General features: G+C 32.4%; 34 protein-coding genes. 18 read left to right on the forward strand and 16 right to left on the reverse strand.

The genetic code is table 11. The features are described 5' to 3' along the window. Nucleotides 1-198 precede the first annotated feature (198 nt). The gene (locus NH26_RS08485; protein WP_044228164.1) at nucleotides 199-1,182 is read left to right on the forward strand and encodes a helix-turn-helix transcriptional regulator; all 984 of its coding nucleotides are present in this window, start codon (nucleotides 199-201) and stop codon (nucleotides 1,180-1,182) included. A 111-nt stretch (nucleotides 1,183-1,293) separates the two neighbouring features. On the opposite strand, the gene NH26_RS08490 is transcribed toward NH26_RS08485, so the two are convergent. From NH26_RS08490 to NH26_RS08510, 5 genes are all read right to left on the reverse strand, one after another. Further along, nucleotides 1,294-2,775, reverse strand: a complete 1,482-nt coding sequence (locus tag NH26_RS08490; RefSeq protein WP_044228162.1) for an arylsulfatase — start codon at nucleotides 2,773-2,775, stop codon at nucleotides 1,294-1,296. Nucleotides 2,776-2,792: 17 nt separating this feature from the next. Continuing rightward, a complete protein-coding gene (locus NH26_RS08495; RefSeq protein ID WP_044228159.1) occupies nucleotides 2,793-3,938 on the reverse strand; it encodes a glycoside hydrolase family 43 protein in 1,146 nt (381 codons plus the stop codon). Nucleotides 3,939-4,041: 103 nt separating this feature from the next. Beyond that, nucleotides 4,042-5,478 (reverse strand): sulfatase, encoded by a 1,437-nt coding sequence (locus tag NH26_RS08500; RefSeq protein ID WP_044228156.1) that lies wholly within the window; start codon nucleotides 5,476-5,478, stop codon nucleotides 4,042-4,044. A 6-nt stretch (nucleotides 5,479-5,484) separates the two neighbouring features. Beyond that, on the reverse strand, nucleotides 5,485-7,050 hold the full coding sequence (locus tag NH26_RS08505; RefSeq protein WP_158021905.1) for a sulfatase-like hydrolase/transferase: 1,566 nt from the start codon (nucleotides 7,048-7,050) through the stop codon (nucleotides 5,485-5,487). 369 nt (nucleotides 7,051-7,419) lie between these two features. Further along, nucleotides 7,420-8,448: an FAD:protein FMN transferase gene (locus tag NH26_RS08510; protein ID WP_044228151.1), complete on the reverse strand. Its 1,029-nt coding sequence runs from the start codon at nucleotides 8,446-8,448 to the stop codon at nucleotides 7,420-7,422. Between the two features lie 174 nt (nucleotides 8,449-8,622). On the opposite strand from NH26_RS08510, the gene NH26_RS08515 reads away from it, so the two are divergent. Both NH26_RS08515 and NH26_RS08520 read left to right on the forward strand, forming a co-directional pair. Further along, a complete protein-coding gene (locus tag NH26_RS08515) occupies nucleotides 8,623-12,636 on the forward strand; it encodes an AAA domain-containing protein (protein WP_044228147.1) in 4,014 nt (1,337 codons plus the stop codon). A 98-nt stretch (nucleotides 12,637-12,734) separates the two neighbouring features. Then, on the forward strand, nucleotides 12,735-13,022 hold the full coding sequence (locus tag NH26_RS08520; protein ID WP_139262944.1) for a hypothetical protein: 288 nt from the start codon (nucleotides 12,735-12,737) through the stop codon (nucleotides 13,020-13,022). A gap of 125 nt (nucleotides 13,023-13,147) precedes the next feature. On the opposite strand, the gene NH26_RS08525 is transcribed toward NH26_RS08520, so the two are convergent. Further along, nucleotides 13,148-13,477, reverse strand: coding sequence for a thioredoxin family protein (locus NH26_RS08525; RefSeq protein WP_044228142.1), 330 nt, complete (start codon nucleotides 13,475-13,477; stop codon nucleotides 13,148-13,150). Between the two features lie 577 nt (nucleotides 13,478-14,054). Here NH26_RS08525 and NH26_RS08530 point away from each other — a divergent pair. Continuing rightward, nucleotides 14,055-15,533 carry a Do family serine endopeptidase gene (locus NH26_RS08530; protein WP_044228140.1) on the forward strand — a complete coding sequence of 493 codons (1,479 nt, stop codon included), beginning with the start codon at nucleotides 14,055-14,057 and terminating at the stop codon, nucleotides 15,531-15,533. Between the two features lie 599 nt (nucleotides 15,534-16,132). Here the strand turns inward: NH26_RS08530 and NH26_RS08535 are convergent. From NH26_RS08535 to NH26_RS08550, 4 genes are all read right to left on the reverse strand, one after another. Then, on the reverse strand, nucleotides 16,133-17,461 hold the full coding sequence (locus NH26_RS08535) for an MFS transporter (RefSeq protein WP_242427312.1): 1,329 nt from the start codon (nucleotides 17,459-17,461) through the stop codon (nucleotides 16,133-16,135). Nucleotides 17,462-17,724: 263 nt separating this feature from the next. Further along, nucleotides 17,725-18,402, reverse strand: a complete 678-nt coding sequence (locus NH26_RS08540) for a helix-turn-helix domain-containing protein (protein ID WP_044228134.1) — start codon at nucleotides 18,400-18,402, stop codon at nucleotides 17,725-17,727. Nucleotides 18,403-18,539: 137 nt separating this feature from the next. Next, on the reverse strand, nucleotides 18,540-19,250 hold the full coding sequence (locus tag NH26_RS08545; protein ID WP_044228130.1) for a Crp/Fnr family transcriptional regulator: 711 nt from the start codon (nucleotides 19,248-19,250) through the stop codon (nucleotides 18,540-18,542). A gap of 211 nt (nucleotides 19,251-19,461) precedes the next feature. Further along, entirely contained in the window at nucleotides 19,462-26,976 is a 7,515-nt protein-coding gene (locus NH26_RS08550; RefSeq protein ID WP_158021906.1) for a S8 family serine peptidase, read from the reverse strand. Between the two features lie 755 nt (nucleotides 26,977-27,731). On the opposite strand from NH26_RS08550, the gene NH26_RS08555 reads away from it, so the two are divergent. The 5 genes from NH26_RS08555 (at nucleotide 27,732) to NH26_RS08575 (ending at nucleotide 32,103) form a co-directional block, all read left to right on the forward strand. Further along, nucleotides 27,732-28,844 (forward strand): PAS domain-containing sensor histidine kinase, encoded by a 1,113-nt coding sequence (locus NH26_RS08555; RefSeq protein ID WP_052432271.1) that lies wholly within the window; start codon nucleotides 27,732-27,734, stop codon nucleotides 28,842-28,844. Beyond that, on the forward strand, nucleotides 28,841-29,218 hold the full coding sequence (locus tag NH26_RS08560; protein WP_044228124.1) for a response regulator: 378 nt from the start codon (nucleotides 28,841-28,843) through the stop codon (nucleotides 29,216-29,218). Before NH26_RS08555 ends, NH26_RS08560 begins: the two co-directional genes overlap by 4 nt. Beyond that, nucleotides 29,196-30,377 carry a sensor histidine kinase gene (locus NH26_RS08565; RefSeq protein WP_052432270.1) on the forward strand — a complete coding sequence of 394 codons (1,182 nt, stop codon included), beginning with the start codon at nucleotides 29,196-29,198 and terminating at the stop codon, nucleotides 30,375-30,377. Before NH26_RS08560 ends, NH26_RS08565 begins: the two co-directional genes overlap by 23 nt. A 44-nt stretch (nucleotides 30,378-30,421) precedes the next feature. Further along, nucleotides 30,422-31,279, forward strand: a complete 858-nt coding sequence (locus NH26_RS08570; RefSeq protein ID WP_044228121.1) for a helix-turn-helix domain-containing protein — start codon at nucleotides 30,422-30,424, stop codon at nucleotides 31,277-31,279. 107 nt (nucleotides 31,280-31,386) lie between these two features. Beyond that, the gene (locus NH26_RS08575; RefSeq protein WP_044228118.1) at nucleotides 31,387-32,103 is read left to right on the forward strand and encodes a pirin family protein; all 717 of its coding nucleotides are present in this window, start codon (nucleotides 31,387-31,389) and stop codon (nucleotides 32,101-32,103) included. 105 nt (nucleotides 32,104-32,208) lie between these two features. Here the strand turns inward: NH26_RS08575 and NH26_RS08580 are convergent, their stop codons facing one another. Further along, on the reverse strand, nucleotides 32,209-33,171 hold the full coding sequence (locus NH26_RS08580; RefSeq protein WP_044228115.1) for a DNA cytosine methyltransferase: 963 nt from the start codon (nucleotides 33,169-33,171) through the stop codon (nucleotides 32,209-32,211). An 858-nt stretch (nucleotides 33,172-34,029) separates the two neighbouring features. Here NH26_RS08580 and NH26_RS08590 point away from each other — a divergent pair. The 4 genes from NH26_RS08590 (at nucleotide 34,030) to NH26_RS08605 (ending at nucleotide 36,202) form a co-directional block, all read left to right on the forward strand. Continuing rightward, a complete protein-coding gene (locus NH26_RS08590) occupies nucleotides 34,030-34,437 on the forward strand; it encodes a nucleoside 2-deoxyribosyltransferase (RefSeq protein WP_044228108.1) in 408 nt (135 codons plus the stop codon). A gap of 190 nt (nucleotides 34,438-34,627) precedes the next feature. Further along, nucleotides 34,628-35,155 carry a hypothetical protein gene (locus tag NH26_RS08595; RefSeq protein WP_139262946.1) on the forward strand — a complete coding sequence of 176 codons (528 nt, stop codon included), beginning with the start codon at nucleotides 34,628-34,630 and terminating at the stop codon, nucleotides 35,153-35,155. Between the two features lie 93 nt (nucleotides 35,156-35,248). Then, nucleotides 35,249-35,743, forward strand: coding sequence for a hypothetical protein (locus NH26_RS08600; protein ID WP_044228104.1), 495 nt, complete (start codon nucleotides 35,249-35,251; stop codon nucleotides 35,741-35,743). A gap of 75 nt (nucleotides 35,744-35,818) precedes the next feature. Then, on the forward strand, nucleotides 35,819-36,202 hold the full coding sequence (locus tag NH26_RS08605; protein ID WP_044228102.1) for a group III truncated hemoglobin: 384 nt from the start codon (nucleotides 35,819-35,821) through the stop codon (nucleotides 36,200-36,202). A gap of 181 nt (nucleotides 36,203-36,383) precedes the next feature. Here the strand turns inward: NH26_RS08605 and NH26_RS08610 are convergent, their stop codons facing one another. Continuing rightward, nucleotides 36,384-37,796, reverse strand: a complete 1,413-nt coding sequence (locus NH26_RS08610) for an MATE family efflux transporter (protein WP_052432267.1) — start codon at nucleotides 37,794-37,796, stop codon at nucleotides 36,384-36,386. Between the two features lie 329 nt (nucleotides 37,797-38,125). Beyond that, on the reverse strand, nucleotides 38,126-38,959 hold the full coding sequence (locus NH26_RS08615) for a Cof-type HAD-IIB family hydrolase (RefSeq protein WP_044228099.1): 834 nt from the start codon (nucleotides 38,957-38,959) through the stop codon (nucleotides 38,126-38,128). Between the two features lie 409 nt (nucleotides 38,960-39,368). Here NH26_RS08615 and NH26_RS08620 point away from each other — a divergent pair, with 409 nt between their 5' ends. Beyond that, entirely contained in the window at nucleotides 39,369-39,650 is a 282-nt protein-coding gene (locus NH26_RS08620) for a hypothetical protein (protein WP_052432266.1), read from the forward strand. A 74-nt stretch (nucleotides 39,651-39,724) separates the two neighbouring features. Here the strand turns inward: NH26_RS08620 and NH26_RS08625 are convergent, their stop codons facing one another. Next, complete coding sequence (locus NH26_RS08625; RefSeq protein ID WP_044228096.1) at nucleotides 39,725-40,918, reverse strand: outer membrane protein assembly factor BamB family protein; 1,194 nt, start codon at nucleotides 40,916-40,918, stop codon at nucleotides 39,725-39,727. Between the two features lie 518 nt (nucleotides 40,919-41,436). On the opposite strand from NH26_RS08625, the gene NH26_RS08630 reads away from it, so the two are divergent. Further along, nucleotides 41,437-42,612, forward strand: a complete 1,176-nt coding sequence (locus NH26_RS08630; RefSeq protein WP_044228093.1) for a S41 family peptidase — start codon at nucleotides 41,437-41,439, stop codon at nucleotides 42,610-42,612. 303 nt (nucleotides 42,613-42,915) lie between these two features. Beyond that, nucleotides 42,916-43,317 (forward strand): hypothetical protein, encoded by a 402-nt coding sequence (locus NH26_RS08635; protein WP_044228090.1) that lies wholly within the window; start codon nucleotides 42,916-42,918, stop codon nucleotides 43,315-43,317. A 114-nt stretch (nucleotides 43,318-43,431) separates the two neighbouring features. Here NH26_RS08635 and NH26_RS08640 read toward each other — a convergent pair whose 3' ends face one another. Beyond that, complete coding sequence (locus NH26_RS08640; protein ID WP_044228088.1) at nucleotides 43,432-44,778, reverse strand: hypothetical protein; 1,347 nt, start codon at nucleotides 44,776-44,778, stop codon at nucleotides 43,432-43,434. A 121-nt stretch (nucleotides 44,779-44,899) separates the two neighbouring features. Between NH26_RS08640 and NH26_RS08645 the strand changes: the two genes are divergently transcribed. Together NH26_RS08645 and NH26_RS08650 are read left to right on the forward strand one after the other, a co-directional pair. Further along, nucleotides 44,900-45,244 (forward strand): PadR family transcriptional regulator, encoded by a 345-nt coding sequence (locus tag NH26_RS08645; protein ID WP_044228085.1) that lies wholly within the window; start codon nucleotides 44,900-44,902, stop codon nucleotides 45,242-45,244. Beyond that, nucleotides 45,241-45,861 (forward strand): hypothetical protein, encoded by a 621-nt coding sequence (locus tag NH26_RS08650; protein WP_044228082.1) that lies wholly within the window; start codon nucleotides 45,241-45,243, stop codon nucleotides 45,859-45,861. Before NH26_RS08645 ends, NH26_RS08650 begins: the two co-directional genes overlap by 4 nt. Before the next feature lie 16 nt (nucleotides 45,862-45,877). On the opposite strand, the gene NH26_RS08655 is transcribed toward NH26_RS08650, so the two are convergent. Beyond that, nucleotides 45,878-46,312: a toxin-antitoxin system YwqK family antitoxin gene (locus NH26_RS08655; RefSeq protein WP_052432265.1), complete on the reverse strand. Its 435-nt coding sequence runs from the start codon at nucleotides 46,310-46,312 to the stop codon at nucleotides 45,878-45,880. Nucleotides 46,313-46,419 lie beyond the last annotated feature (107 nt).

Here is a 46,419-nt window from a genome sequence, read left to right on the forward strand (position 1 = left end):
TGTTTCGAACTTAGGTTACGACACATTTAGAATGAAGAAGTTCATGACAGACTTGGAAGAGATGAAAAAAGAGTTTGATAAGTAACTATATTATCAATTTATATTTATATTAGTTTAGTTCAATAGCTTTCATCCTACTACTTATTAAACCAAGTAGTAGGATATTGCTTTTTATATCAAAATTCAATCTATACCATCATGCCATCACCATGTATAGAAATTCAAGAAGGAAGTGTATTGCATTTAATGCAACAATTAAAAACAACTTATGGAGGTGAGATTCTTGAACAATCTTATCAATTAAACCACCCTTCTTTTAAAGCCGAAATTCGATATATCCGATTGACTGATGGCATTGAAATCACTATTAATTCATTCAAATTTAGTGAAGATCATAAGATCATTTTTTATGGCAATGAAGAAGGGAATAGGCATTTATGCTTTCGTTTCTCTTACCAAGGTGACTTTTTAAAAAGTGATCAATTCTTAAAAAATGGAACTACATTAAAGGAAGGGATGGCTATTTTCGATACCGCCTTGACCGTAGAACTTAATGTCGAAAAAGGACAAAACCATCAATGGGTAGGTGTAAGAATATCGAAAGAAATTTTGTTGAGTAATTTCTTAAAATTCGAAGACTATTTTGGTAATGTTTTCGATAGAGATAAGGTTTGGATTATGTTCGATAATACTCCTTTAGAAGGACATTTATTATTGAAAGAAATGTTTGAAATTAAAGAAAAGAACAACCAACCCATACCTGTTCAGAATGCTTTTATCATTGCTAAAGTGAGTGAATTAATTGGAATATTTTATCAACGCATATTAAATAGAAATATCTCCAATGATAATTACGTTCATCAACAAGATTTAGAAGCTCTTTTTAAAATCAAAGATCAAGTGATTGGCTCTTTAGAACAACCACCTTCTTTAGAAGAAATTGCTCAGCAATATGGTTTTTCAGTCTCAAAATTAAGAAGAGATTTCGAAAAGGTCTTTGGAACAACTATCCATCGATTTCATCAAAACTATAGATTAGAACAAGCAAAAATTCTATTGTCTGCAAAAAATAAGACCATTACAGAGGTATCTAGAATATGTGGTTATAAGTCTATGGCTAAGTTTTCTTATGCCTTCAAAAATAAATTTGATGTGGCTCCAAGTGAGTTTATTCTTAAATAAAATATTGAGCAGACATCAATGATAAGTGATGTGTCATTGATGCCAAATGATAGATGATTTTTCACACCCCTCTTTTCACTTATCACTTGAAAAACCTCAAAACTTTTTATGTCAAAGAGTTTCTCCTGGGAGTTTAAAATCTGGATTTTTAGTTCTCGCAGTTTCAAAAATCTGTCTTACTTTTTCTACAATTTCAGGATGATAGTCTGCTATATTATTTTCTTCCTTAGGGTCTTTAGATAAATCAAACAACTCTATTTTTGAAATTCCTGGTTGATTCAATTGGTATTGAACGCCTTTCCAATGGTCAAATCTTGTAGCTACTCTACCACCCATACCATGAAATTCCCAATACATATATTCATGTTTTCTTTGATTTCCCTGCCCTAATAAAGTAGGTAAAAATGATAATCCATCAATATTTTGATCTTCAGAAATTGTAGTCTTAGTCAAATCTGCTATAGTTGGTAAAACATCCCAAAACGCAGATGGATGATTCGTTTCTGATCCTTCTTTTATTTTACCTTTCCAGCTTACAATCATTGGCACTCGAATTCCACCTTCGTAAAGATCTCTTTTAATCCCTCTAAATGGTCCAAAGGAATTAAAGAAATAAGGGTCTGCTCCACCTTCAATATGCGGTCCGTTATCAGAACTAAACATCACAATGGTATTTTCCTCCAATCCTTTATCTTGAAGTTTTTTCATTATATCTCCAACAGAACGATCCAAATAAGTCATCATCGTTGCAAATGCAGCCCTTGGGTATTCTTGATCTCCATAAACACCTTGAATAAATCTTTTTTCTTGATCCCATTGTTCATCTGTATTCTTTTTATCAACAAAAGGACTTCCAGTGTATTGCTGCTTAAACCTTTCAAAAATTGTATCATTTGGCACTAACATTTCTGCATGAGGAATTGTATATGGCAAATACAAAAAGAAAGGAGTTTCTTCGTTTTGTTCATCAATAAATTCTAAAGCTTTTTGATGAATAAGAGCATGAGCATATTCGTTTTTAGCATCATTATAATTTTCATCAAGTAGTACTTTTTCTCCATTATACCTTAGATACATTGGAAAATAAGTATGTGCCAAACGCTGACAATTATATCCAAAGAACTCATCAAAACCTTGATTATTCGGAGCCCCTTCTGATTGGGGATAACCTAAACCCCATTTACCATACATTCCTGTAACATACCCTTTCTCTTTCAACAGTTTTGTTATGGTAAAAGCATTCTTTGGAAGAGGATGTTGGCCCTCAGGAAAAACTTCTTTATTACCTCGTATTAGTGAATGTCCCGTATGTAACCCTGTAAATAAAGTAGTCCTTGATGGAGAACATACACTACTTCCAGCATAATGATCCGTAAATTTCATTCCTCCTTGAGCCAATGCGTCAATATTCGGAGTTGAAAATTTCTCTTGACCATAACAACTTAAATCACCCCAACCAGCGTCATCACAAAGTATATAAACAATATTAGGAAGCGGTTCCGTAGATTCTTTATTGGTACTTGTTTTACCATTGATACAAGAAAGAAAGGTGAATGGTATAACGAGAGCGAAATATCTGATTCTATTTTTCATACATCAAATAGATATTCTTAATTAAAAACTGATACATTCCATTGGTCTTTCCATTCTAACTTAATCGCTCCATTCTCAAATTGAATGGGCAACCAAATGTACCTTCCATCAATCGCATTATTAGGTCTCCAACGATCTGCCATAAAAATGAAAGCATCTTTCTTTCCTTGAATAGGTAAAATATAAGTACTTTGAGATTCAAAAGTTGTGGCTTTTTGATCTTCTGTTCCGACAACAGGGTTTCCTAATTCAGTCCATGGACCAAAAATGTGATCAGCGGTGGCCAAGCGAGCTGGATTAGGATTCCAACTTGTACAATCTGATCCTATAAAATAGTATTTCCCATTTGATGTTTTCATGATGCTTGGAGCTTCCATATAGCGATTAGGAAAAACTCTCACATAGTTTCCTGTATACGATAAATAATCATCACTTAGTTCTGCGATATGTAGAGTGCTATTTTCTTCTGAAGAATATAAATGATAGGCTTTACCATTATCATCCACAAACAAATTCATATCTCTTGCCATTTGCCCTCCTTCAAAATCCCTCCCCAAAAGGTTCAAAGAATCAGGATGGTTCGGTAAACATTCTTTACCACCACAATAAGCTGATTTGATTGTATCAGCTACGGCTTTCTTATGAAAATCTTCAACATTAAGGGGCCAATGTCCTTTATTAGGTCTCATAGATTTTAAATAAGTAAATGGACCTGTGGGTGAATCTGAAACGGCAACACCAGATCGAGCTGCATTGTAACCTTGACTTATCAACTCTAAATGAAACCACATAATGTATTTGTTTGTCTTCTGATTGTAAATCACTTTAGGACGTTCAATTATACATCCTCTTGCAATATCAGCAGCAGGATTTAAGGAATCTACCTCCAAAGCGATACCTTCATCTTTCCAATTGTATAAATCTTTTGAGGAGTACACATGCACTCCCACTTGAGCAGTGTTTCCCTTATGTCCTTCAATTTTATGTTCGCCATACCAATAATAAGTATCACTATGATATAGAATACCACCGCCATGTGCATTAATATGTTGACCATTATTGTCTTCCCAAACCTGACCAGGTTGAAAATTAGTATATCGTGACTTTTGGTTTGTACATGAACATAAAACACCCATACACAACAGTAATAAATATCGTTTCATCGTTAAAAAATTTGTTGTCTGTTTATTGTACCTACTTCTTTATCTCGCCTCTGCCGTTAATGTTCTTCCCCTCACGAACAATTTCACGTTGTTCATTTTTAATTTAAATATGCTTTTCAATTTCCTCTCTTTCTCTCACTGCATCATATTCAGAGTTCACCTCTGTAGGAACCTTCCCATCGCGCTCTATTAGCCATTTATGAAGCAATTTATACATAGCTTTCGCCTTTTTAGGATACTTTTCCACCAAGTTATTACGTTCAGAAATATCTTTATCTAAATTATATAACTCCATTCCTTGGTCTTCATAATAGTAATGTAGTTTCCAGTTTCCTTTGATGATAACTGATCCTGGTCGAGTTCTAAATAGAGGATCACGAGCATCGTCGCCTCCTTTGGTATAGGCTTGAAGGTAAATAGGAAAATGAAATACGATTTCACGATCATGATCAAACTTCTTTTTCCCCTCTATTAATGGTTTGATTGATTGTCCATCTAAAGGATAATTATCTGGAGTTTCTACGTTAATCAAATCTAAAAGTGTCGGTAAATAATCTAAATGTGTTACTCTAGTATCCACTTCAACTCCAGCTTTCCAATGCCCTTTCCATTTAAAAAGAGTTGGCACTTTGATACCTCCTTCATAATAAGAACCTTTCCCTGCCCTTAGTGGCAATTGATGAGAATAGGTATAAATTCCTCCATTATCAGAAGTGAAAATTATGATGGTATCTTCTGTTAAACCTAATTGATCTAAGGCAGTTAATAATCGTCCTACATTCCAATCGGTATTTTCTACTAATGCTGCATAAACAGGATTGGCTTTATGTCCATCAGAAAACTTCTTCCCTCTGTATTTTTCTATCAATTCGGGTTTTCCTATAAAAGGAGTATGGATAGCAAAAAATGGTAAGTACAAAAAGAAAGGTTGTTCCTTATTTTTTACATCCGATAGATAGTGAATTGCTTCATTTGTTAATCTATCCGTCAGAAATTCTCCCTCTTCTTTATCTTCAATATTGAACATTTTATAAGGACTGAAATAACTTTTGGGTTGACCTTTATGCCCACCTGCAATTGTATAGTCAAACCCCATATCGCGGGCATCATCACTTACATGCCATTTTCCAAACATAGCCGTTTGATAACCGTGTTCTTTTAAAATTGAACCCATAGTTAAGGCCTCTGCTTTCAACTTTGTCTTAGTTGGTATTCCATTCAACTTTCTAGTAAAAGGCGCTCCCCTATTGGATGATCCTACCGTTGAGATTCCATGTCTTGTTGTGGTTTGTCCTGTGATCAAACAAGCACGTGATGGAGCACAATTGGCAGCACCTGCATAACCATTTATAAAAGATATACTTTCTTTAGCTAACTGATCGATATTTGGTGTATGGTAAATTTCATTTCCATGGTAACCAACATCACTCCAGCCCAAATCGTCTACATTTATTAATAAGATGTTTGGCTTATCATTTTGAGCAGATGCATTTGATAGCAGACACAAGCCAAATACGAATTTTAATATTGATTTTATCATCTTCAATTATTTGTACAACACCTTAGCGTTATTTTCTTTATCAATTAATCTTTGATATTCTTCTACTTTTTCGGGGAACTGAGACGCTAAATCTTGTTTCTCAAATGGATCATCATTTAGATTATATAAAGCCCAAGAGTAGATCTTCTCTTTAGTTGTATAGTCACTATTTTTTGTATCTAGCTCATTAATTAGTTTCCATCCATCTTTAATAATCACATCTTGTGCTGACCCCGTTGTACATTTAAAGAAGACATAATCGTGTTCTTTTTGATCATCTTGATCTAAAAATGTAGGAAGAATAGAAATTCCGTCATTTGGCTTCATTTCCCCTCCTATAATATCAGATACTGTGGCCATAATATCGTAGTCGGCAATCATCAAATTGCTTTCTGAATTAGGCTTTACCATTCCAGGCCATTTAACGATATAAGGAATGTTCAGCCCTCCTTCAAAATTATATCTTTTCATCCCTCTGCGACCTAAAGTACCATTAAAGATATCTTCTCCTCTTTGATGACCATCCCAATACATTTGTTCTTTATTCGGTTTTACTTTTGACTGATCAAAAGAGTTTGATTCATAATCGTAGACAATATCAGGGTCTTTGTATTGAGGGTTAACGGTAGTATAAGATTGGATTTCGTGTCCATTATCGCTGGTAAAGATGATAACAGTGTTATCTGCAATTTTTAATTCTTCTAATTTGGTGAGCATAGCCCCAACCGACTCATCCAATTTATTGATCATAGAAGCATATACTCTCTCTTGTTTTGTCCACCCCTCTTGATCTTTATATTTAAAATCTTTCGGAGCAATAGAAGCGGGACCATGAGGTAATTGAGTGGCATAAATCATAAAGAAAGGATCGTCTTTCTTTTCTTCTAGATAATCTAAAGCATGTTCTAACCAAATATCTTCGCTGTACGTCATGTTTTCCTTTCCTACCAAAGGACAAATAGGTTCTCTTTTGCTTAACTTCGGATTATTGGGAATAGGAATTTTCTTTCCATTCAATCTATAATGAGGGGGATAAAAACTCCAACATAAAACAGCATCATATAACCCACAGTGATAATCAAAACCATAACTATCAATCATTTCTTTTGTATCGGAATAACCAAACCCCAATTTACCAATGTAAGATGTATGGTATCCCGCACTTTTGGCCATCTCACCAATGTAATAATAGCCCTCATTATGTTTTCTATAAATTTTCTTATCAAAAGTAGCTTGATCGATAATTCCAGCCTCTAATTCACACACTAAACCACCTGGTGTATGTACTGGTGCCTTCGCATTATTTAATCCAGTAAGAAGAGATGCTCTTGCAGGCGAACATACATTTGAACCGTATGCATTGGTAAACGTTTTTCCTTGAAGTGCTAATTTATCTAGATTAGGAGTAGCAATTTTTGTCTGACCATATTTACCTAATATACCTCGCCCTAGGTCATCAGCATAAATGATTATCACATTAGGTTTATCTTCTTTTTCTTTTTGAGTTGATACCGTCTGATTACATCCCCAACTTGTTATAGCCAAGAATAGACTTAAAAAAAAATTCTTCATTTGCATACTTTAGTTTACCCCATAAATGGTTGATCACTTTACAAATCTAGGAAGAAATCGATTTTTGGATGGATTCAAAAATATCAAAGGTTTGTGCTTATTTTTTTATAGGGGCTGTTTTTGATGCAATTGAGAGGTTTTTCAATGAAACTAGAATTTATAAGTGAAAAGTGAAAAATGTGAAATGTTAAGCAACGCTCGTTTTTTTAGATAGTAAGTAGTAAGAAATAGATACCGAATTTACACTCCTTGTGACGCGAAACTAGTTTGAAAAATAGCACCAAATGTCAATTAAAAAAAAGAGATTACCTCATCGTTTCATGAGATAATCTCCTTAAAATTATTTTATATAAACTTAGTTCCTAATGACTATTGAATGTAAGCTTCTGCTCCTTTAGAAACATACGTTTTCATCTCGCCATTATCATCATAAATTAAAATAGCTTCTAAATCTTTTTGAGTTTCAACTATCTTGATAGCCTCTTCTAATCCTGCTACCATAAAGGCAGTAGCATAAGCATCAGACGCCATACATGAAGAAGAAAATACCGAGGCACTTAATAGACTATGTTGTACTGGATAACCTGTTCTTGGATCTAAAGTATGAGCGTATTTCTTACCGTCCTTTACATAGAAGTTTCTATAATTTCCTGAGGTTGCTAATGCTTTATTATCTAAAGATACAATCACAGATAGGGCTTCTCCGTTACCTTCTTTAAAACGAGGGTTATCAATCCCTATTTTCCATACGTTTTCTTTTTCATTATGTCCTCTACAAACTACTTCACCACCAATTTCCACCATGTATTTGACGATATTTTTATCGTCTAGCAATTTTGCTACAACATCTACGGCGTATCCTTTAGCAATAGCAGAGAAATCTAATTCTACACCTTCTCTAGATTTTGTCACCGTTTTTTCATCAAAGGTGATGTATTTATCAAAACCTACATATTGTAAAATAGAATCTACTTCAGACTCTTTGATAGTAGGTGTTTTTCCTGGTCCAAAGCCCCACCCTTTTACTAAAGGCTGAATTGTTGGATCAAAAGCTCCATTTGAAATATCATAAATAACTTTGCTTTCTTTCAATACAGGATAGAAAAAGTTAGTTTCATAACTAAATGATGTTCCAGAATTAAATCTTGATATTTCTGAAGATGGAATATATGTAGAAAGGGATTGATTAAAATCTGCCAATACCTTTTTGATTTCCGCATCTAATGTTCTTCCCTCCTCGTCAATATATTTTACATTGTAAGGTACTACTCCAAAAGTGGTCCCTCTCACATGAAAATGTGTTGCTTTTGGTTCGTTGTAAGATCTGTACAAATAGGTCAAACCGATGAACGCAAATAAAAATATTGAATAAAATATATTTTTCTTCCTGTTATCCATTACGTTTTTTATTTATCAATGCTTATCTTGAATACAAATATGAATCTGATTCTGCAAAGGTGGTAAGTGTTGACTTATTCCCCTATTTAATTTGCATTTTTTTAAAACTGAGTATTGAATTTATTCCTCTCTGTTGAAAAGATTCTAAATTGAACAAAAAAATTGAAGTAAACTGTGCAAAAGACCTTAAAGACCTACCAAAAAAGATTAGCTAATCTATCTGCTAGAAATAAATCTTTGTATCTGCCTAAAGCTTATACTGGTCAGTATGTAGATCTTGCTCATTTAGATCACCTCTTAAATGTACCTTCGGTCGAAATAATTCAACAATTAATTCGAGGAAAAAAGAACATTCCTATTTGCCCAATAGCAGATAGTAGAGATGCTCAAGCGAATAAAGCAAGTGCTCAATTAAGGAAAGTGGGTAAAACCGCTAAGTTTGTTCTCGAAGAAGGCGGTCGTCATGACTTGTTTCTCGGGTACCCTTTTGTACATGGACGTTTAATGACGGGCGGTAATTTGCGCGGCCCTCTTTTGTTTTTCCCTATTCGTTTAGTGGTAGATAATAACAATTGGATACTTCAATTGAGAGAAGATACAGAGGTTACTTTTAATAAAACCTTACTTCTTGCTATTTCACATCATAATAATGTACGCTTCTCTGATGATTTTTTAGAAATGACTTTCGAGGAATTCCCGAAAGATCCTCAGGAGTTTTTAACCAAATTATATCATACCCTCGAAGATTCTAGTCTAGAACTCAATTTTAATCAAGATACTTTTGGCGAGTTTATCAAAGAGTTTGAACACTTAAAGAAAGCTCACTTTATAGATGAGTATGGAGAAGGGCAGATGAAAATTTTCTCGGAAGCTTTAATTGGCATTTTTCCTCAATCGGACTCTTATTTAATGCCCGATTATGACAATTTGTTAGAAAATTATGCCATCAAAGATCTTGAAGAGTTTTTTGGAAATACAGAAGATCATTTAGATGAACTAGGTCTATCAGAAACTTTTGGTGGAAAAGCACATCAAGAAGAAGAATTATTATCTCCTTATCCGATGGATGCTTCCCAGGAAAAGGTAGTGAAAGAGATAAAAGCAGGACACTCTGTAATTGTACAAGGCCCTCCGGGTAGTGGTAAATCTCAGTTAATCTGTAATCTTATTGCTGATTTTACTACTCGTGGTAAAAATGTATTGGTCATATCACAGAAACGTGCCGCTTTGGATGTTGTCTACCAAAGGATGAAACAAATCCAACTGGGAACCTTCTGTGCGATGGTACATGATCATCGATATGATAGAGGATATATTTATCAAAAAATAAAAGATCAAATTGATGCTTTAGATAAATTCAAAGAAGACAATAATAGTTTAGGTGCTATGCAGCTTGAACGAAATTTTGCACTTCGGTCAAAACAAATTGACAGTGCTTTAACTCAATTAGACGAATTTAGAACTGCTCTTTTTGATACACAAGAATGTGGTGTATCTGCCAAAGAATTGTATTTAAGATGTAACCTTAAATCACCTCACACTCATCTAAAAGGTTGTTATCAACAATTTGAACTAGAAAAGGTAGTAGAATATAAAAAGAGATTAAAGACTTATCTAGAATTTGCAAGAGTTCTAGATCATGAAGATTATATATGGAAAGATCGTATTCCTTTCAATCATTTTGAAAGTAATGCTCTTACCGAGATGATCGACATCTTAGATAAAATTATTCCTTTCCGAGATGAAATCATCCATCAAATTAAAGAAAATATACAAGTAGAACTTTCTTTTGATGAGTGTCTATGGATTAGCAAACAGGAAGAACAAGTTAATAAATTCATGCAGATCATTTCTGATCCTCTGACTTATAAGATGTTCAATGCGATGATCAAGAAAAGAGGACGTGTACCAACCATTCAAGATTGGAACAATCATCATAGAGGTTGCATGAGTTCGTTTTCTCACAAAGGTACTCCTATAGAAAGTACTGTTACAGATAAAGAATTAGGTGAGGTAATCCAATGGGTAAACGATGCTATTCGAAATCGTTCTAATCCTCTAATGATTATCAAATGGCAGTTTTCTAAACACAAGAAATTAATACTTGATTTATTAGATAAAAATCAGTTACCCAATACTATTAAGGGGCTGCAACAGCTTAGAGATCGACTGGAAAATAGAATGAACTTAACCCATCAAAAAAATGATATGAAAAAATATCAATGGTTAAGGGAGTTTCCAGAAGAACTGCATCAAGAGGCTTGGGAAGAATGGTTTGAAGCTGGATCTAAAGCCATTGAAGCAAGGAAAATATATGTTTCTTTAAGGTCAAGTGTTCAATTTATTGAACTGTATAATTTTAGTTATGATGAGCTTTGGACGAAAATTGATATCTTATTTAAAACCATCAATAAAATTCCTCCAATAAGGCAGCGATGGGAAAAATATTTATCGCATTTAGAGATTGAAGACATCCTTAGTAATAAGGTTGATATAGATAAATTTAAAGAAACTCTCGAAGAAGATTTTGATGAGATATGCCGATTTGATGCGCTTAAAGAATCGTTTGCTCCTCATGAATGGGCAGCATTAAGGCTCATTGATGGACATATGGATGGAGTACATAAACACTCTGTAGAAGAAGTTTTAGAATATTTTGATAACAGTGTCAATATAAGTTGGCTTTATCATATTGAAACCAAACACCCTGTTCTTAGAATTGTCTCCAATGGTGCTTTAGAGCAACTAGAAGAGAACCTTCAAGAAGCCATTTTAGAGAAAAGGTCTATTGCTAATGACATGACCTTAGTGAGATTAAAAGAAAGAACATATGATAAGGTGGAGTACAATAGATTAAATAATCGAGTGACTTACAGGGACCTGTATCATCAAGTCAATAAAAAGAGATCGATTTGGCCTTTAAGAAAATCGTTCCATAAATTTCAAGATGAAATACTCGATTTACTCCCATGTTGGTTGACTTCGCCAGAAGCTGCATCCGCTATTTTCCCTCTTATACCATTTTTCGATTTAGTGATCTTCGATGAAGCCTCACAATGTTTTGCAGAAAAAGGTATACCTGCCATGTACAGAGGTACTCAAGTGGCAATTTTAGGAGACTCACAACAATTACCTCCTTTTGATTTGTATAAACCAAGATGGGAAGAAGATGAAGAATTTGACCTTGATCCAGCCCTTGAAGTAGATTCACTTTTAGATTTAGGCAAGCAATTTCTTTCAGAACATTATTTGATGGGTCACTACAGAAGTGAATCCTTTGATTTAATAGATTTTTCTAATCGATATTTCTATAAAAATAAACTGCGTTTTATTCCATTCTTTGATAAGATGGATAAAAAGGACAATGGTATTTCATTTCATCATGTTGAAGATGGAGTGTGGAAAAAAGGGGTTAATCAAGAAGAGGCCGTTGCAGTAGTTAAAAAGGCCAAACAATTGGTAGATGATGGTGAAACAAGTATTGGTATCATCACTTTCAATCATAAACAACAAGAATTGATTCAGGAAATCATGGATAGAATCAATATCAATTGGCCAAAAGATACGATTGTAAAAAACATTGAAAACATTCAGGGTGATGAGCGTGACCATATTTTAATTTCGGTAACCTACGCACCTAATGAAAAAGGGAAGTTTAACTTACAATTTGGTGTACTCAATCAAGAAGGAGGAGAAAGAAGATTGAATGTAGCCATTACAAGAGCAAGAAAGAAAGAGTATGTTTTTAGCAGTATCTTGGCTCATCAATTAAAAACTGAAGAAACTAAAAACGAAGGACCAAAAATGTTGAAAGAATTCTTACACTTTGCCTTCGAAGTAGGAGAAAAAGGATATCAACCATCAAGCTTTGTTGATGAGCAATGGAAATATGGCAAAACACTTAAAGAAGATATTATTCAAAATACAGATACCTTAGAGATGATGCCTTTTTCTGCCTTAACAGTGATGGAGAAAGAAACTCCAATAGGATTATTGATGACTGATGATGAAAACTATCATCAATTTATTTCTACCAAAGAAGCACATGGCTACTTCCCTATTGAGTTAAAAAAGAAGGGATGGAATTTTGGGAGATTCTACAGTAGAAACAAATGGAAGAATAAGAAGAAATTCAAAAAACACATCATTGAGTTTATTGATAACCTAGAAAATGAACGTTTTATGTAGTGTTAAAAAGGAGTTAAGAACAATGTTATCTGAATCAATACTTAAAGAATACACGTATTTTTGTATTAAACGAATACCAAATAAAAAACCATAGACCCATGCTGAAAAAAACAATTTTATTCATAATCACCTCCATTTTCATCTCGTTTATGACAATGGCACATGATGAACATCAAGTAAAAACAAAAGGAAAAGCTCCTATTTATAAGATGATTGAAGGTAAAATGACAAAAGTGGGTTATTTACCTAAAAACCATCATGTAGTGATAAAGAAAGATCCTCATATAAAAGGAAAACAAGAATATAAAGCGACAGTCAACTATCACGAAACAGAATGTGGGCATTTGATTTCAAGTAGATATTTTCAGACCATAAAAAAACCATAGCTTAGGCTATGGTTTTTTTTATGTCTTTTTCAAAACGTTTGACCGAAGCTGTACAACATCCATTGTGAAGTGTACGTTTTCGTGAATATTGTTTTTCAAGCCATGTTAATAACATGTTAAAAAAATTATTCATTGATCATATTTTTTAATTGATGGATTGGGACAATACCATGTGCTCTACCAGTTACTTTTTTATTAGTAATTCCGATAAAATAAGGAATTCCTTTAATCTTATATTGATCACCTAAATGTTTAAACTTTTCAGGATCAATTTTAATAACAACTGCTTTTCCTTCCAACTCAAAAGATAAGTTAGCAACTGTCCCCTCCATTACTCGACATGGCGGACACCAATCTGTAGAAAAATCAAGGATCACTTTAGTGTGTTTATCCATTAATTTATCTAAATCTTTTTCTGATTTTAAATGAATCAATTTAGATGGTAAGGTTAACATTTATCTCAATAAAATTTATTTTATTCTACAATGTTCAAAATCAATGCTTAAAGTAGAATTACAAAGATAAAAGATCATTCTGTCTTATACCGTGTCAATTTGTCAATATTTGGTATCGGACAATGTGACAAAAAAAATTAAACAAAAAAACAAGGCTCGCTAATAAACGAGCCCTGTTTCAATTTACACCCAAACTTTAAACACTATGAAAATTTATCTGCCCTTTCGGACAGAAACTCTCAGTTCTATAACAATACTTTTATTAAAAGTATTAGAATCACCATAAACCGCCTTAAAACATAAGTTTGTAAAGCTTTGTTGTTTATGATAATACAAATGTGAGGTATTTTTTACAATTAAAAATTGATGCCTGTCATCATATTTATATGATAATTTGTAAAATAACGTTTGTTAAAATTTATTATGAATTTAACTATTATCATGATAAAAAGATTTAACGTAAATACTTTTGTATAAAGTTTGTTTTACTTGCTGAATACTAGTGTACAAAAGAAGTGTTGAACAAAACCATTCACACTTTAGTTAAATTTAAAACGAGATTATAGACTATCTTATCATGAGAAAACAATTTTTATCTATGATGACCGCTTCAGTTTTGGGCGGTGTTATTACAATTGGAGCATACACCACTTTTTTTGCTCCTCAGCAATTAGATCAAAAAGAAAAAGTAGAGAAAAGCGTCTCTTTCACTAATTATGAAAACACAGCAGAGCGTAAAGATTATGTTGTTCCTGATGGAATGAACTTTATAAAGGCCGCTGAAAAAGCTACCCCTGCCGTTGTACATATTAAAACTTACGTTGATTTCTCTAATAGGCCCTCAAAAAATACGCCTCGTTTTTTCCACGATTTCTTTGGAGAACCTAGAAGTGGTGAAGGTCAGTTAGGTTCTGGATCAGGAGTAATTCTAAGTGCTGATGGCTACATTGCGACCAATAACCATGTTATTGATGGTGCTTCGAAAATAGAAGTAGTACTAGAAGATAAACATGTGTATACAGCAGAATTAGTAGGTAACGATCCCACAACTGATTTAGCACTTTTAAAAATTGAACCAGAAAATAAATTAGACTATTTAGCATTTGGGAATAGTGATAATGTAAAAGTAGGAGAATGGGTGCTTGCGGTTGGTAACCCTTATGAATTAACTTCTACTGTTACTGCAGGTATTGTAAGTGCTAAAGCGAGAAATATTAATATCCTTCGTTCTAAAACAAATTTATCTGTAGAATCATTTATTCAAACAGATGCTGCTGTTAACCCAGGTAATTCGGGAGGAGCTTTAGTTGATCTTAACGGAGCGCTAATTGGTATTAATACTGCAATTGCATCTAAAACTGGATCATTTACAGGATACTCATTTGCTGTTCCTTCAGAACTGGTTAAAAAGGTGATGGATGACCTTAGAGAATATGGTGCAGTGCAAAGAGCTTTAATTGGAGTTCAAATTCAAGATGTTGATCAGAAAATTGCCGACGAGGCAAAACTAGATAAAATAGCAGGTATTGCTGTAGTAGAGGTTAGCCCACAAGGTGCCGCTTATGAAGCAGGAATAGAAGCTGGCGACATTATTCTAAAAATAAATAATGAAGAAGTAGAGTCTGTTTCTGAATTACAAGAATACATTGCTAGAAAAAGACCGGGAGATGAAGTAAATGTAGAAGTAAGTAGAAATGGTAAACTGAAAGAGTTTACTGTAAAACTTAAAAATACTATGAATACTACTGAAATAGTGAAAGCTCCTAAAAATTCTAGTGAAGCTATTGCTGCATTAAGTGCTGAAGTAGCCCCTGTTTCTTCTGAGATAGCATCAGAATTAGGTATTAAAGGAGGTTTAGCTATCACTAAATTAGTACCTAATGGTAAATTATATAATGCCGGTATAAAAGAAGGCTTCATAATAACTTACGTAGATCGAGAACCTGTACATACTTTAGAAGACCTAGGAATTGCCTTAAGAGGTAAGTCTGGAGGAATTTTAATCGAAGGAATTTATCCAAATGGCGAAAGAGAGTATGTAGGAATTGGATTATAACATTTCACTTATTAAATTGCACAATATATACGACACACCAGCTATATATTGTGTAATTTAGTTTTGACGATTTATTTAAAAAGGAAAAAAAACGTTTTATTTACATTAGTTAACTTTAATATTGAAACTATTTACCCCTATATTAGCGTTTGTATATATGAAGATAAGAAATAAAAAATATTAGTAACAGTTGATATCAATTAAATGATAGACAACTAATTACAAAAGATACAATAGTTTGCTTTAAGTAATGGGGAAAGGGTATTCGCGATGCGGGTTCCCTTCTTTTTTTGCCCAATTTTTATTTTTATTTATTCTTACCCATCACTCTTATAACAAAGCACTGAACACTTTTCCCATTCATAATTAAAACTTCGCATACAATAATAAAAACAATGATAAAATTTAAGGTGGCCGTTTTATCAAAGCTGAATGAGGTTTAAAAAATTAAATAAAGTGTTATAGAAAAAAAAAGCAGCTTTCCTCTAAAAGAAGAAAGCTGCTGTTCATATTATTGGAATAATAAGAGTATGTTATTTGGAACACAAATAAATTTATTGTTTGTTAATTAGTTTATTCTTTAAGAGGATAAAGGACTGCTATAAAGCAACAGCAGTACCCTTATCATTGCTTAAGTTATTTTTTTCTTCTTCTCTTAATCGCTTTTCAAATTCTTCTAACTTCTTCTGTTCAGCAATTGCTGATGCCTCATCTTCTGGAGAGAATTTAATTAATAAACCTAATAAACCGATTGATGATACAATTAGTCCGTAGATCATAAAACATTCTTCTAAAGAAGAACCACTTCTTAATAAATATTGAGCATACATTACAGCACCAACATTTCCACCAGCTCCAACAATACCTGAAACAGATCCTAAAGCTTTTTTATTAATAAATGGAACAACAGAGAAAGTAGCCCCTTCTGCCATTTGTACAAACAGAGAGAATAATATCATTGTAGCTATTGCAAGAGGTAGTACATTCATTTGAGAGAATAACAATAATGCTCCACCTTCAATTACCATAACGATTACTAACCATCTTACACGGCCTTGTAATCCGCCAGTCTTAGAGAAACGATCACCAAGGTAACCACCCATAGATCTTGCAAATAAGTTCATTAACCCAAACAACGCGGCTATACCACCTGCAGCTGTTTCTGTTAAAGCAAATTTTGTTTGATAATAAGTTGCTGCTCTACCGTTTACGAATAATTCCATACCAAAGCAACCTGCATACATAGCAAATAAGATCCAAACCCTTTTATCACTAGCTGCAGTCATAAATAATGATTTCTCTCCTTTCTTTGCTTGAGGACGCTCTTCTGGCATATCAACATAATTACCTTTAGGGCAATCCTGTGTGTATTTCCAATATAAAAATGCCACTACCAACATAATAGCTGAAGGAACAAACATTGCAGGTCTCCATTTTGACAACTCTGAGTCTGCAAAACCCCATGCTAACATTCCTGATGCAATCAAAGGCATTACCGCTTGAGTTACACCTCCACCTAAGTTACCCCATCCGGCTGAAGTTGCATTTGCTATACCCACAACATTTGGAGCAAACATCACAGAAGTATGGTATTGAGTAATGACAAACGATGCTCCGATTACGCCTATGGCTAACCTAGAAACAAAATACATTTCCCATGTAGTTACAAACGAAGATGCTGATACTACAATAGATCCAAATATTAATAGATAGATATAACTTTTTCTTGGGCCTATTTTATCACATAGGTTACCTATTCCTAAACGGGCAAAAATAGTTACTCCTACAGAAGCAATAAATGCCAATATCTTTTGGTCTTTAGTTAATCCTAAATCAGGTCCAATTGTTGAGTTTAATAATGGTGCATGAGAAAACCATCCAAAGAAACATAAAAAGAATGCGATCCAGCTTAGGTGAAAGGTACGCATCTGGATACTACTTAGGTCGAACAAATTAATTTTTGTCGCCTTCTCATTTGTTGATGTGATTGACTTCATCTTTTACGTAATTCCTAGTTATTTGATATATTACAAGAGCAATACTACGTACTTTTACTTAATTATAAAAATAAGTACGTATATTTTTTACGTAATCACATGTATAGATTAGATAAAATCATAAAAAAACTCTTTACACCTACGTATAAAGAGTTTCATTACTTAGAAATTTAGGTAAATAGTTACCTATTTATTTAAGCGAATTCTATTTCATTATTTATTTCCTTTTCTTCTTGATGAAGTTGTCCCGTTTCATTTTGATCGGTAGATAAATCTAAAACAGTTTGTTCTGCTTTAAATTCTCTTAGTCTTTTTCTAACTCTTGAAACTTGTGTTTTACCCACCCCTGTTAATTCGGAAATATCTTTTGTTGTCAAGCCAGATTCTAAAGCTTCAATTACCTCTTTATTTCTTTCAGCCCAACGTTCGAAGTTCATTTTTCTTCCCTTTTTCCCTCCTTTGTATTTCCCTTCTGCTTTGGCTCTTGCAATACCTTCTACTGTTTTTTCTTGTACTTGATATTCTTTCATATGAAGTACTGTTTTCAAAGCACTAATTACACTTTGAACACCAGCATTAGCATGTACCTCCTCAACTCCAAATTTTTGGATATTAATTACGGCTTCAGTTTTTAATAAAGCTTCTAAACCATTCAGAATATCCACAGGATTGTCTCCTAATTTATCAATATCGCCAATATTAAGAACATCATCTGCTGTAAGCATTTCAAGTAATTCTTGAGCTCTAGGACGTTCAATAAAAGGTAGGGTAACAGGACATTTATCTATAAAAGGTTTTCCTTTTATTTTTGCCTGTTGTTGAAATTTTGCAGTTGCAACAGTAGAAACACGGAGATACGTATAAATTGCCATACTTATTGTTTGCTATTTATGTAAAGCTAAAAAACACATTGTAGAGTGTAATAACAAAACACATTTTAATAAAAAAAATTCAGTTTACAATAAAATACGCTATACTATTTATAAAATAATATAGAAATAGCTGAAAACTAACTATCTAAGAAAAAGTTATGCTCAGCAATTTCTTTTTTCAGTTTATCTAATTCTAAAATTCCAATTTTTTTGCCCACTGCAGTTAAAACACCTTCCTTTTTTAAAGAAGAAATTACCCTTATCACTTGTTCGTCTGTAGTTCCCGCAAAATCGGCAATTTCTTTTCTTGATAATTGAATATTCAATAAATTCTTATTTTGCCCAAACTTTCTATTCATATAAAGTATAGCATCAATAACCTTTTCTCTCACAGTCATTTGTGCTATTTTTTTGACTTTATTTTCTGATCTATTTAACTCTTCGGCATAAAATAACATCATTGAATAGCAAAGTGATGGTACTTTTTGTAACATCTCTTTTATGGTATCAGTAGAGAAATTACATAGTACAACATCTTCAAGAGCAACAGCACTTATATGGTAAAACTGCCCTACCCCAAAACCTCTATGTCCGATAATTTCCCCATCATGACAAAGCCTTACTATTTGTTCTTTTCCATTAATACCTGTCTTTCCCACTTTCACTTTACCTTTTTGCACAAAATAAAGTCCGTGAACAGGAGCCCCTTCTAATATAAAAGGTTGACCTTTTTTAGCCTTCAAACTTAATTTCTTTTCTAAATAAGGAGCTGCCTCTTCTACTAAGGCGTTTTGTTTAATAATGCAAGTTTCATTAGGACAAGATCGACAGTCGATTTTGGTATTCATTTGTTAGCGAATTTGACATTTATACTGAGTAATATTTTCGATCGAACTCAGATGTTCAGATAGTTTATACGTAATTATACTTAAAAAAATAAAAATATCCTATTTAGATATTCTATTCATCCATCAACTTGCTGTCCTTCAAAAAAAAGTAATTAAAAAAAAATGACCCTCCCACAGAGTAGGAAGGCCATTAGATTAACCATTCTAGTGATTATTTTTTTATCATTTTGCCGTATCCAACAAATTGATTATCTACCATGATGGCATAGATGTACATTCCAGTATTCAATTTAGAAGCATTGTACTCCACTTTTTGAACTCCAGATGCCATTGTACCTACATTTAGCCTTTCGACCATTCCACCATTGATATTGTATACAGCAACACTCACATTCCCTTGTTCTTTCAAGTTAAATGAGATTGTTGTTTCTGTCAATACTGGGTTAGGAAAGTTTTTAACTTCTGACACTAACACATCTTGATCAATAGAAGTTGGACTATCTTGTCCACCAACATTTACTTCAACAGTTTGGATAGTAGATAAACCATCTTTATCTGTTGCCATAAATGCTACTTCTGTTGAACCAGTAGATATACCAGCCATAAAGAAATATTTACCTGCCATAGTTGCAACTGCAATACCATGATCAGATGTTGCAATTTCAAATGTCAATTCATCTCCGTCATGATCAATAAATAATTCTTCTGGAGACATTTGAGTAGATTCTCCAACTTTTATATTTACTACCTCATCACCAATAAACTCAGGAGCTCTATTGATAAGGTTTACATTTACCGTAACCTCATGCATAGTTTTCTCTTCTAATTCATCAGTGGCAGTAACAGAGAATTTAAACATATCTCCATCTGCATATTGAGGAGCAATGTTAATTTCATATTTCCCATCAACTTCAGTTGCAGTAACTGAGTTTGTAGGAGATTCTAATCCATAAGTAAAAGTATGACCTTCTCTATCCTCTGCCATGAAAGAGATCGTTTTTTCAGTCAATACATCCATATCTAAAGAAGATACAATATCATCACCAAAAGATGGGCTTGCATTTTTCTTTAAAGTAACTAAGAATTCTAGTTCAGGATTGAATGGGTCGTTAGTGTATGCTTTTACTGCTGCATAATTATCCACTTTCTTTGCAAAGGAAGCATCTAATGATACATTGAATGTTGCAGTAGCATCTACTTCTAAGGCTCCTCCTTCAGAGTCAATTTCTAACCAACTACCCGTAATTGGATTCTTAGCCATAGCTTTGTTCATCCAACGTAATCCTTCCCAATTTGCATCTGTTGTAATATCTAAGATCCCATCAGTAGTCCAAATGTAGAATGTATTACCAATTCTAGATTCTTCAACAACAATACCTTGAGCATATTCAACACCTTGAGAATAAGTAAATACAACAAAGAATCTTTCACCTGGGAAGAAAGTAATCTCTTCTCCTAAGTCAAAAACGATAAAGTCACCTTCCTCATCAGTACCTAATGTTTCTGTTGTGAATACATTTTCATAAACTTCAGTTGCAGTATTTATATCTGATCCAACTAAGATATTCACTCTGATATCAGCATTGTCTTTACCATATGGACGGTAATAAGTTTCAACATGTGATAAATTGAAACCGTCTTTTGGAGCAACAAATGCTGTACCCACTGACATCTCATCTCCACCATAACCTACAGCTGTTGTAGGAATAGTAGTATCTACATACTTAAGAACTGCATGATAATCATCGTCGTTTGAAGTAGACTTATTTCTTAAACTTGATAAAGTTGAAGTTGTAGTACTGAATGACTGAATATCACCATTATTGTTTACCGCCATTGGAGCACCGTCTCTATTAAAATCAATTTCTAATTGATAATCTAAAATAGATTTACCTCCTTCATTAGATACAACTACTGCAAACTGGTCTGTATATTTTGGATCAAGAGAAACAAACTCCTTATCCATTGCGTCCCAAGAGAATGCAGATGGCTCATATGCATTTGCAACTAAGTTCACATTCCATTCCATACCTTCAGTATCTACAGATGTCAATACATCAGTAATAACATCTGGAGTAACAGGAGTCATTGTTGCTCTTAGTTCTATACCTTCACCAGGGTGTACAGTCATTGGGAAATTCCAAAGATCGTTAATGTTTGTCCAGAAAATTTGTGGTCCCCAGAAACCATCAACAACTTCTTTTACTTCAACGATAGATTGTGTTCCATCATTTAATTTGAAGCTATTAATCATGACCTCTTTAGAACCTGAGTTTTTCAAGTTGAAGTATTCAGTATACTGAATATTTGCACCCGCAACCACTTCACCAAACTCAACATCATCAGCTCCTAACATAATTGTCCCTTCCACATTCAATTGAACAGGAATAGCAATTTGCTCTTTATCTGGAGTGATATTTTGGAAAGTTAAGTTCGTGTTATATTGACCATCAATTAATTGAGAAGCATCTACTTTAAATTTCAATGTTTTTTCTTCACCTGCTGCAATAGTCATTTTATGTGAAGGAACATATTCGATAACAAAGCGATCTTTTACAATAGCAGAACCAAAGGCTACTTTAGAAGCAGAAGTTCCTGTTGCATTTTCAAGACCAATTGTTGTCTTATTACTCCATCCGTCTACACCATTTTGATTCTCAACTTTATACTGCATCTTAACTACTCCATCTCTATAGAAGATAGTTTGACACGTTACAAAACCACCAAAGAATGCAAAATTATGCTGATATCTTGAATGAGTAACTACTACTTTTTCATCATCGTGGTAAGCATAAATACCTTTAATAGGAGATTCATCTGTAGGGTTAGAAGCTCCTAACATCCATAATGATGAGGCCACACCATTGATACCATCTTCCATTGGTAAATCTGTATTGAAAATACCATCATATAAATTGCCTGGTTTTTCAAAAGCTACAACTGCGGCATAAGCAATCCACATTTCATTGTATTCTTTACCATAGAATTCTACTGGCCAAGGTAACTCGTAAGGTTGCCACCAGAAATCATCTTCACTTTCAAAGTGATTGATTCTGTTTTCTTCAGAAATAATATCGATCCACTCAAATTTTGGCGCTTCAGGATCCACTGCACCTTTTAATTCATTTTGGTTCGTTCTCCAAGTGTAATCAAAGTCAGGAACATTACTTACCATTGCTTCATCTTCTACTAAAGATAACCATGAAGCCATTCTTGGAAGAATATCTAAATCTACCAAACCATCTTTGTTGCTCACAGTTACTTCAAATTCAGTAGACTCTCCTACTTTTAAATTATAGGTATGTGGAGTAACGTCAAGATCAATTGCTGGAGGATTAAGACCTTCTGCAGAAATATTAATTACATATTCTTTACCATCTGAGTCCATTAAAGTTAAAACATCAGTAAAGTCACCTGCAACTGTTGGGTTAAAGTAAACTTTCATTTGCTTACCTGATCTTGGATTCAGTGCAAAATCACCAGTAAAATCAACTGAGAAATATGTACCATCAGCTAAAGATGCAGAAGTAATAGAAGTAGCTTTATCTCCTTTATTAGACATATTCAACATATGTAGGTATTGTCCGCCTAATAATTGTCCACCATAATTGATGTCCATAGTTGATAATTCAATATCCGCAGCCGTGCCACCATTAACATCTACAATCACTTTAAAGTGAGATAGAGGCATGTTAGGATCATTACTAAATATCGCTATGTTCTGAACATTATTACCATGTACTAGAGTTTTAGAATCAATATCAAAATTGATTGTTTTAGAACTACCTACAGCTACTGTACCTTCCAAAGAAGATAAGTTATTGATAATTTTAGATCCAGGGTAATTGAATCTTACTCTTACATTTTCCTGTTGTCTTTCAAAAATGAAAGGTACTGGGTTGTTCCAATTATTCTCATAAACTAAGACACCATCCGTTTTATCTGGACTTTCTGCAGCAATAAAGATATGTTCTAAGTCATATCCTACTTGAGTAACATCATCATATAAAATATCAAAGTTACCACTTGCATAAAGAACAATTTGGAAAGAAGCTGGTCCATTCCACCATGGTCCCTGTACATTTTTGTACTCAACTACAGTTCTCTCGTCATAGTTTTGAATCCAAATTTCTCCGCCAATACCTAAATCCATAGCTATATAATACATAGCAGATATATAACCATTTGCTAAATATTCGTAACCTAAACCAGGAGAACTATTAAAGTTATCAGTATCGTCTTTGGCTACAATACCATTTTTAGAAACGAACCATTCATTTTGATATTCACCATAGAATGGGAAGTCAAAGTTCATTTTGAACTTTTGCCATTTTAAATTAGGATCATCAACAAATGCTGGAGCCACGTTTACAGCACCCTCTTCATTTGCAATAGATACATAATTAGAACCATCCATATCTTCAAAAAGAGTCCATGAATATCCAAATCTATGTACATCGTCAGGTAAATTATCAGAATATTGAGGGAAGACATAAGTTAATGGATAAGCACCATTATTTACGATAGTCACCTCTCCAGAATTATCATCTCCTTTAACTATAGAATAAGTTTGTTCTAAAGGTGTCACTTCAATTTCAGCAGGTTCACCAACAACAGCAAACACGCTAAATGTATGCGTAATACCTGTTGAAGAAGTTACTGTAATTTCACCATTTACATTACCTGTTTGAGTAGGAGTAAATTTAAGAATTAACTCAGCATTTGATCTAGCATTCACCTCCCAAAGGTTACCTTCTAAAGTAAATTGAGGATCAGATGAAGTCACACTTGATACACCAAATTTACCATAACCAAAATTGGATAAGTTGACAGATACTTCTTTATCAAAACCTAAAATTACTGAACCAAATTCAACAATAGGCATAGATTTTAATTCAGGTAATCTATCAGTGACATTGATGTTGATAGGTAATTTATATTGATCAGCTGCTTTATCATTAGACTCTACATTAGTAATGAATTTATAAGTACCATTGATCAATTTCATTGCATCAACATCCACAGTTACTTCCATTGATTCACCAGGAAGAATCTCACCTTCCATAGGAGAAAGTTTTACTACTTCGCCCAATGTGGCGTTTTTACTTATTAAAGCTTGAGCAAATGCATAACCTTCCGCGTCAAGTGCATTTACTAAAGTTTGCCATGTTTTCCCCTCGTCAAAACTTAACCATTGAGAAACATCAGCAGCGTTTTCAGCACCTGGTTCAGCATGAGAAATAGATAAAGGATAAGTATTACCCGCTTTTGTTTTTACTAATAACCAAACGATACTTCCTTGAGGGAAGAATACTTGTTCGTCAAACTTCACATAATGTGTTTTTTGGAAATCGTATCCATAATCAATAGTAGCACTAGTTACTTTCTTAGCTTCTGATAAAATAGCCCCTTGATATATTTCTACTTCAATTGGACCATTTACCATTTCGTTCAAGAACAACTCTGTATCTGTCAAGTTAAAACCCTCTTCATCAGCAATATGAAATGCAACAGCAGAAGTGTTTGATAAAGTTATATCTTCTTCACCAACATTATACATTGGATGAAACCAATTAGAATAAGTCAGTTTTGATGCTACAAACTCCTCCAATACTTCCTCATCCATAGAGAATTTTTTCACCTGAGGAGCTTGGAATAACTTTACATTTGATTTTCTATGAGATGGAGCCCCTACTTTAGGAAAAGTTGTTGCATATGATTTCCAATCATAATAGAATGAACCTTGATTCACGAAAGTACTCCAACGTAAAACACCTTCGCCTTCATTGTTTAACATGAAAGTTTGAGTATCCATTAGTTTAGTTGGATCCAACATAAAATCAACTGAAGCTACTGGAATTGCAACTGTAGGGCCATTATTAGTAGATGCAGAAATGATATTTGATAATTCAGATTCATTTCCCCAACGATCAAATGATTTAATCACGAAATAATACATTTTATTTCCTTCTAAACCATCTATTTCTTTTTTATTCAATTCTGAAGTATCAACAGCACGCATTGTTTCTGTCTTTGCAGACATATAGTTTTCTGCAGTGATTTCTTCTTCAGAATAATAGATAACATAAGATGCAGGATAACCATCATCTTCATCACTAGGAGTACTCCATGTTAATTCGATAAATACATCTGACGCAATATTAGAAGCAAGATCTGTAATAGCTACTGGACCAATACCTTCATTTTTTACTAATGATTTAGCCGCATCAATTTGTCCATAACCTAGTTTACCTTCATACGATTCATTGTATTGATAAATATCATTTGTTGAATTTACTAACTGATTCCATAAGATGTCTGCAGTATATGAAGCCCCACCTAAATGAGAAACAGTTAAAGCTGCAACCCCAGCAACGTGAGGACATGCCATAGATGTACCATCTAAATAACCATAATTATTACCAGGCAAAGTACTTAAAATACTACCTTCATCACCACCAACATAATTATCACCACCAGGTGCAGAAATATGGATCCAATCACCATAATTTGAGTACCAAGCTTTTTTCCATGAAGGACCTGTTGAAGCTACTGTTAAAGTTTTTTCATAATATCCAGGGTACATTTCACCATCGTAATCATCATTACCTGATGCAAAAATCACGATACCTCCTCTCATTGGAGAACCTTCATAATCACCTGCTTCCTCGATAAAGTAATCTATACCATCTAAAACAACTTGTTCATAAGAACCTGGAGTAGTATATCCCCATGAGTTTTGAGAAATTACCGCTCCATTGTCTGCTGCATAAATGTATGAAGAAGCTACATTACTGTACTGACCACCTAAGATTTGAAGAGACATTAATCTTGCTCCATTTCCTGATCCATCACCACCAGCAACACCTGCTACACCAACACCATTATTGGATACTGCAGCTACCGTTCCTCCTACGTGAGTACCGTGAGTCTGTGCAGGAATATCACCTGATCTATTTGAAAACGAATAACCATAGATGTCATCTACATATCCGTTACCATCATCATCAATTCCGTTACCTGGAATCTCTCCAGTATTTATCCACAAGTTAGCACGAAGATCCTCATGATTGGTATCAATACCTTCATCATGCACCGAAACAATTACATTTGAATTACCTGTTGTTGTTTTCCAAGCTTCAAACAAATTAATATCAGCTCCTTCTGTAAATTCAGGTCTTTGCTTTGTATTGTTATAATGCCATTGTTTACCCAGCATAGGGTCATCAAAATCAGAAGTTGATGCTGAAGTTGCCATCGCAGTAGCTTCTTCAAAAGAGATGCTTCTTTGAGTATACTTTCCATCAATTAACTTCTTTTCCAACATTGGTTCAGCAAACTCCACTTCTGCAATAGAAGAAAAAGCATGAGTTACTGCTCTAAGGTCTGACTCAGAATTTACTTCCATTTCATACCATAAATGCAAACCATGCTTGATAAGCTTGTGTTCTGTTTTAGGGTTATAAGGGAAAACCCTTCTCATGTTTGAGGCTTCAAATCGCTTCGCCGTCACATCAAATGCAGATATTCCTAAAGTAGAAATTCCAGATCGGTTGTTTTGGAAAGATTGAAGTTGAGGAGACATGTCCTCTGCGAATTTAACGCGAACAACACCTTTGGCAATACCATTTTGGTATACCACAGGTTGAGGGATCGACTGTGCTGACACTTCTATACCGGCAGTTGCAGCCAACATAGAAAAGACGCCCACAGCAGTCTTCATCATGTAGTTCATAGTAAAGTTTAAATAATAAAAACTAGAATTGGTTAAAAAAAACAGTTGTACTAAGTCAGTTCAATTGTACTAAAAGTCGGTTTCCTATTAACTGAAATAATAGAACTAAAAAATTTTATGATTATGGTCTCTAAATACTATAATTGATTCATGTTTATAGAAATAAAGGAGAGTTAAACTTGATGTTGTTTTAAAGATTGTTGTAAAAGTTGAGCTGCTTTCTAATAATAGATAAGTGCTTAAATGTTTGACATGTGACGAATATGAAAATTAAAAATTAATAATGAAAGGTATTTTGTGAATAAAAAATAATAACAATGATCACAATTAAAAAACAAAGCACACAACAGTTAACTCACTAAATATTAATGTATTATATTATTAAATAGATCATATCAATCATATACCACTATTTTTATATCAATATTCCTTATCTCAAACCATCCACCATTAACATTGATTACAATCAAACATTATATAATAACAATCCACAACTTAAAATAATCTATAATGGCTTTTTATTGAGTTAAACCTCCTACAATTAAAATGAGGCCAATTGATAAAAAAAAGTATTCCGACACCAAAAACATTACATCATTAAAGTCACTTTTTCTCTTTAAAAAAGTTTTTTTTAGTACACCAAATCACTTTTGAATAATTACATGAATTTGTTGTTTATAATTTATTTTATAATTGATATTCAATCAAAATGATATAAATTTAAGTAGTTATCCAAATTTTATAATATGATGTACCCAGGTGCTATTACTCAACTACTTAATGATAAAAACCACATTTATTACCAACTTTATGACAACTCTCCAGACATGCATGTTTCTGTAGATTCTGAGAGTGGTAAAATTTTAATGTGTAACAAAACTTTATCAAAAAAAGTAAACATACCCAAAGACGATATCATAGGATCCCCCATCCTTGATATGTATCATCCTGACTCTAGAGAAAAAGCTATGAGCGTTTTTAAGATGTTCACAGCAGGCAAAAAAATTGAAAACCAAAGATTAGATTTAATCACAAAAGGTGGAAAAAAAATCCCTGTTCTTCTAAATGTTGACGCCTTTAGAGATGAAGAAAACAATATCACTTTTAGTAATTCTTGCTGGAGAGACATATCTGAAATTGAACAGCTTAAAAGTGAAATTAAAGATAATGTACAAGCTAAAAATAAAGAGTTAGAAGAGTTTGTTTACATTGCTTCTCATGATTTACAAGAACCTTTAAGAACCATAAGTAGCTTTATTGAACTTCTTAAGTTAGAATACAATGATCAACTTGATGAAGAAGCTTTAACCTATTTAAATTTTATTGAAACGGGTGCTGGAAATATGAAAAATATTATCACCGGTTTATTAGATTTTTCTAGAATAGGTAAAGATGTAGAATTAGAAGAAGTGGATTGTAATTCTATTATTCATGATATCATCACAGACTATCACCTTGCTATCAAAGAAAATGATGCTGAAATTACTTCAGAACTTTTACCCCACATTAATGCCTATTCTACCGCAATTAGATTACTATTTCAGAATCTAATCAACAATGCGATAAAATTTAAGAAGTTTAATACACCTCCAGAAATTCATATTGAATGTATCACTAAAGAAGAAGAATACCACTTTATGATTTCTGATAATGGTATAGGCATCCCAAAAGATAAGTTGAACGATATATTTAAGTTCTTTAAACGCTTAAATAATAAGTCGCAATATAAGGGACATGGAATTGGCTTAGCACATTGTAAAAAAATATTAGATATACATGATGGTAAAATCTGGGTTACTTCGGAAGTGAATGAAGGAAGTACTTTCCATTTTACCCTACCAAAAACAATTAAAAAATGAAACGTTTCCTCTTGATAGATGATGATATCCCCACAAACTACTACAATTCTAAAATCTTGAAAAAAGTTATTCAGGAGGTTGATATAATTCAATTAGACAATGTACAAGATGCATTAACCTATTTAGATAACCCAGAGAATCCAAAAGTTGATTTTATATTTTTAGATATCAATATGCCTGAAATGAATGGATGGGAGTTTCTAGAAAGTTATAAATCTATTCCTAAAGGGATGCATGCAGATACATTGGTTATTATGCTGACTACCTCTCTTAATCCTTTTGATCAAAAAAAGGCAGAAGAAAACCCTTTTGTTAACTCTTTTCTTACCAAACCATTAACGAAAGATAAAATTGAAAAAATTATTAATACTTAACGGAATAAGTAATTCTTTAAAACAATATTTTGCTGAAAGTGTGGAAGAGAATGTTGACTATGAAATCATATTAGGACATATTCTTGAAGGCACAATGGCTGGTTTTTGGGACTGGCATATCAAAGATAATTACGAATACATGAGTCCTGAATTTAAACGTATGTTTGGATATGAAGACCATGAAATCCCCAACCATCCAGACAGTTGGCAAAAAATAATTCATCCTGATGATTTACCAGGTGTTTTTGATATTTTCCAAAAACATGTCGATTCCAAAGGGAAATTCCCTTATGATAATGAAGTGCGCTATTTCCATAAAAATGGTTCTATTGTTTGGGTATTTTGCAGAGGAAAAGTAATTGAATGGGATGCTGAAGGTAACCCTGTTAGAATGATAGGAAGCCATATCGACATCACAAAATTAAAGGAGGCAGAGAATACTAAAAAACTAAATAAGCAATTAGAAGAAAAGAATCAGGAACTAGAAAGGTTTGCCTATGTAGCTTCTCATGACCTTCAGGAACCTCTTCAAACTATTAATGTTTTTTCTAAATTATTAAAAGAGGAATTTGAAACCAGCTTAGGAAAAGAAGGAGAGGATTACATTAATTACATCTCTGAAGCAACCAAAAAAATGAGTACTCTTTTACGTTCTTTACTCGATTATTCTTTGATTGGTACCGAAGATAAAGTCACCATTTGTAATTGCAATGAATTAATTTCTGATATCATCGCTAATAATAAGGAGTTAATTGAGAAAACAGAAACCACTATTTCATTTAGTCATCTACCGATTATATATGCTTATGACATTCAATTAAAATTAGTTTTCCAAAACCTTATAATGAATGCCATTTCCTTCCATAAAGAGGGCGTTCCTCCTAAAATTATTATTAGCTGTGAAAAACAAAAAGATGGCTGGAAATTTAAGATATCAGATAATGGACAGGGAATAAAAAAAGAAAACTTAGAACGAATATTTTTAATTTTTCAGAAATTAAAAACAAAAAATACAGGAGCCGGCATTGGTCTTGCATTTTGTAGAAAAATCATTGATCTCCATAAAGGAGATATTTGGATAGAATCTGAATTTTCAGTAGGCACTGATATCTTTTTCACCATCAAGAATATAAATTCTATAAATCGCAAAAATATATAAGTTTAAAGTATTTATAATTTCCATAAATTCTTGAACTTTAGGAGATGGAATCTGTCAAGACTTATAAAAACATAAATAAAAGAGACAACAAAGTCTCTTTTAGCATCTCTAAAATGCAAGACATTTTTGATAAACGTAACGGTAAAGTAGACGCTCCTCATAGACATGATTTTTATACTTTAGTTTTTACTGAAAAGGCCAAAGGCACCCATAATATCGACTTCAATGCCTACCCGTTACAGGGAGGGCAATTGTATTTTATTTCACCTGGACAGGTACATCAAATTATTGAAGAAGAGAAATCTTTTGGTTATGCACTTGTATTTTCCGCCGACTTCTTAGCTTACAACAATATCTCTACGTCTTTTATTGAAGATCTCAAACTATTTAATGATTTTGAAGACACTCCCCCTCTCACTCCTACGTCAGCACAACTCGAAGAAATAAAGCAAACTGTAATCAAGCTATATTCTATACATCAATCTGGTATGGCTTATGAATTAGAAGCCATTGGTTCTTTATTAAAATATATACTAATTGTATGTACTAATGTATGCAATCTTACATCAGAAGATATTTCTAGTAGTCGTAGTCTACTAAAACAGTTTAAAAACCTAATCGACCGACATTATCAGAAAGAACATCATACTTCTTATTATGCAGAGTTACTACACATCACTCCAGATCATTTAAATAAAGTGGTTAAAATGCAAAGTGGTAAATCTGCAAAAGAACATATACAAAGTAGATTAACCATTGCAGCAAAAAGGTTACTCTATTTCTCGAATTTAACGACCAAAGAAATTGCTTTCCAACTAGGGTTTTCTGAACCTGCTAACTTTAGTGCTTTCTTTAAAAAGTGTGTTGGAATAAGCCCATCAAAATTTAAAGCAAATAGCTAATAACGGATTTTCATAAGACTTTGCTTGATTCTAATATTCCTACCCATAGTGTTTTTCTAGACTTTTGTATTACATCAAATCAAAATACACACTTTAAAGAAAACATTATGAAAACGGTATTACATACATCAGATAGCAGAGGACACGCCAACCACGGTTGGTTAGATTCACGTCATACATTTAGTTTCTCATCATATCAAAACCCAGAGCGTATGAACTTTGGAGTACTAAGAGTTTTAAATGATGATAGAGTGGCACCTTCTAAAGGTTTTGGCAAACACCCTCACGACAATATGGAAATCATCTCTATTCCTCTATATGGAGACTTAGAGCATGAGGATAGCATGGGAAATAAAAAAGTGATTAAAGAAGGTGATATTCAAGTAATGAGTGCCGGAACAGGTATTTTCCATAGTGAATACAATCCGAATAACGATAAAGAAGTACAATTCCTTCAGATTTGGGTGTTCCCTAATAAACAATCTGTAGCCCCACGTTATGACCAAAAAACAATTGCTGATATATCTGTTCCTAATCAATTAAATCAAATACTATCTCCTCATGCTGAAGATGCAGGAGTTTGGATTCATCAAAATGCTTGGTTCCATTTAGGAGATTTTGATAAGGACACAAATTTAAATTATCCACTTAAAGACAAAAATAACGGGGTCTATATTTTTGTTTTAGAAGGTGATATACTAATTGATAATCAAACACTTAATAAAAGAGATGGATTAGGGATTTGGGATACTGAGAGCATCAATTTAAAGGCAAAAAAAGGAGCTAAGGTACTGTTTATGGAAGTCCCTATGCATTTGAATTAAACTATAGTATAATTAATGGAAACTCATCATTCATGATATGGTGAGTTTTCTTATTTACAACAACACCTAAACAATTGATTTACTGACCATTACACCACAAATATCTTATTTTTCTATCTGACAAAGTATTGCCTTTAAAACATTAATCGCAACACTATTTCCGAATTGTTTGTATGCCTGTGTAATTTTAGAAACAATTTTAAAAGAATCTGGAAATCCTTGAATACGTGCACATTCTCTAGGTGATAATTTTCTTATGACCTTATCGACTTGATATAAACCTGTTCGAGAACCTACTCCCCCACCATAAGCAGATAAGGTAATTGCATGTCCTCTGATATCATAAATTCTCTCTCCCTGCCCTCCTTTATTTACACGACCAATCTGTATGGGTTTATTGGGTAAAACAATATTTCCATCAGCATCTTCCTGTGGTTGATAATCTTTATACATATCAATATCAGATCGTACTACAGGTTTTACTTCTGGCTTTTTTTCTAAAAAATCTTTTAATTGGATTTTATGCTTTTGGGGCGACGGAAAACTAAAGGTATCCATCACTACATCTTTTCTAAAACACACAAAATAGATACGCTCTCTATTTTGAGGTAAACCATATTGTGAAGCATTCAACACCTTATAATCTACAGAATACCCTAAATCATCTAATGTTTGAACTACCACCCTAAGTGTATTCCCTCCATCATGTCTTTGAAAATTTCTCACATTTTCTAATAACAATAGTTTGGGTTGATGATGGTGAACAATTCTTGCGATATCAAAAAAAAGTGTTCCCCTAGCATCTTCAAAACCTTTTTGTTTACCCGAAATGGAAAAAGCTTGACATGGAAAACCAGCACAAAGTATATCGTGTTGGGGGATATCATTTTCATCAATTTTAGTAATATCACCTTTAGGTTTTAATCCATAATTGATGGCATAAGTTTTTGCGGCATGATCGTCCCATTCTGAGGCAAAAACACACTCGGCTCCAAAACTATTTAAAGCTTGGTGAAAACCTCCAATCCCTGCAAAAAGATCAATAAACTTTAGTCCTTTGATGATCATGATAAAATTACCTACATAAAAGTAGCAAGGTATTATTAAATTATTGATTGATAAAGGAGTTTATCAATTATTAAAAACAAAAAGGGAAACTCTTGCTTCCCTTTTTATTTTATGCATTAAAATTATTTTGAATTTGTATGCGATAATCTTACTTTCTTATTCATCCACTTAGTTGTTTTTCTTTTGTTATGATCTGTATGATTACCATAATCAGACATAAAAATCGAAGTTTTGCAACTTGATAATGTCGCCATAAGAAGTAAAAAAGCAAATAGTTTTACTGCTGAAGATTTAATTGAGTTTAAATTTATCATATGTCGAAAAAATTGCAACTAATTAGAGTTAGCTGTTACTCTATCAGTTTGTATTAGTAATTAGTAAAATACGATGTCGTAATGTTATAAGTATCAAGACAAATGCAATGCCAAAAGACAAAAAAATCATCGAATATTACTACTTATTAAACTACACCTAACACTATATCAAAAAAGTTATAATTACATCCTAGAAAAGTTATGTTTTCAATTAATGCCTATCTAAATCATTCAAAAGCATCATATTGTAAAGTATCGTATCAAAAAAAATCTTTAGGTTAAGGAACGAATGCGCTCTATTCAAACACTTTTTTCATGTTTGATCACCTTACTTAAAGAAACCCAAAAAAGTTGGCAAAGGCTTAGATTTAACTAAGAAAGCTACAGCAAATGAACAGATAGCAATTGTTTAACACCAAAGTAATGAAATAGTTAGTAAATAATAGGGTAATGATAGAACCTTATTTTTATCTTGTAACATGCTCAAAACAAAAATATAAAGACAAGTTAGTAATTGCTTTTCTTTCACAATGTTCTTTAAAATATGAAATCAAAAAAAGCCTATTTAGGCATCAGCTTTTCTAACCGTAAATTATTTTCAAAAGAAGTAAATGCCCTTCAAAATACTCTCAATCAGAAAAAAATAGAGTTGATGGTATTTGTGGATAAATATCGATTTGAGCCTCATCAGGAAGTAGAAATGATGCAAACTGCTTTTCAAGAAATTGAGCAATGTGATGTATTTATTGCTGAACTGACTTCTAAGGCAATAGGTGTTGGCATAGAACTAGGCTATGCTTATAAATTAGGTTTACCTATCATTTATATTAGAAAAACAGGTAGCGAATATTCTACTACTGCAGCTGGGTGTGCACAAGAAATATATGAGTATGAAGACGATTTAGATTTAAGCAATTATCTTAGTCAGATAATACCACAATTACTTAAATAGTATCGTATATTTAAGTTAATAACTAACTAAAAACTCTCTTTACATGAACTCTCCCTACAATAGATTTTTTAAATTTTCATTAAAAGAAAAAACAAAATTCTTCTTACAATTATTTGGTTGTCTTTTACTAATCGTAGGTAGTATAAGTATATTTATTATTTGGATAAACCCGCAGCTTTCGTTTATCTGCATGTTTCTCTTCTTTTTTAGTTTATCTATTATAGCACCTTTTATTGATGTTCCTAGCATGGTTAAAAGTGGTAAAATAACTTACCACTCTTTGTTCTTTTTAGCCGAGAAAGAAAACAAGGGAGTTATAAAAGTACACGGTGGAACATTATTCGATTACTATTTTGTATTTCAAAAAAACATGAAAGGTCAGGAACGTACCAAATTAGTAATTTATGAATATCTCAAAGGGTTAAAAAACTTGATTGAATCTCAAAATCAAGATATTATTATTGAAGGAACAAGCTATATAATAAACGAGAGAACTGCTAAGAAATTAGGCTTAAAAAAAGTACAAACCAACAGTAGTCAATTGATCATTTTGATATTTAATTATTTCAATCTTGCTATGTCAATTTCACTCGTTAAAAGAAAACTTCATTTACCTAATTTATCAAATTTAAATACCTATCAAGGAGAAGTTTCAGCCATTAAATCAAAAGAAGTATTTATCGATAAAATGATATCAAGATTAGATGCCAATAATTAATTTACATATTTAATACTAAAAAATAAGGTGATTCAAATCTCAATATCTATTTTTAGAAATTGGTTATAATAATATTATTCAAAACACTTCCAATTGAAATTTACAAAAGAACATTTCATATTACTTGAAGAGATAAAAAAATCAAGTAATCAATCCATCAACTTGATGGATATTAAATTTGAAAACTACTTACAAAAAGAACGTTTACAGATTTTAATTGATGAACTGATTCAGTTTGATCTTATAGAGAATGAAGAGGATGAAAATACTTTTTATATCACTCCTCATGGTTATGAGTTTCTAGATGATTACGTAGAAGAAGATGAGGAAGAATATGTGACAGAAAAACTGACTGATGAACAATTGATGGAAAAAATCAACTTCTTCGGTATCGATAAATTTAAATATTACCTGTTTACCTGGTTTATTTTATTCATGATTATCTTGACTACATTTATTTATTATAAGATCTCAAACTCTTCACAATCTGATATAGAAGATTTTATTAAAGGAATAAATACTGATCAAATTCAAGAAGTTTTCCAAAGCGATACCATTAAAAGTAATTCTAATAATGATCCGAATTAAGTCGCTTCTTATTAAAATAAATCTCCTATTCTCCCCTTGATTACAAAAATAAAAAACACTCTAAATTACACCTAAATGCAACAGATTCAAGATAGAAATGATGTCAATAAAATGGTTTTAACCTTTTATGGTGAAATAAGAAAAGATAAAGTTTTAGGTCCTATTTTTAATACTGCTATTGCAGAAGAAAAGTGGCCTGAACATTTAGAAAAACTAACCGATTTCTGGTATTCCAATCTATTTGGAGCTAGAACGTTCAAAGGGAACCCTGTTCAAGCACATGTAAAAACAGACAACATGATGAACAATACAATGGGTCCTGAACATTTTGAAAGATGGTTAGCCATTTGGTTCTCCACAATAGATACCCTATTTGATTGTGAACTAGCAGAAAGAGCCAAACAAGTAGCTTTCAATATTGCACAACGACAGTTGATGATTGTTCAATCGGCTCGATAAGATTTTAAATTGGGTCTTTTCTTCTTTTTCATCAGTAACTTACAGAATTTCTATTGCATGAATTAGGGGAACAATCACGGAATTTCATAAAAAAAACCTTTTGTAATTCACCATCAAGAGTACTTTTACAAAAGGTTTTCTAAAATATATATTCTCCTCCCTACCCTATCATCAATAATGATTAAGTACGTGGTCTGGAAACTTTCAAACCTTGAACAAGAGGAATATTTCCTGTTTCAACAATAGGCAACAGAAGCTTATCATTTATTTTCAGTACTTTAAAAAGGACAAATGTTAGTATAAAAGTCAAAACATCTGCCAAAGGAAGTGCCAACCAAATACCATTTACTCCCCAAAATTTAGGTAAAACAGATATACTAATCATCATAAAAACAATCCCTCTACATATAGAAATAGCATTCGCCAAAGTCGCTCTATTCATAGCCTGTAAATAGGAAATATTCATGAAGTTTGCCCCTACAAAAACAACTGCACTTGTGTAAAGTAATAAACCGTTAGCGGTATAAGGAATTATCGCTTTTTCACCTGTAAAAACTCCTACAATATATTCCGCATAAAATACCGTCAACAACAACACCACTAAGGTGAGTACAAAAGCTACCTTCTGTCCAAAACGATAAATTTCAATCACAGTTTTATACTCTTTCAGACCAAAATAATTACTCACTAAAGGTTGTATTCCTTGGGCTAACCCTATGAAAAACATACGTGGAATCACAAATATGTAAGCAATAATACCAAAAGCGGCTACCCCTGTCTCTCCTTCTGTTTTAATCAAAGCTAAGTTGACCAAAACTGTAATAACCATCACGGCTGCTTCTAAAATAAACGAAGAAAATCCTAGGCTACTAATTTTATAAATAATGTTCCAATCAATATGCTTCCCTTTTAAAGTAAATCTAAAAGATGAATGAATGAAATGACTTGTCAGATATAAAGCTGACACTACTTGTGCAATAGCCGTAGCAAAAGCGCCACCTTTAACCCCCATTTCTAGCTTGAAAATAAATATATAATCTAAGATAACGTTGGTGATTGCTCCAAGTACCAAAGAATACATGGCTTTTTTAGGGGCATTATCATTTCTAACAAAAGCGTTAAGTGAAAATGAAATCATCAAGAAAAAAGCAGCTAACAAACAAGGGTACAAATACTCTTTCACCAATGGAAGTAAACGATCTGTTGCTCCAAATGCATAAAGTATTTGATTTGGGAATAAAAAGACGATACATGCAATCACACTATACACCACAAGGTTTAATAATATGGTATAAGTAAATATGCCATTATTTTTATGTTGATCCTCTGGATTTAGTGCCACAAACGTTGCTCCACCTACTCCAAACATTAAACCCATAGCTGCTAAAAGGTTAATGACCGGATACCCCACATTGACCGCAGCAATAGCTTCGGTTCCTATTCCTCTAGCAATAAAAATTCCATCAGCAACAACATATAATGAGTTGACCAGCATGCCTAATGCTGATGGCAAAGCAAAACGATAAAACTGCTTTCTGAAAGTATTTTTACTATTCAGGTTAGCAGTTGGTATTCTAACTGAACCTGTTGACATTTCTGTATTTATAAAAGGGTGATTAAAGAAAAATTGGGCTAAAAAATAGTTTATACAAAAACCTAAAGCACTGATTTTAATAGTTTTAAATTTACTTCAGAATTTTGATAGCGCGAATGTAATATTAAAATAGAAAGCTACAATAGGTCATCAATTTCCTATTTATAATTTTAACTATTGTTATCTATAATTGGTCTTTAAAGGATCGTTTAGTTTACTGTATTATAAAAAAAAGTTCTCAATGTAAGCATATTCACTTAACATTAAGAACTTCTTAATATAGTCTTCTCTTGAATTGAACAACCTTTTGTTCCTACTTTGAAAGAATATTATTGTACCTCCAAAAGCATTTCTTTTTTCAAGATAAATTTCTCTACAACTTCTGCGACACCATCATTATTATTAGATGCTACGATAACATCTGCCTTATGTCTTAGCTCTGGGGTAACATTATCTACCCATACGCCTAAACCAGCATATTCCACCATAGACAAGTCATTACCTGCATTTCCAACGGCAATAATTTGTTCACGATTTATTCCAGTAATTTTCGACAATCTCTCAAGAGTTGCCGCCTTATCAATACCTGTTTGCGTTACTTCTAAGAAGAAAGGTTTAGAAAAGGAAATACTCAAGTTAGGAAAAGCACTTTCTAATAATGGCTTTACTTCTTGTAATCTTGATGGTTCTTCTAGTAAAATACATTTTACTCCGTCAAAGTCTACAGCTTGTTTAAAATCTGCCACTTGATCAAAGTGCATTTTAGTAATATCAAGTTCTACCTGAATATATTTAGAATGTGATTCACTAAAAATACTATCAGAAGAGTAAGTAATAATATCTACCTTATTTTCTGATGCAAAATCGTACAAATCATGAATATTTTTTATCGATAAACTTTGAGAATAAATCACACTTTCGTCTGCCATGTCAATTAATGTCCCACCATTATAAGAAATAATGTATGATCCATAACGATCTAATTCTAATTCTCTAGCAAAAGAAAGCATAGCTGGTGTTGGTCTACCCGATGCTAAAACCACTTTTACACCTTCATCTTGAGCTTTCAGCAACAATTCTTTATTCTTATCCGAAATAATATGATCATCTGTCAGCAATGTGTCGTCCATATCTAAGACGAGCATTTTATAACCTAAGTTCATTTATATATAGTATAGTTGATTCAAACACACAATTAATTTAGGCTGCATAGATACCATTTATTTATGAGAACTAATGTTAATGGATTCTAAAATTCGTTATTAATATTTACTTCTGTTTTACTTTTTTTTCTTAAGATATAATTCAACTTTATAGAGGTGTAAATAAAGATCTTTATTCATTTCATCCATTACAATATTCATCTAAAAAATTACTATACATCAAATACTAACTATGTTTAAATATCCTGCTCACTATTACTTATTCTCCATCAAAATTGGAAGAGAATATTCTCTTTTATTGAAAAGAACAACATATAAACATCTCTAACATTCTAAGAGACTTCAAAAAGTACACCTCTAAATCCATTATTAAATGCATTCAAAACAATGTAGTTGAAAGTAGAAAAGAATGGATGCTTTGGATGTTTCAAAGAGCTGGTTAAAAAAATACAGGAAAAAGTATCAATTTTGGCTACAACACAATCATCCTATTCTTTTAGATACGCCTGAGAAATTACAACAACGTTTAGATTATACTCAAAATCCTATCAAAGTTGGAATAGTTCAAGATGCAAAAGACTACCTATATTCTCGTGTTTTTAATTATCATGGTACAAAATATAATCTTTTGAAATCGATGTTTTGGAATGAATATTTTAGGTTTGTTTTAAGTTGCAAACTTAAACAATGAGCTAGTTGTTGTGAGGCCTCTAGGCTTATTACAACTAACAGAGAGATCTAAAGTATTACCAAAAGGAAAAGGGTTTATATTGATTTCTTAGGAAGTTTTAATGCATAAACAACTCCGTTTGCATCTCCAAAGTAAATTATGCCATTATCAATTACAGGTGTTGATAAAATAGCTCCTAAATCAAGGATGTTCTTTTCGACTTTCATAAAGTCTTCGCCGTATAATTCAAACCCTGTCTTAAATTCATCTTTATCATTGTACACTTCGGAATAATTTTTCTTACTTCCACTCGTCTGAAAAATCACTTTTAGTTTTTCTTTTGATTGATCTATTTGATAAAGCTTACCATTAAAGCACCCAAAATAAATATCGTTGTCATGTTGAATGGCTGAACCGTAAACACGCATATTTAAAGGGTAAGAAGATACTTCACTTCCATCAATTGCAGAAAGGCTACAAAAACGGTGTGAATCTGAAGTGCCAACATGAATATTATTATCAATTACTAATGGAGTAGCAATCACCCAACTTCCTTTTTCTTTGTAGTTCCAAACCCCACGACCCGTCTCAATATTTAAAGCATATAAATTATAATCTCTGCTACCAAAAATGACAGAATTGCTGTACAAAGCTGCTCCTTTCTGAATTTCACCTTTAGGGAAATAGGCATCACCGACCGTCTTGAATTTCCAAATTAGTTGTCCATTTTCAGCATTTAAAGAATAGAAATAACCATCAAAACTCCCTATTAAAACTTTATTATCATGAACCAATGGAGTAGCGTGTACAATCCCTTCTGTTTTATATTTCCAGATTAATTTTCCATTGTTGGGATCTATAGAGTATACATGTCCATCTCCACTTCCAAGTATTAATTTTCCATTTTTAATAACAGGAGATGAAAGAAAATAATCCCATATATCTTTACGTTGTTCACCTTCTGTTTTAAACACCCATTGTATTTCAGAATTCTGTTTATTGATAGCATAAATAGATCCATCTGTGCTGTTTATAATCACTGTGTTTTTATAAAGTAAAGGTCGTGACTTGACTTCTCCCTTAGTTTTAAATTTCCATTTCAACCGACCTTTTTCTTTGCCAAGAACATAGAGACAAGAGTCGTTACTCCCTATATAAATGTTGCTATCATCAACAACAGGTGATGAATACACCCTTCCTTGAGTTTTAAAATCCCATACTAATGCATTTTGTGCAAACAGAACAGATGTCGAAAGAGTGAGTAATAGTAGATTTAAAATTTTGATCATTTGTTTATTAATTATTACTGAAGTATTTGTAAAAAGTTAGCTAGTATTGAAAATGCAATTTAGAGATCTGTTTTATTTTATCAATCATAAAAAGAGTAATCATATTCATCTTATTCTTTCAAAAAAACTACATATAAACAACTCTGATATTCTAAGAGACTTTAAAAGTACACATCCATTATTAAATGCATTCAAAACAATGTAGTTAAAGTAGAGCACTTTTAAATATTATGGTGCGAAATATAATGTTTTGAAAGTCGATGTTTTAGAGTGAATATTTTAAGTTTAATTTAAATTGTAAACTTAAATAATGAGCTAATTGTAATGACACCTGTCGGCATAACACAACGAACAGAGAGATTAACTTTTTATTGCATTGAACTTTACAAACCCACAATAAAGTAATATCTTTATATCAACTTAATAGCAAACAAAAGTTTTTTCAAGTAAACTACTTTAATAATTGAATTAACATCAAAAATATAAACTGATTTTAATATTATTTTTACATCTATAAAATGAAAAAAATCACATTCATCTTAGTACTAACTGTCATTTTACAAAACCTAATAATTGCACAAACGCTAAGTAAAGAACAAAAGATCGAAGACTTTGACTTTCTTTATAAAACGTTAGAAGACAGCTATCCTTATTTCAGTATTTTAGAAAGAGAAAACAATATAAAATGGCTAGAAAAGAAAGCTATCTATCGTGAAAAAATTGAGAATACAGAAAATGATATCGATTTTATTAAAGAAATATCTGAAGTCTTAAAGGAACTACATAGTGGGCATGCCGACCTTCTTCCAACAGTAAGGAGACATATGTATTTGGATATATATAAATCGGAGACTGAACAAAGAAAAAAATGGGTGGAGGTATTAGAAAAGGGCAATGATTATTGGCCTAAATTATTAGGTATAGAAGATAAACCTATATCACCTGAAGAAGAAGTTCCCTACAATGAAAATCTATTGAATTGTTATATTCTTGATACTGGAAATATTGCCGTTATTAGTATTAAATCTTTTGCCCAATCTCAAATAAAAAATGATATTGTAAGAGTTGAAAAATTCCTATCTCAAATAGATAATTACAAAAAACTTATCATCGACATTCAAGATAATGCAGGAGGAGCATCATCATATTGGAGTGAGAATTTAGTGCCTATGCTCTCTAAAAAGAGTTATAAGTATAAAAGCTATTTCGCAATTCGAAATAGTGAATATACCAAGTCCTATTTTTCAGATATTGATTGGGAAACAGAAGAATTTAAAGACATCTTGAAACTCCCTGCCATTCCAAAGGAATTAAATGAAAAAGAATTTTACTATAAATCCATCACAGAAACAATTAAGGGAAAACGGAAGAAAAAGTTTAAAGCACAAATCTATTTATTAGTGAACAATAAAGTATACTCTTCTGCAGAAGGTTTAGCTGTTTTTTGCAAAAGTACGAAATGGGCCACTATTGTAGGTGAAACTACTGCTGGTGATGGAGCAGGAGGCATTGACCCTATTATTGAAATACTACCAAATAGTAAAATCATTTTTAGATTCACAGGAGAAATGTGTTTAAATCCTGACGGTAGCTCCAATGAAGAAATGAAAACTATACCTGATATTAAAATTGATGGACAAAATAATCAAGAAAGATTACAAAATTTCGCAAAGACGCTAGACCCTAAAATATAACTTTTAAAAAGCTGATCTTTAAAAAGAGGAAATAAACTGAAAGCTCAAATTGAACAATATCTAAAAAAAGAGCCTTCAATTATGGCACAATTAAATGAAATGCCTAAAGTAACATTAGAATTAGTGTTCCCACTAATTATTGAATATAATAAAATGCATTCTGTTCAATAGATTATGAATTACAATTTTATCTAAGAAATCACTACTACAGTTTTAAGTATCTAGTTGTAAGGCATTATTTAGAATAGTGAGAGTAGGATAAGTCAACTAATAAACTTTGAACAGACTCTTTCTCAAAAATATATGATAAAGCTAATTAAAAACAACAAAATTACTTTAGTTGTCATTTTACTTATTGGAGCCGTTGCTATGTGTAACAAAGCATCAAATGAAGCATCTTTCAAGAGTAAATTAGAAGAACCAAAAGTAGGAGATTATTATGTCTTTGATGACTTCCCAAAACTAGGGAAAGAATATATTTTAAAAGTGGATAAAATAGAAGAAAATAGAATCATCTTCTTACTTCCATTGTACAGTTATCTCATTGGGAGCACTTCTTCTGATAGATATAGTAAAGTTAGAGAAGATGATAAAGCTGGGGAGTTTTTTACAAATGAAAAAATTGCCGTTAAAAAAGCAGATATTCTCAAAATGTCTAAAGAAAGTAGCGTTGGCCGGAAGCCAGCACTAAAAGATATTTTTTAAATCATGAATAAACCCACGAATTAACTCGTGGGTTTATTTTTTTGAAGCTTTTATAAGACACTAAAACCTTATATTTAAATTACTACTGTTCCATGTTTCTAACATTAGGGCTAGTTAATTTAATACCTCTTCCTTTTGATCTATTACCCTTTCAAAAGATTTTATGTTCTCTAAATAATGATTCAGAAGCTTTAGCTGATTGTCTTCAAAAAAGTAAACATATTCATTTTCTTCTTGTCCAGCTTTTTTGATATAAAGCAGTGTATTATCAAAATCAAAGTGCCAATGTCCTTGTTGCGGGTCTTTATTACCTTCAAAAATCAACACAACATGATCAGGAAGAAATTGAATATGTGCATTCTCATTCTCTACTTGTTTCCATTTTCCATAAAAAGACTTTTCTATCATCTTAAAAGTCCACTGATCATCGATTGTTGAAGGTCGTTTTTCATGCTTTAATTCTTTTCCAGAGTCCTTTTTTGTTAAGCATAATAATCCTCCTTTTAAAGCACATTCGAAAACTAACTCATTTTTACTATCCTTACTTTCTAATAATATCAATTGCTTTTTTCTTTTATTAAATGACCAGAAACCTAGTTGATCAGGATGACCTTGTAGATAAAAAGTTTGATCTTCATTAAAAACAAATCCATCTTTTTTCATTCCATAAATAAACCAATCGCCAATGATATCGCTTTTAGACACCTTTTGTTTGTCAGAGGCATAAATAATATTTCGTGTCTCTATTTTTTGTAATACCCTTTGATGAGAATAAATAAACTTCTTTACCCAATTCCCTTTTTCATCGTATTGGTAAGCAAAATATTTAAACTTCGGTTTATCATTTTTGAGAACTTTTTCTTCAACAATATTACCCAAGCTGTCTCTCTTATAAGTAGTCCTTTTTTGTATTTCGCCTGTAGGTGATTTTTCAACTTCTCTTTTAGTGAGACCATCAATGTTTTCATATTCAATAATTGAAATCACATGCTCTTCTTTATCCAAATTAATCGTCTTAACCAGGTCTTCTCCTTCATATTCTTTACGATTAATAGTATTGATATCACCATTCATATCATAAGAAATTGATTCCACTTTTAAATTATCAATCACCTTATTTTTAAAAAGAGTATTCAATTTATCTTGGACAAAAATAGAATCTGATAGTACATTTCCAGATGCATCAAAAGTACTTTTGTAATGCCAAACTACCTCTCCTTTATCATTTAGATATTCAGCATCAGTAATTATATTTTGATGGTTATAATTAAAAATATCAGATGAAAAATCATTCTCATATTCAATAGAGAATACACCTTTCTTGTGTTTTACATCGTATTTTTTTTGAATAATCTGATCAACATCCCCTTTAACATATGTATTCTTTTTAGCACTTTGAGCATTGGTCGATAAGAAAGAAATACTCCATAATAAAAGGAGTATATTAAAAAATTTAGTCATATGGATTGTGTAATAAAATTAGATTTTGGGCGAATATACATGAGTTCGTTGAAAAAAGTGAAAAATATCAAATACAATACATAGAATTACGATGTATTGTATTTTTATGTATATTTAAACTATGTATTCAAAAGAACTACTCAAAGGTACTTTGTCTGCTATCATTCTAAGTCTGTTAGCAGAAAATGAAAAAATGTATGGATATGAGATTTCTCAAAAAGTGAAAGAAATGTCCGACGGAAAAATTTTACTAAAGGATGGATCGCTTTACCCTGCCTTGCAAAAGATGACAAAAGAGGGGCTACTCTCTTTTAAGGAAGAGAATTATGGAAAGAGAATCAGGAAATATTACTATCTGACCCCAAAAGGAAAAACGGAAAAAGTAAGATACCTTGATGAGCTCAAAGATTTTCTCTTCACGTTAAATAAACTTGTATTCCAGGATCCTAAATTAGAACTCTCATGAAATTAAGTAATGAACAAGAAAAGAGAATTATAGATTTTGTGGATGCTCAAGGTTTAAAAATTCAGACACTAAGAGATGATATCATTGATCACCTTTGTTGTGTTGTAGAAAGTGGATTAGGTAAAGACAAATCTTTTGATCAATTATTAGAAGAAGCCATAAACGATTTGGCTCCCAATGGATTGATCGAAATCCAACACAAAACAGTTTTTTTACTCAACTCAAAACGTATTCTTCTTATGAAAAAACTAATGTATTTCATCGGTTTAATTGGTTCGATTTCTCTAACTGCAGGGGTAACATTTAAAGTACTTCATATGGCTTATGCCAATGAACTATTCATGGTCGGTTTTCTGACTCTTCTATTACTATTTGTTCCTTTATATACCATAGATAAATTTAAGGTAACTTTATCTAAGTCTATCTCTGTTCGACTTAAATTCATATTAGGTTTAGTGGCCGCAGTATCCACAGGACTATCGGGGTTATTTAAAATGATGCATTTACAAGGTGCTCCAATGTTATTGCTTTTTGGTGCATTTGTCTTTGCTTTTGGATTTCTGCCTTTCTACTTTTTCAATATGTATAAAAATTCTGTTCCTGAGGTGGCTGAATAGTATTTGATACAATGATTTACAGATCATCTTTTGATGTGTAAATCATTTTGTTTGAACTTTCATCCCACTTCCCTTCTCTTATTTTCTTTCCTCCTTCCGTATACGTCGAATGATACATCAATTTATTGTTTTTATAAATTCTGTAGAGCTTTAATTGACCTGTAGGGTACCATTGTTTACAATCCCCATTCTTTTTTCCTTTTGAGTAAGTAATTTGATAATCAATGGATTTCGGGTAATCATAATAGTAGGTTTCTTTACCTTCTACTAATCCATTTTTAAGTGATTTTACACCATATATTTTCCCATTAGAGTCCTCAGAATATTCTATATACTTCCCTTCTAATTTTCCATTCTTATATTCACAAACTACATCCTTGAAACCATTTTCGTAAAAAGATTGGAACTTTCCGTCGATCCGTCCATCTATATAAAAACATTGGGTTTTCAACTTACCATTCCCACCACTGTTCTAAGTATCAAGCCGTAGGCGTTACTTAGAACTTTACAATTGTATAAGTCTGTGACTTATCACAACAAACTTACCATTATATCATT

Origin of the sequence: Flammeovirga pacifica (assembly GCF_000807855.2) — a bacterium.
In the GTDB taxonomy this organism is placed as follows: domain Bacteria; phylum Bacteroidota; class Bacteroidia; order Cytophagales; family Flammeovirgaceae; genus Flammeovirga; species Flammeovirga pacifica.

What these genes read in the sequence shown, in the direction of transcription:
- NH26_RS08485 (WP_044228164.1), top strand. Translation starts at nt 199, where the DNA reads ATGCCATCACCATGTATAGAAATTCAAGAAGGAAGTGTATTGCATTTA.
- NH26_RS08490 (WP_044228162.1), bottom strand. Translation starts at nt 2,775, where the DNA reads ATGAAAAATAGAATCAGATATTTCGCTCTCGTTATACCATTCACCTTT.
- NH26_RS08495 (WP_044228159.1), bottom strand. Translation starts at nt 3,938, where the DNA reads ATGAAACGATATTTATTACTGTTGTGTATGGGTGTTTTATGTTCATGT.
- NH26_RS08500 (WP_044228156.1), bottom strand. Translation starts at nt 5,478, where the DNA reads ATGATAAAATCAATATTAAAATTCGTATTTGGCTTGTGTCTGCTATCA.
- NH26_RS08505 (WP_158021905.1), bottom strand. Translation starts at nt 7,050, where the DNA reads ATGAAGAATTTTTTTTTAAGTCTATTCTTGGCTATAACAAGTTGGGGA.
- NH26_RS08510 (WP_044228151.1), bottom strand. Translation starts at nt 8,448, where the DNA reads ATGGATAACAGGAAGAAAAATATATTTTATTCAATATTTTTATTTGCG.
- NH26_RS08520 (WP_139262944.1), top strand. Translation starts at nt 12,735, where the DNA reads ATGCTGAAAAAAACAATTTTATTCATAATCACCTCCATTTTCATCTCG.
- NH26_RS08525 (WP_044228142.1), bottom strand. Translation starts at nt 13,477, where the DNA reads ATGTTAACCTTACCATCTAAATTGATTCATTTAAAATCAGAAAAAGAT.
- NH26_RS08530 (WP_044228140.1), top strand. Translation starts at nt 14,055, where the DNA reads ATGAGAAAACAATTTTTATCTATGATGACCGCTTCAGTTTTGGGCGGT.
- NH26_RS08535 (WP_242427312.1), bottom strand. Translation starts at nt 17,461, where the DNA reads ATGCGTACCTTTCACCTAAGCTGGATCGCATTCTTTTTATGTTTCTTT.
- NH26_RS08540 (WP_044228134.1), bottom strand. Translation starts at nt 18,402, where the DNA reads ATGGCAATTTATACGTATCTCCGTGTTTCTACTGTTGCAACTGCAAAA.
- NH26_RS08545 (WP_044228130.1), bottom strand. Translation starts at nt 19,250, where the DNA reads ATGAATACCAAAATCGACTGTCGATCTTGTCCTAATGAAACTTGCATT.
- NH26_RS08550 (WP_158021906.1), bottom strand. Translation starts at nt 26,976, where the DNA reads ATGATGAAGACTGCTGTGGGCGTCTTTTCTATGTTGGCTGCAACTGCC.
- NH26_RS08555 (WP_052432271.1), top strand. Translation starts at nt 27,732, where the DNA reads ATGATGTACCCAGGTGCTATTACTCAACTACTTAATGATAAAAACCAC.
- NH26_RS08560 (WP_044228124.1), top strand. Translation starts at nt 28,841, where the DNA reads ATGAAACGTTTCCTCTTGATAGATGATGATATCCCCACAAACTACTAC.
- NH26_RS08570 (WP_044228121.1), top strand. Translation starts at nt 30,422, where the DNA reads ATGGAATCTGTCAAGACTTATAAAAACATAAATAAAAGAGACAACAAA.
- NH26_RS08575 (WP_044228118.1), top strand. Translation starts at nt 31,387, where the DNA reads ATGAAAACGGTATTACATACATCAGATAGCAGAGGACACGCCAACCAC.
- NH26_RS08580 (WP_044228115.1), bottom strand. Translation starts at nt 33,171, where the DNA reads ATGATCATCAAAGGACTAAAGTTTATTGATCTTTTTGCAGGGATTGGA.
- NH26_RS08590 (WP_044228108.1), top strand. Translation starts at nt 34,030, where the DNA reads ATGAAATCAAAAAAAGCCTATTTAGGCATCAGCTTTTCTAACCGTAAA.
- NH26_RS08595 (WP_139262946.1), top strand. Translation starts at nt 34,628, where the DNA reads ATGTTTCTCTTCTTTTTTAGTTTATCTATTATAGCACCTTTTATTGAT.
- NH26_RS08605 (WP_044228102.1), top strand. Translation starts at nt 35,819, where the DNA reads ATGCAACAGATTCAAGATAGAAATGATGTCAATAAAATGGTTTTAACC.
- NH26_RS08610 (WP_052432267.1), bottom strand. Translation starts at nt 37,796, where the DNA reads ATGTCAACAGGTTCAGTTAGAATACCAACTGCTAACCTGAATAGTAAA.
- NH26_RS08615 (WP_044228099.1), bottom strand. Translation starts at nt 38,959, where the DNA reads ATGAACTTAGGTTATAAAATGCTCGTCTTAGATATGGACGACACATTG.
- NH26_RS08620 (WP_052432266.1), top strand. Translation starts at nt 39,369, where the DNA reads ATGGATGCTTTGGATGTTTCAAAGAGCTGGTTAAAAAAATACAGGAAA.
- NH26_RS08625 (WP_044228096.1), bottom strand. Translation starts at nt 40,918, where the DNA reads ATGATCAAAATTTTAAATCTACTATTACTCACTCTTTCGACATCTGTT.
- NH26_RS08630 (WP_044228093.1), top strand. Translation starts at nt 41,437, where the DNA reads ATGAAAAAAATCACATTCATCTTAGTACTAACTGTCATTTTACAAAAC.
- NH26_RS08635 (WP_044228090.1), top strand. Translation starts at nt 42,916, where the DNA reads ATGATAAAGCTAATTAAAAACAACAAAATTACTTTAGTTGTCATTTTA.
- NH26_RS08640 (WP_044228088.1), bottom strand. Translation starts at nt 44,778, where the DNA reads ATGACTAAATTTTTTAATATACTCCTTTTATTATGGAGTATTTCTTTC.
- NH26_RS08645 (WP_044228085.1), top strand. Translation starts at nt 44,900, where the DNA reads ATGTATTCAAAAGAACTACTCAAAGGTACTTTGTCTGCTATCATTCTA.
- NH26_RS08650 (WP_044228082.1), top strand. Translation starts at nt 45,241, where the DNA reads ATGAAATTAAGTAATGAACAAGAAAAGAGAATTATAGATTTTGTGGAT.